Origin of the sequence: Thioalkalivibrio sp. ALE30, assembly GCF_000377465.1 — a bacterium.
In the GTDB taxonomy this organism is placed as follows: Bacteria; Pseudomonadota; Gammaproteobacteria; order Ectothiorhodospirales; family Ectothiorhodospiraceae; genus Thioalkalivibrio.
Map to the genome: position 1 here is coordinate 1 of NZ_KB898169.1, position 56,262 is coordinate 56,262.

Below are 56,262 nucleotides of genomic sequence, written 5' to 3' on the forward strand. Positions count from 1 at the left end.
TCGCGCCGAGCGGAGAGGGTTTTCGCGGGATCAGAGGCGCTGGATGTCTGAGCGGAGCCGAAGGCGCAGCGAGTTCAGCGCCGCCCGCGAAAAGCCTCGGAGCGAGGGAAACCCCGGCCCGCGAAGCGGGCCGGGGTCGCGGCAGTCGGGCGTGTTTCTTGGTGACTTCTTTGCACGAGCAAAGAAGTCACTCGGGGCGCGCTGGCGAGTCAGCGCACGGCAGTACGTGGACCGAAGGCACGTAAACACCAGAGGACGAACCAGGCCTAGCCAAAAATCGGCAGGTTGCGGACCGAAGGCACCCTAAACACCGGAGGACGAACCAGGACCAGCCACCACGAGGCAGGCGGCCGACCGAATCCTCCGAAAACGCCGGATGATGATTATGGGGTAGAGGGTGGCGGGCCATCCCCGGGCCGGGCATGGCCGGGAAAAGGGGAGGGCGGCGGGGCGCCGCCGATGGCGCTAGCGCGACGAGCCCAGGGTTTGTTCGATGCGGTCGGCGAGGGCGACCAGCCGCGCCGAACTGCCGGCGGAGTCGCCACCGGCCTTCTGCTGCTGCTGGCATTCCAGCAGCTCGTGCGCCAGATTCAGCGCCACCATCACCGCGATCCGCTCGGCGCCGACCACGCGCCCGCCATCACGCAGTTCCCGCATGCGCTCGTCAATCAGCGACGCGGAGGCAAACAGATCGGCGCGCTCGTCCGGCGGGCAGGCGATCTGGTACTCCTTGCCCATGATGGAGACGCGGACGGGTTCGGACTGGCTCATTCGCTGTGCTCCATCGAGCGCAGGCGCGCGATCATGTTCTCGACCCGGTGGCGCGCCTGCTCGTTGCGCTCCTTGAAGGCCGCGCGCTCGCCCTTGAGCTGGCGGACCTGCTCCTGCAGCAGGTGGTTTTCCTCGCGCAGGGCCGCGTGCTCCTCCAGCAGGCGCGTGATTGCGGTCTCCAGGCGTTCGGTCGGGTCGATCGCGGAATCGTCGTTCGGCTGCATGGCCTCGGTCCCGGTTGGCAGGCGGCCTTCGCCGCAGGGCATGTGATCCATGGAGTCTAGGAGGGCTTCGCGCGAAGCGTCAACTTGGGCCATCTTCTTGCTGGAACACCTTCACTTTTTGCGGGTCGCATACTTGCCGATCCGAGGTTTGTTGCGGCCTGGTGCCCGCGCTGGCCACAATACGGCGAATCCCGTTCCCAGAAAGTGTTGCTGCCCATGACCCAGCCCCCCGAACCCGGCCCCGAAGCCACCGTGATCGAGGGCACGGCCCATAACGGAAAGCCGTGCCGGATCGTCGACAACACGGGGACCGTGCCGCACGCGGAGCTGGAACAGCTGTTGAACGCCTTGATCGAAGAGAAAAGGTTCGGTCTCAATATGCTGTCCTCCACCGGTTCCAGCGCGATCAAGCTGGGCGAGCCGCAGTTCACCCACCTGCAGGTGGGTGACGATCTCTACCGCTTCCTGCTGTTCCCCTACGAAGCGCGGCTGGAGAGCTTCTGATGGTCGGCGACCCAGGCACCGGCAACGCGAAGGCGCAGGACGGACTGGAGCGCGATCCCGTCGCCCTGCGCGAACAGCTGGAGCACGGACTGCGCAGCATGGGTTTCGCGCAGACCCCGGCCTCCGCCCACGGGCTGTTCACCGGCTGCCTGGTGGCGGACCCGGGCGCCGACGTCGACGCCCTGGTGCGCAGCCTGGGCGAGGCCCTGCCGCTGACCGAGGGCGCGGGGGACCGTTTCGGGAAGACCGTGGAGGCGATCCGGCGTGCGCTGCTGGCCCAGCTGTATGACGTGGAGCTGGGCTTCGGCCCGCTGCTGCCGGAGGACGAAGCCATCGAGGCGCAGGCGCAGGCCCTGTCGGAATGGGTGGACGGCTTCATCGCCGGGCTGGGGCAGACGCCGCGCCTGGGCAAACTCAAGCCGTCGGCCGAAGCCAGCGAGATCCTGCGCGACTTCGCCGAGATCGCGCGTATCGAGCTGGAGCCGGACGACGACGAGGAAAACGCCGCCGCCTTCGAGGAACTCAATGAATATGTGCGCGTGGGCGTTTTGCTGATCGCCGACGAGCTGGCCCCGGACGACCCGAAACGGATCCCGATGCAATGACCTCGACGCGACGCAGCCCCCGGCCGGGCCGGATGCCGGAGATCCCCCAGGGCGAGTTCGCCCGGCGCCGCCAGCGTCTGATGCGGGCGCTCGGACCCGAGGCGATCATCGTCGTTCCTGCCGCCCACGAGCGCACCCGCAACCGGGATGTCGAGTATCCCTTCCGTCAGGACAGCGACTTCCTCTACCTGACCGGCTTCCCGGAGCCGGATGCGGTGGCGGTGCTGGTGCCGGGGCGGCCGGCCGGCGAGTACATCCTGTTCTGCCGCGACCGCGACCCGACCCAGGAGACCTGGCAGGGCCGCCGCGCCGGGCCGGACGGTGCGATGGAGACCCATGGGGCCGAGTGCGCCTTTCCGATCGAGGACATCGACGAGATCCTGCCGGGGCTGATGGAGAACCGCGCCGTGCTGGCCGCCCCGTTCGGGCGCGACGAGCCGCTGGATCAGCGCCTGTTCGGTTGGGTTAACCGGGTGCGGGCCAAGGCCCGCAACGGCGTGCGCGCACCGCACGAGTTCGTCGCGGTGGAGCACCACCTGCACGAGCAGCGGCTGTTCAAGAAGGCCCCCGAACTCAAGTTAATGCGCCACGCGGCCGCCATCTCGTCTCAAGCGCATGTGCGTGCCATGCAGGCCTGCCGGCCGGGGCTTACCGAGTTCGCGGTGGAGGCCGAGCTGCTGCACGAGTTCCACCGCTACGGAACCGAGACCGCGTATCCCTCCATCGTCGGTGGCGGCGAGAACGGCTGTATCCTGCACTACATCGAGAACCGCGCGGAGCTGAACGCCGGTGACCTCCTGCTGATCGACGCCGGCTGCGAGGTGCAGGGCTATGCGTCCGACATCACCCGCACCTTTCCGGTCTCCGGTCGCTTCGACGAACGCCAGCGCGAGGTCTACGAGTGCGTGCTGGCCGCCCAGCTCGCCGCGATCGAACAGGTGCGCCCGGGCAACGACTGGGACACCCCGCACGCCACCGCCGTGCGCGAACTGACCCGCGGGCTCAAGGAACTGGGGGTACTCAAGGGTCGCCTGGACAAGCTGATCCGCGACCAGGCCTACCGCCCGTTCTACATGCACCGCACCGGCCACTGGCTGGGGCTGGACGTGCACGACGTCGGCGACTACCGCGTGGGCGACGCCTGGCGCCAGCTCGAACCCGGCATGGTGATGACCGTGGAGCCCGGGCTTTATTTCGGGCCCTATAGCGACGCGCCGAAGGAACTGCGCGGCATCGGCGTGCGCATCGAGGACGACGTCGCCGTCACCCGCGACGGCTGCGAGGTCCTCACTGCCGACTGCCCCAAGACCGCCGCCGACATCGAGGCCTGCATGGCCGGCGACCTCCCGGGCTGGGACTGACCATGCCCGCCCATCGTCTCTTCCGTTTCAGTGAACGGCCGGGAGTCCGGGCCGGTGCGATTCGCCTGCAAGCAGGCTCCTACAGGAAGCAGCATGCACGATCCTCCGTGGGAGCCTGCTTGCAGGCGAATGGGGCGTCGGACCCACCCTTGCGGGGTGCGTCTTGACAACAAACACCTGCGACATCGCCATCGTCGGCGGCGGGCCGGTCGGCGGCCTCGCCGCCTGCACCCTGGCGCGCGCGGGCTATGCGGTCACGCTGTTCGAGCGCGGGGTGCCACCCGCGCCGGATGCACACGCCAACGACACCCGTGGCTATGCCCTGGCGGCCGGCTCCGTACAGTTCCTCGACGATCTCGGGTACTGGGCGCCACTGGCGCAGCGGGCCACCGCGATCCGCTCCATCGTCGTCAGCCGTCGCGGCGGGCTGGGGCGGGTGCATCTGAATGCCGCCGACCATGGCCGCCAGGCCCTCGGGCAGGTGGTGCCGGCCGTCGCGCTGGAGCCGATGCTGGACGCGGCCTACCGCGACGCCGGTGTGGATGTGCGCTACCAGTCCACGCTGGCGGGCGTGGGGGACGTGACGGATGGGCGCCGCGTGCTGCGCATCGAGGGCGCTGAAGGCGAGGACACCTGGGCCGCCCGCCTGATCCTGGCCACCGACGGCATGCAGTCCCCCACGCGCAAGGCCCTGGGTCTGCCGGTGAACCGCCTGCGTTACGCGGCGGATGCCCTGGTCTTTGACGTGCAGCCGGCGCGGCCGCACAACGGCCAGGCCTTCGAGCGCTTTACCGACGAGGGGCCGCTGGCCTTGCTGCCGCAGGCGGACGGGCGCATGAACGCCGTCTGGGTGGCCCCGCCGGAGGCCTGCGAGCGCCGCCTGGAACTGGACGAGGCCGAGCGCCTGCGCGAGCTGCAGGCCCGTTTCGGCTGGACGCTGGGCCGCCTGCGCCCGGCCGGCCGCGTGGTGCGTTTTCCGCTGGAGCGGGTGCATGCCCCCGAGCCGGTCGCGGAGCGCGCGCTGTTGCTGGGTAATGCCGCGCACGCAGTGCACCCGGTGGCGGGGCAGGGGCTGAACCTGTCCCTGCGCGATGTCGCGACCCTGCTGGGCGCACTGCGCGACGGCCGTGAGCCGGATGGCACCCCGCGTTTCGTGGCCGACCCCGGCGCGGCGGCCACGCTCGAGGCCTATGCGCGGGCCCGCCGTCGCGATGTGACCGGGGTGGTCGCCACGACCGATTTCCTGGCCCGCGGCATGCTGCACGCGGCTGGCCTGCGCGGACATGCGCTGGGCGGCGGCATGATGGCCGTCGACCGCCTGCGCCCCGCGCGGGACCGCCTCGCCCGCGCGGCCATGGGCCTCGGCCCATTGCCGCGCCACACGGCTCGCCATTTGGCCCGGCCTGATACGGAGGGCGCGGCATGAGCGCACGCCCCACAGGCGAGGTGCTGGACCTGCTCGTGGTCGGTGCCGGTGCCGTCGGCGGCGCCATCGCGCTGGGCGCGGCGCGCCAGGGCCTGCGCGTGGGGCTGCTGGAGCGCAACGCCGCGCCCACCTTTACTGACGCCACGCCCGTCACGCGGGTGGCCACGCTGAACATCGCCTCGATGGACTTCCTCGCCATGCTGGGCGTGCAGGACGCGCTGGAGGCGCGCCGTGCCCACGCCTTCTCCGGCATGAGCGTATGGGACGCGCACGGGCCGGGGCATATCCGCTTCGATGCCGACGAGCTGGGCGTGCCGGCGCTGGGCTGGACCGTCGAGCACGCGGCACTGGAGGCCGTGCTGTGGGCCGAGCTTGAGGCCGCCGGTGTCGACCTGTGGCCGGAGACCGAATGGAAGAGCGTGGATGCGCGCCCGGATCGGGTCGACCTCTACGGACCGAAGCACGCGCGGCTCGCCTCCGCCCGTTTGGTGGTCGCGGCCGACGGTGCGCAGTCCCCACTACGCCACCGCATGGGCATCCCGGTGCGCGAGCAGGACTATCACGCCCGCGGCGTCGTCGCGACGGTGACCACCGAGCGTCCGCACGAGGACACTGCCTGGCAGCGCTTCGTCGACGACCAGATCATCGCGTTCCTGCCGTTGGCGGACGGGCGCAGTTCTATCGTTTGGTCCCAGCCCGAGCACCAGGCGGACGCAACGCTGGCGCTGGACGACGCCGGTTTCTGCCAGGCGTTGGAGGAGGCGATCGACCACCGCCTGGGCGCGATCACCGCCACCTCCCGGCGCGCCAGCTTCCCGCTGGTGGCACGCCATGCCCGTGACTACCACGCCGGCCGCGTGGCGCTGGCGGGGGATGCCGCCCACACCATCCACCCGCTGGCCGGGCAGGGCCTGAACCTTGGCCTGGCCGATGCCCGGGCCCTGATCGAACGCCTGCATGGCCCCGCCCGCCGCGACCCCGGCGCCGAGACTGTCCTGCGCGCCTACACCCGCTACCGCCGCGCCGAGAACGCCTTCATGCAGCGCGCCATGGACGGCTTCCGCCTGATCTTCGGCACCCACGCCGCCGGCCTCCCCGAACTACGCGGCCTCGGCATCCGCCTGGTCGACCAGGCGACCCCGCTAAAACGCCGCCTCGCCCTGCGCGCCTTCGGCCTCGACTAGCCCCAAACGCGCGGCTACCCAACCGCCGAATCTTCTCCGTCCGCCTTCGCCCCGTAGGAGCCGCCTCGGCGGCGAAGCTCCTGCCAAAGGTCGGCACGGGCAGGAGCTTCGCCTGCAAGCAGGCTCCCACGGGTGCCGTTGGCTGAAGCGGCGTAGGAGCGGGCTTGCCCGCGAAGCCCCCGCCAAAGCCGGGACTCTTCATCGGCGCTATCAGCCTCTTAAACCGCGCGCCGCCACGCGTTCTCGTGCGTGCTATATTGATATCAACCAGTCCACCCACCGGTCCATTAGGGTGCAGCCATGTCTCATCACGAAATCATCGGGGCTCACGATGCCAAGACACACCTTTCCGGTTTCCTCCGAAAGGTGCAGGCCGGCGGGCGTTTTACCATCACGCAGCGGGGCCGTCCTGTGGCTGCGCTTGTGCCACTGGAGGAGGACGATGCGCCCAGGCGTGTGCAGGCCGCGCGGAACCTCCGGCAGCTGATGGCCGAGGCTCCAGCGCGCGGGGCAGTGGATATCAAGGCCCTGGTCGAGTCGGGGCGTGACTGATGGATCTCGTGTTCGACAATTCCATCGTGATGCGCTGGTTGCTGTCCGATGGTAGTCCCGCCGACCAGGAAGTCGCGGTTACGGTCCTGCGTTCCATCGAGTCGGGCGATATCCGTCTGATCGCGCCATCCGTCTGGCCGTTGGAGGTCGCCAACGTAGTCGCCCGTGCGGAAAGCCAGGGCCTGGTGACCGAGGCTGAAACCACGCGTTTCCTCGCGCTCCTGCAGGATCTCATGGTGGCCGTTGACCCCGGCGGCATCGATCCGGTCTTCGGCCTGACGCTTCAACTGGCCAGGCGTTATGGCCTTTCCGCGTACGATGCCTCCTATCTCGCACTCGCACTTCAGTACGGCGCAACCCTTGCCACACTGGACCAGGCCCTTATCACCGCGGCTCGCCGAGCCGGGGTCGCTGTGTTCGCGAGCAGCACCTGACGGTCCAGGCCATTCCGCGCCAGGTTTCGATCCGATCGCCGCAGCCAGCGCCGCAAACCTCAACCGACCCCGGCAACATGGACCGACCCGATCCGCCTCCCCGTCGTCGTCATCCCGGCCGCAGCGCAGCGAAGAACCGGGATCTCCAGCGTCGGAGCGACACCCCGCATTCGCGCTACCACAAATGCTCGAGATCCCGGATAACCGCGATGCGGTTTCCGGTATGACCGAACGAGAGGGATTCCCCTTGAACCTCCGGCCTGCGCCCGGCCAACTGCAACCCTGTGGGAGCGGGCTTGCCCGCGAAGCCCCCGCCAAAGCCTGAAAGCCCTCGAGTCGTCACGACCCACGCTCGTACTGCCGCACCCGCTGTCTGCTTTCCGCAACACTCCTGGCGCGACCCTCTCCAAATCTTTTCTTGTTGCAAAAACCCAACGCATCCGGCCCGACGATCCCGCCCCTTCAGATCCGAGAAATGCTCCAGCGCCCGCAAACCCGGACAAAATAAGCAAAACCTGATCCATTTCTCGCTGTATCCCGCCCGCAGACAATAAGCAGAACCTCATTAACCCAAGATTTCAGCACCTTGCAATCCAATTCGCGCACCCTCGAAGCCTCTGCACGCAAGTCCTTGATCTACCGAAAAGCGCTCCCCGTCACGGATACCCCCGCACTGTGGCAATTTTTTCCCGCCGAGGGGTTGAAACGAGACACCGTGGTGTATATAAAACACCTGTCATTCGCGGCATCGACCGTGGATGCAGGCGTAGAAACGAACACATACCTCTCCTGGGAGATACGCAACATGAAAAAACAGATTCTCGCAGTCGCCGTTGCCGGCGCCTTCGCAGTCCCGGCCTTCGCCGCCGCCGACTCCAACGTCACTCTGTTCGGCCAGCTGCAGACGCAGATCGTCCATCACAGCGCCTCGGGCGATGGCGGCACCTTTGACAGCGGCTTCCGTCAGCACGACGCTGGTGGTTTGGGTTCGCCGCGTGACAACGGCGGTCCGAATCGCATTGGTGTGATGGTTAACCACGATATCGGTAACGGCCTGACCGCTCTGGCCAAATTCGAGACCGACTTCCAGACGGGTGCAAGCACCAACCCCAGCGATGAAGCTGGCTTCAATGGTGGGCAGCGCGACATCTACGTGGGTCTGGACGGAAACTTCGGTCGCGTGATCGCCGGTCGCATGTCCTCTTCCTACAGCACCGCCGGCAAGGACCCGCTGAACGCGACCTTCATGCAGGGCCGTGCCAACGGCGCCCGCCTGGGTGGCGACGGCGGCTTCGGCAACGGTTCCTACGTGGACCGTGGTGTTCGCTACAGCAACAGCTTCGGTATGGTCAGCCTCGACGTGGGGATGTTTATCGATAATGGCGACGACAGCGACACGGCCTTCTCCGGTCGTCTGAATTTTGATCTTGGCGACGTAGACCTCTACGTGGCGCACGCCGATGCCGGCGATTACGAGGGCCGTGACTCTCGTTCGCGCAATACCAAGGTCGGCGCTGATTGGTCCACCGGTCCCTTCCGCCTCGTTGGTGAGGTCGAAGATATCTCCCGGGATAGCGTTGGTGGTCTGAGTACCGACGTCAACACGTATTTCCTGTCGGGCACCTACACGATGGGCCGCAATGACTTTGTTCTGAACCTGGGGCACGCTCGTCGCGATAATGACGGCAACATCGACTACGCCGCGATCGCTGTGAAGCACAACTTCAGCAACCGCGTGATGGCGTTTGCTGGCGTAGGTTATGCCAGCGAGGACGACGGGGCCATCGGTCCGGATACCGGCGACCTGTCCTTCACCGGTGTCGGTGGCGGCATGCGGGTGTCCTTCTAAGGGCAGCCACTGCTTCCAAGCGGTATAACAACAAGTTCGTAGCTTGTTTTGCGGGGCCCCCCAGGGGCCCCGTTTTTTGTGCGTATGTTTCGGCCCCGTTCGGGGCCTTTTTTGTGTTTGAGGCTGGTGGGTTCGCCACCCGGGCGCTAGCTGGCATGTGCCGATCGCAACCATGGGGTCAAACCTTGCCTTTTGCCCCTCGTTCAGGGAACCCACGGGGTCAAACCTTGCCTTTTGCCCCTCGGGGTTCTCGTTCGCCCGGTTGGAATTTCGGGGCAGGCGGTAGGCCGGCAGGAATCAGGTTGTTGGTACGGTCTGATTTAGGTTGTACTAGCGATTGTCAGGGACAAGCTGGAGAGAGCAGGGATGGCTCGATCGGTGCGATTGGAGTATCCGTGGGCGTTGTATCACGTGACGGCGCGCGGCAATCGGCGGGACTGGATCTATCTGGATGACGTTGACCATCGGCGCTTCGAAGAAACGCTGGCGCAGGCGGTCGAGCGCTTCAACTGGGTGGTCTTTGCGTACTGCCTGATGGGCAACCACTATCACCTTCTGGTAGAGACGCCGGATGCGAACCTGGGCCGGGGGATGCAGTGGCTGAATGGCGTTTACACGCAGCGGTTCAACCGCCGTCACCGGCGTGTGGGTCATGTGCTTCAAGGCCGGTACAAGGCGATCCTGGTCGAGCGCGAGTCGTATCTTCTGGAATTGGCGCGCTACATCGTCCTCAATCCGGTGCGTGCGCATCTGATCGACGATCCTGTGGACTGGGAGTGGAGCAGCTACCGGCCCACCGCGGGCCTTTCGGACGCCGTCTCGTGGCTATCGACGGATCGCGTGCTGGACGAATTCGGCCCGGCCGCCTCCCGACAGCAGGCCTATCGGCGGTTTGTCCATGAGGGAATCGGACGCACCTCCCCTTGGAATAATCTGCACGCGCAGCTATTTCTTGGCCCCGAGGCCTTTGTCGAGGCGCGGCTGGCAGGTCAGTCCGGCAGGCTGGACTTGGACCCGGAATACCCCAAGGCCCAGCAGCGGCCTGTGCCGCCGAAGCTCGAATTCCTGGAGGCAAGCTTCCCGAGGAATGAAGCCATTCGGCGAGCGTATGCGTCCGGTGGCTACACGCTGAAAGCTATCGGTGACCATTTCGGTCTGCATTTTTCGCGAGTGAGTCGAATCGTGTCCGCGGGGGCAAAAGGCAAGGTTTGACCCCGTCGGTTCCCCGAGTGAGTCGAATCCTGTCCGCGGGGGCAAAAGGCAAGGTTTGACCCCGTCGGTTCCAGGTTTGACCCCGTCGGTTCCCCGCTAGGCGGGATCGGGGCAGAGTTCGAGGATCTGGTTGAGGACCGCGCAGGCTTCCCGGTAGGTCCCCTGTGGCACTTGTCCGGCTGGATGGGGTGTCGCGTTGCGTTGGCGCCAGTCGAAGGACTTTACCTGGTGGCAGAGGATGTAGCTGGTTCTTGCATCCGGCGTCGTGCCCGCCACCACGGCGAAGGGGTTGGTCGCATTGTAATCGGCAGTGGTCATGGGGAGCCCCAGAACCAGCGAGGTTCGGGCGTTGAATTGGGTCGGCGACAGGACGAGGAAGGAGTGAATATCTCGCATTTCCCGCCCGGCCTGAGAGTTGCAGTCTATCCAGATGACGTCACGGCGCCGGGGTACCCAGTCCTTGGGTACTGCACGCTTTACCATCGTTCATTTCCAATCACGTCCGTGCACATGGCCTCGCCGCCATGCTTGTCCGGGTCGAATCCTTTCAGGCGTTCCTCCAGGCTCATGGATGGAGTGGTTTCCGGACGGATTACGATCTGGTTGCCTTCGACGGAGACGATCACAGATTGGTCCGCCTCCAGTTGCGCTGCGCGCGCGATGGCCGCAGGAAGCCGGACGCCCAGATTGTTGCCCCAGCGCTTGATGTTCAGTCGTGTCTCGGCCATTGCTCCACCCGCAAGATGTATAGACATTGTTTAAACGACTGTATCACCACGGTGTGGGGGCGTGCCAGAGGGGTATGTTCGGGCGGGCGGGGGACATCCCGGATAACCGCGTTGCGGTTTCCGGGACGCTGATCGGGTGTGTCGGCGTGCCATCTGGCGGGTTTGGTCGAAGGGGTGACTCCCGCCGTTGTGGGTGCGTTTCGCGGGGTCAACGCACCCTACGGGCAGTTCTATTCCGTAGGATGCCGATGAGCGAAGCGAATCGCATCATGGGAGCGGGCTAGCGGGCGGGATCGACGCGAATTTCGAGGGTGAGGGTGTCGCGGTCGCGGGTGGTGCGGCGGGAGGCGAGGCCGCGTTCCGTGACGTCGGTTTCGGTGTGGACGCCGCCGAGGGTGTGCCAGGTGCCCGGCTCCAGCGTGAGTTGCGTGTCGATGGCGTCGCGGTCGACGGCGCCGCGCGGGAGGGGACGTTCGTGGAGGTGGGAGAGGGCGACGCGGATGCGGCCGTCGGGCTGGACTTGGGGGCGGACGCGGAAGCCACGGGCGGTGTCCTGCAGCAGGGGTTCGATGCCGACGCCGGCGCGGCCGTGGAGGATGCGGAAGCCGGCGGCGCGGGTCTCGCCGACCAGGATGATGGCCTCGGTGCCTTCCCGCAGGCGCAGGTGCTGGGTCTGGTCGTCGCGGCGGGTGGTGCGCAGCCGCTGGGTGGAGATGCGGCCCTCGGTGCCCTCCGGGCCGCTCTCGAACTCGAGGCCGGTGCCGCGTTCGGCGCGCGGGGCGTCGCGGTGGCGGCGCACGGAGAGGACGAGGTCCTGGGCCGGCGTGTCGAGTTCGGTGACGACTTCGCGGATCTGTTGCAGGGTGCGGGCGTCGGCGCGTACCAGCAGTCGGAAGCCGTCGCCGCGCAGGGTGGCGGTGTCGCCGAACAGGGCCTGCAGTTCGGGCAGAAGGTTGTTCGCCGGTCGGTGTTGCAGCGGCAGCACTGCAACCTCCGCGTGGGTGTCGCGTGCACCGGCGAGGCCGGGGAGCAGGGTGCCAGCCGCCAGCGCGAGGGCGGCTCGCAGGAGGTGACGCCGCTCGGTCATGCCGGGCGGTTCAGACGAGGAGGCGGCGGAGTTCGACGGCTTCATCGCTCAGGCTCCAGTTGGCCTCGAAGTCCTGTACGGCGCGCTGGGTTCCGGGGCGGTCGTCGACATCCCCGCGCAGGATGCGCCGCCCGCCGGCCTGGGTGAGCTGCATCCAGCCGCTGTGGTCGGCGATCGCGGTGACGGTCAGCGGGCTTTCCTCGGCGGCCTCCAGGCGGCGCACCGATACGGCGCTGGGCAGGCGCTTGATGCTTTCCACCAGGCTCGGAAGCTGTTCCTTGAGCGCCAGGTCGTCGTCCACCAGCAGGCGGATGTCGGTATGCCGGTGGCGGCGTGCGATCCCGGCCAGTTCCGCGCCCAGGTCGGGCCCGGCGATCTCGGCCAGCAGGGCGACGCGGGCATGCAGCCAGAGGCGTCGGCGCGTGGCGGTCAGGAGTTCGGCCAGCAGGGCCTCGGCGTCGATCAGGGTCGGGTCGCGTTCGGGGGCGGTCATCGGTGTCTCGCTCGGGTTGCGGATCCTTCCCTCAGCATAGGGGAGTGGGGGTGGGTTCGCATCATTGCGCGGGGTCGTGTTCCCCCCGGGGGGTTAGGGGAGCGTTTCGGGCGCGATTCAGAGACATGAGTACGGTGGAAGAGGCGGATAGGCAAGATCTGTGAGATCCGTGCATATCCCCTGTGGGAGCCGGCTTGCCGGCGAAGCCCCTGCCCGCGTCCGACTTTGGCAGGGGCTTCGCCGGCAAGCCGGCTCCTACGGGGTGGTCGCCAGCGGAGTTACAGTGACTGGGCCGCGTGGGTGTGGGTGGCATGGGAATAGGGCGCCGCCGGGCGCGGGATCGGGGTGTGGATGCGGTGGAGCATGCGGCGGTGGGGGATGCCGGCGTCCTCGAAGGTGTCGCTGATGACGAAGAAGTCGTGGCGGGCGTAGAAGCCGATGCGGCTGTTCTGGGCGTTCAGCCAGACCTCGCGCCAGCCGTGGCGGGCGGCGGCCTGGATGGCGCAGTCCAGCAGGCGCGAGCCGATGCCGTGCCCGCGCCAGGATTCGCGCACGGCCATGCGGCCGATCTGGCCGGAGGGCAGCAGGCGCAGGGTGCCGACCGGTTCGTTGTTCGCCCCGATGGCCAGCCAGTGCAGGGCAGCGGGGTCCAGGCCATCGAATTCCAGGGCCTCGGGTACGCCCTGTTCCTCGACGAAGACCTCGCGGCGGATCAGGGACAGTGCGTCGGCGTCGGCAGGCCAGGTGGCCTCCCGCAAGGTGATGCGATGTTGCATGGGTATCCTCCTCCGGCATGCCGTAAAGGAGAGCCGCGCCCGCGTGTGCGAGCGGTCCAATTGCGTGGCTGGCTCCCCGGCCGTCCTGACCCTGGCCCCGGACGGAAGAGTCTAGTTCAGGTTGCGGGAATCTTCCTGTGAAGGGTTTCCCGGAATGGGGACGGTTCGATGTGCGGCGTGGGTGGTGGGAGATTGGGTTACTGCGGATCTTGCGCGGCGACCGGGATTTTATCGTGAGGCACCGCAAGGCGATCGCCACGGCGCTTCGCGCCTCGCGATGACGGGTAGGGCCTGGGCGCGGTGCCAGAGGCCGGGCGATTGCCGCGGCGCACCGCGCCTCGCAATGACTGGTCGTTGCTGTTCGGCGATCAGCGTGCGCCGATCAGGGTGTCGCGGAAGCGGCGGGACAGGGGGTCTACCGGGTGCAGCCAGATGCCGAAATAGGCCTCGGCGAAGTCGCGGCCGAGGACTTCGACCAGCGCGGTACCGTTTTGCAGCAGGCGGGTGCCGTGGCCCGGGCGATACTCCAGGGCGTAGCGGTCGCCGGCCTCCATGTCGCGGTAGGCGGCGTTGAACGTGTCGAGCCGGTCGGCCAGCGCCGCCAGCGTCTCCGCGTCCTGCTGGTCCTCGAGCAGGCGGTTGCCACTGCGGCGGAAGTCGTCGGCGCTGATCGCGCGCAGGTATTCCAGCTCCAGGCGCTTGGGCACGTCGGCGGTCAGGACATCCTCCGGAGCGACTTCTTCGGGTACGTAGAGCGCCCCGACGTAGACGCGGAACACCGTGTAGCGGTATAGCCGGCCCGCACGCAGGGGCACCGTGGTGTTGTCGATGGTGACCGATTCGGCGAAGCGCACGCCGTCGATCTCGGTGGCGGCCGCGGCCGGGGCGGCGAGCGACAGGGTCAGCAACACGGTGGCCAGAAGCGAGGCCACGAAACGGGAGGGTCGGATACGGTGGATCATGGGTGGGTGCCTCCGGGCTGGGCGGGGATGGTGGCTTGTTCGCGCGCGTGGATGCGTTCGCGCAGGGTGTGCTGGGTGTCGGCGTCGATGGGGAAGCGCCAGATCAGGGCCATTGCCGCGAGCTTGAACAGGACCGGCAGGCCGGCGTAGGCCAGGGCCAGGACGAGCAGGGCGGTGGGGCTGTTGTCGCCACCGGCCGAGAACCCGGCTGCGCCCAGTAGCGGGAAGCTGAGGCCGACGGCCAGCGCGAGGGCCAGCTTGGTCGCCATGCCCCACAGGCCGAAGAACAGCCCGGCGCGTTCGCCGCCGCCATCGGCGGTGTCCTGGTCGATCACATCGGCCTGCATCGCGGCCGGAAGGGCGAGGTCGACCCCGAGGCTGAGCCCGGTCAGCACGGTGATGGCGTAGAACGCCAGCACGTCACCGGTGCCGAGGAACGGCACCCAGATGAAGAAGCTGGAAGCCAGCAGCATCGAGAGCGTCCAGACCCGGTGTTTGGGCAGGCGCCGCGCCAGGCGCAGCCACAGCGGCAGGGCGAGGATGCCGGTGGCGAAGTAAACCAGCAGCAGCGGCCCGGCATGGCCCGGCGCCTCCAGCACGTGGGTGATGAACAGCAGGAAGAGCGTGGCGGGGATCGCGTTGGCGGTGCCGTTCAGGATCCACGCCAGGATCAGGCGGCGGAAGGGGCGGTTACCCAGCAGCAGGCCCCAGCCAGCGCGCCACGGCACGGGCGCGAGCCTTCCGGGGCGTTCCGGCACGCGCCACAGCAGGATCAGGAAGGCGAGCGGCATCAGTACCCACAGCAGCACCGCGAGGGATGCGAGCGCTGCCCCGGCATCGTCCTGCAGGCCGAGGACCGCCGGCAGTGCGGCGGCCGTGACCGTACCCAGTACGACGAAGCCCTCGCGCGCGGCGGTGATGCGCGAGCGTTCGTGGTAGTCGCCGGAGAGCTCCGCACCCCAGGCCGCATAGGGCAGGGCGACCAGCGTCCAGCCCAGATAGACCAGGGTGCTGAACAGCAGCAGGTATCCCGCGCCGGCCTCGGCCGGCGGGCGGAACAGGAACGGCGCGGTGAGCAACAGCAGCGGCACGCCGGCCAGCATCACCGCGCGCCGGCGCCAGGCCCCGGGGATGCGATCGGACAGATGGCCGACCAGCGGGTCGGTCACGACATCCAGCAGCCGCGCCAGCAGCAGGAGCAGACCGACCAGGGTGACGCCCAGGCCGGTGTGCTCGGCGTAATGCGCGGGCAGGAAGACGTACAGCGGCAGGCCGAGGACGGCAAGGGGCATGCCCAGACCGCCGTAGGCGAACAGCCGCGGCCAGCGCAGGGTGTTCACTTCATCGAGTCGCGGGGGCGCTGCTGCCCGGCGGGGTGGCATCGACGGGGCTTTGCAGCACGGCCTGCATCAGGTTCACGCGGGCGGTGTCGAAGCCGACCTCGCAGTACGCGAGGTAGTAGCGCCACATGCGCAGGAAGGATTGTGAATAGCCGAGCGCCTCGATCACCGGCTCCGCCTGGCGCACCTCCTGGTGCCAGTGGCGCAGGGTGCGCGCGTAGTCCGCGCCAAAGAAGGCCTGGTCCGTCACGGCGAGTCCGGCCCGTTCGGCCTCTGCGTTGAAGCGCGGGACCGAGGGCAGCATGCCGCCGGGGAAGATGTAGAGCTGGATGAAGTCGGCATTGCGGCGGTAGTACTCGAAGGCGTGCTCGGCAATGGTGATCACCTGCAGCGCCGCGCGGCCGCCGGGGCGCAGGCAGGCGCGCACCTTGTCGAAGTAGGTCGCCCACCACTGCTCGCCCACCGCCTCGAACATCTCGATGGAGACCACGTGGTCGAAGGTCCCGTCGAGGTCGCGGTAGTCCTGCAGGCGCAGTTCCACGCGATCGCTCAGGCCGGCGCGTTCGATCCGCTCGCGGGCGTAGTCGAGCTGCTCCTGCGACAGGGTGACGCCGGTCACGCGATAGCCGCGCCGGGCCGCCATCTCGGCGAAGCCACCCCAGCCGCAGCCGATCTCCAGGATATGCGCGCCCGGTTCGGCGTCCAGTTGATCCAGCAGGCGGGCATACTTCTGCGTCTGGGCCTGCTCCAGGGCCTCGTCGCCGCGGGTGAACAGGGCCGACGAGTAGCTCATCGTGCGGTCCAGCCACAGGTCGTAGAAGTCGTTGCCGAGATCGTAGTGGAAGCGGATGTTGGCGCGGCTGCCGCGCCGGCTGTTGCGGTGCCGCCAGTGACGCAGGCGGTCGAGGCCGCGCTGCCAGGCCGGACGATCCGCCAGGGCCGCGAGGGCCTGTTCGTTGTCGGTGGCGAAGCGCAGCAGGCTTGGCAGGTCCGGGGTGATCCAGTCGCCGCTGATGAAACCCTCGGCAAAGCCGATGTCGCCGTGGCGCAGCAGGCGCAGGATCGCGCGCCACGGTCGTCGGAAGTGCCAGACGGCTTCGGCTCCGGCCTTGCGCCCGCGCAGGGTGATGCGGTCGCCCGACGGGCCGATCAGGGTGATCTGCCCGGTGTCGATGTCCTTCAGTGCGCGCGAGATCAGGCGCAGGGCCCAGTCCGGCCGGGTGGTTTCGTCCTGCGGGGTGTCGAGGTGGTTGAGGGCCATTAGTCGATCTCCTGTGCGGGGGGTGCGGGCCGCGGGTGGTAGCGCCCGCCACGCCACCAGATCTTCAGCGCCTGCCAGTGGATCAGCGGCAGGACCTTGAGGGTCATCCAGGGTTGTTTCAGGAAGGCGCCCAGCAGGCTGCGGTCGCTGAACGGGCGCAGGCGGCCGTGCTGTGTGGCCGTCAGCATCAGGTCCTGATCCTGGTATTCGTTGATCGCGATCCGCAGCGATGCCCCGGCCTGCGCACGCGGCGGTGTCAGGGTGAAGGCGTAGCGCGCGTGCATGTCGATGAAGGGCGATACGTGAAAGGCCTTCTGCTTATCCTGGCGCACGGGGCAGGCCATGGGCGCGCCGTGCTCGTGCAGCAGGTAGTGGTGGTGCTCGCCAAAGGTGTTGCGCACCTCCAGCAGGATTGCGCGCAGTTCGCCGTCGGCGTGCCAGGCGTACCAGATGCTCAGCGGATTGAAGGCATGCCCGAGGACGCGCGGCATGGCCAGCAGATAGATCGGACCGCCGGCCAGGTCGATGCCGTAATCGGCCAGGTGCGCCTCGATCCAGGGCCGCCAGGGGCGGCCGTCGCGCGGCCCGTGGTCGCGGGTGCGCAGGCTGAACAGGTTGAATCCGTCCAGCGAGAACAGGCGGCAGCGCCGGGCGGTTTCGGCCAGGCGGTCGATGTCGAACAGCGCACTGATGACCGGGTAGCGAAAGCGGTACTGCTGCGGGAAGAACCGCTGATGCATCACCGTGCCGTGTACGAGGGCGGCGTCCATTCAGGTGTTCCGCGATTGCGCCGCCGGCGCCCCGAGCCGGGCCGGGCCGCCGCCGTGAACGGTGGCCTCCGGGACATGACCGGGATGGACGGGTGCATCGGGTGCCTGCGCCGGTTGCGACCAGGGCGGTTCGATGCCCATGGCCTGACCGACACGGACGGCCGAGCGCAGGCCGTCTTCGTGGAAGCCGTAGCCCATCCAGGCCCCGGCGAAATACAGGCCGTCCTCGCCCTGGGTCGCCGCCAGGCGCTGGCGGGCCGCCTCCGCCGCTGTATCCATGACCGGGTGTTCCCAGTGCTGCTCGCCGAGGACCAGGCTGGGGTGCGGGTCTCGCCAGGGGTTCAGGCTGATGATGTAGTCCTGACGGCGTTCCAGGCGATGCAGACGGTTCATCCAGTAGGACACCGAGACGCGGTCGCGGGTCTGTGTGGTCCGCCCGGACAGGTAGTTCCAGGAGGACCAGACCCGGCGCGAGCGGGGCATCAGGGCCGGGTCCGTATGCAGGATGGCGTGGTTGGCCTGGAAGCGGCAGGCGGACAGGAGCCGGTCGCGCGCCGGGACCGCGCCGTTCAGGAGCCCGCGCGCGGTGTCGGCGTGGCAGGCGAACACCACTGCGTCGAACCCGGTGCCCTGGGCATCGGTCAGGACGCGCCACTGACCGGACTCCGGCATCACCGCGCGCACAGGCTGGTGGACAACGCAGCCCGGTTCGAGGCGCTGCGCGAGACGCTCTACGTATTCGCGACTGCCGCCGACCACGGTGCGCCACTGCGGGCGGTCGCGCAGATCCAGCAGCCCATGATTGTGGAAGAATTGCAGGAAGCTGGCGGCCGGGAATTCGCGGATCGCCTCCGGCGGGCAGGACCAGATCGCGGCGGCCATCGGCAGCAGGTAGTCCTCGGTGAAGCCGCGCCCCAGACGGTGCCGGTCGAGGAAGGCCCCGAGCGTGCCTTCCGGGCTCTCGTGACGTTCGAACAGGCCCTTGCCCAGGCGGTTGAACCGCAGGATGTCGCCCGCCATGCGCAGGAAGCGCGGGCGCACCAGATTGCGGCGCTGGGCGAACAGGGTGTTCAGGTCGGAGCCGGCATATTCGACCCCGTCGGGCTGGCGCGAGTAGCCGAAGGACATGTCGGTGTCCTGCGTGGCAACGCCCAGGTCCGTGAACAGCCGGGTCAGCAGCGGGTAGTTGCGTTCGTTGTAGACGACGAACCCCGTGTCGATGGGCGTGGGACCCTGCGGGTCGGGCACGTCCACGGTGTGGGCGTGACCACCGAGTTCCGGTTCCGACTCGAACAGTTGCACCTGGTGACGGGTCTGCAGGATCCAGGCAGCGGACAGGCCGGCGATGCCTCCACCGATGACGGCGATGCGCGAGCGTTTCATGGTGGTGGTTCTCCGGGCCTGAAAGGTGATGGACAACTTATACAATAGCTGTACAATCTTTGTAAATGGTGGCCGAGCGAAAGTTCCCGGCTTTCCTGTGCCGGGGGCGCTTCGCGAGGCCCCGCGTACCAACGGAGACATGGACCGTGACGACAGACGAGAAGACGCAGGCAGGTACCCCCGAATGGCCGCAGGAGGTGCGCGAGGCCCTGGCCACGCACGAGATCGTGGGCATTACGTCCGGCCTGTCAGACTTCCGCGATGCCGAGGCGCTGCTGGAAGCGACGGCCCCGGGTCGCTGGCAGCGGCTGGAGTGGGGCATGGGGTCGGCGCACAACCGCGAGCAGTTCCACGCGCTGCAGCAGGCCACCGGCGCGGCCGTACTGCCGCTGTTCGTCGCGCGCGACGGCGTGATCGGCGGACTGCCCGAGTTGCGCGAGTATCTGGGCCAGCGGGCGCTGCAGGCGCGCGGTGACGGGCCGCGCCCGGACGCGCCGGCGCCGGCCCTGCAGGTCCTCGGAGTGGGCGGCCTGCTACCCTTCGCATTCTTCGGGCTGGGCGCGTGGATGGCCCAGCCCGAATGGCAGGCTTTCGCGCTGGAGGCCCTGGCGCTCTATGGTGCGGTGATCCTGTCGTTCCTGGGGGCGATCCACTGGGGGATCTTCCTGGTGGATCGGCAGCACCGGGTGGGCCCGATCGCGGCCCCGGTGTGGGCGGTGGTGCCGTCCATCCTGGCCTGGCTGGCGGTCCTGCAGCCGCTGCCGGAGGCACTGATGACCCTGACGGTGCTGTTTCTCGGGGTGTTGTGGGTGGATCGGCTGAGCCTGTATCGCCGCGCATTGCCACGGGGCTACCTGGGCCTGCGCCTGGTGCTGACCGCCGGTGCGATGCTGGCGCTGGCCTCCGGCTTCGCGGTCACGCTGACGGCCTGAGCCGGGACAGAGGAAAACGCAAGAATGAGCGAACACAAGGACTCGATGATGGATGCAGACGCCCGGACGGCCGACGAGCCGACGGCCACCAATGCCTCGGGCCAGCCGCTGGCGGCCCCGGAACAGCTCGCCGAGCGCTACCGCGACATCCTCGCCGGCCTGGGCGAGAACCCGCAGCGCGAGGGCCTGCTGGATACCCCGATGCGCGCCGCGAAGGCGATGCAGTATCTCACCCGTGGCTATCACCAGGACCTGGACAGTATCGTCAACGGGGCCCTGTTCTCGTCGGACAACGACGAGATGGTGCTGCTGCGCGATATCGAACTGTACTCCCTGTGCGAGCATCACCTGCTGCCGATTATCGGCAAGGTGCATGTGGCCTACCTGCCGAATGGCAAGGTGATCGGTTTGTCCAAGATCGCCCGGATTGTCGACATGTTCGCGGCGCGCCTGCAGATCCAGGAGAGCCTGACGCGCCAGATCGCCGAGGCCCTGATGCAGGTGACGAACGCCAAGGGGGTCGGTGTGGTGGTGGATGCCAAGCACATGTGCATGACCATGCGCGGGGTGGAGAAGCAGCATTCGTCGATGGCGACCTCGGTGATGCTGGGCGCCTTCCGCGAAGACGGCCGGACCCGGCGCGAGTTCCTCAACCTGATCGGTCGCACGGGCAGCTGACCGTTCCCGGGGCTGCCGGGCGGGGTCACCCCACAAAAAAATGGCCCGACGCGAAGGTCGGGCCAAAGATCGTCCGGACACCCGTGTGATGGAGGGTTCTGGTCCGAACGGCGGAAAACCGGCTGCCGTTGCCACGAGCCGATCATTTCCGCAACTTGTATAAGTGGACAGGGACTGTGGAAACAGGTTCCTGACAGTCGCCGAAAGAATGTGTTGGGCATCACATTTTCCTGTCCCCGGGAGTCTCGATGCGCGGTCTGGAACAGATCCCCTGGTTGTACGACGGCCTGATGGCCGGTGCCGAGCTGCTGGGCCTGCGGCGCTGGCGCCGGCGTCTGGTGGCCGGTGCGCACGGCCGGGTACTGGAGATCGGCTGCGGGACCGGGCGCGACCTGCCGCTGTACGCCGATCCGGAACGGGTCATCGGCATCGACCCGGACCTGGCGGCCCTGCGCCGGGCCCGGCGGCGGGCGCCTTCCGTGCCGCTGGTGGTGGCGCGGGCCGAGGCCCTGCCGTTTGCCGACGGCGCCTTCGATACCGTGGTCTCCGGCCTGGTGTTCTGCAGCGTGCAGGATCCGCCACGGGCCCTCGGCGAGGTGCGCCGGGTGCTGGCGGAGGCGGGCGAGCTGCGCATGCTGGAGCATGTACGTCACACGCGGCCGCTGCTGGCCCGCGCCCAGGACCGGGTGCAGCCGGCCTGGACCTGTATCACCGGCGGCTGTCACCCGAACCGCGATACCGAGGCCGCGGTGGAACAGGCCGGCTTTTGCATCGACCCGGAAGACCGTCTGGCGCGGGGCGTGATGCGGCGCTTCGCCGCGCGGGTCTGTCGTGCGCCCGCGGATGCGTCCGGGCGTAACGCCGGGGATGGGGGCTGAAGGGCAAGGGCCTTTGTTCACCACGAAGGGCACGAAGATACGAAGGAAGGGCAAGGGCGTGTAACCACAGAGGTCACGGAGGACACGGAGAAAGTCGATCGTTGCCGGAACGGGCCGGGTGCTGGCCCAGTAAAGAGAAGGCCCCGGGCATAAGTGCGCCGGGGCCTTTCTGGACGGACAGTTGGTAACGTCTCAGGCGGTCGTGTTGATGTTGGTGCCGACGTTGTCCGGCAGACCCTGAGTGGCGGCCTGCATCTCGCCGATGTCGGGCATGGCCTGCAGCATCGACTGAGCCGCCATCTCCTGCGACTCCATCGCCTTCTTCTGCACGGCCACGTCTTTCTGCATGGCCACCTGCTGCTGGCTGTTCTGCGTGGCCATCGCGGCAATCGCGCTTGCGTCCATCTCGTACTCCCGGTTCTGAATGTGCAGGCCCGTTGCACCCGATAGGGGGAACGGGCCTGCCCCCGGTGACGGCTGCATCCCCGCAGACTTGAGCCCCCGAACCGGATTTTTTTCAGAAGGTTCCTGTTCTACGGCACCATCGCCGTGCGTCCGGGCTCCCCGCCCTTCTCCATACCCTGGCTGGTTCGATCCGCCCTGCCCCTTCCTTCGTATCTTCGTGCCCTTCGTGGTGAACAGCGCCCTTGACCTTCAATGGGCGTTTCGCTCGCCTCGTCCGCATCCTGCCTATTTGGGGGCGATCGCGACCCGCGCCTTCGGGGTGCGCCGTGACATGGGTGCCAGGGTCCGGAGATCCCGGCTCTTCGCTTCGCTGCGGCCGGGGTGACGGGGGAGTGTTGCCCCGTGCCCCGCGATCACCCGTCAGCAACGTCGGCTCCAGCGCGTCGCCCTGTAGTCAGTCCTTCTCCGTGTCCTCTGTGCCCTCCGTGGTGCAATCCGCCCTGGCCCTTCTTCGTGCCTTCGTGTGCTTCGTGGTGAATACATTCAGTCGGCGGGGCGTTACTGGCGCTGGGCCTCGAACTCGATGATCAGTTCGACTTCGTCGCCGACGATGTCGCGGGTCAGGCCGTAGGTCATGCCGAAGTCGGAGCGGTTGAAGCTGCCGCGCATCGACGCACCGAGCACGTACGGCCGGCCGAACAGGCCGCCGAGCGGGAACGGGTAGCGCCCGACCTTGTTGATCGTCACGTCGAGGTGGATGGTGCGGGTCTCGCCCAGCAGCTCGAGCCCGCCGCTCAGGCGCCCGGTGTTCTCGCTGGTCGGCTCGTAGCGCGTGGCGGTAAAGCGCATCTCCGGGTATTCCTCGACGTTCAGGAAGTCCTCGTTGCGCAGGTGGTCGTCGCGCTCGGCGTGGTTGGTGAACACGCTGTCGGTCTGGATGACGAAATGGCCGTCGCCCAGCTCGCCCGTGTCGGGGTCGAAGACGAACTCGCCCTCGGCTTCCAGGAACATGCCCAGGACCTTGGCATAGCCGGCATGATCGACCAGGAAGCCGACCGCGAAGTGGTCGGGGTCGATGACCCAGCGGTCGGCATCGGCCAGGGCCTGCGCGGGCAGCGCCAGGGCCGTGGCCAGCAGGCCACCCAGCAGCAGGCGGCGCAGGCGGGCGGGGCGGCGGTTGTTGCGGGCGTCAGTCATGACACACCTCCGGTCGGTGGCGGTACAGCCAGTGGATATCCACGGCAAAGGACAGGCCCAGAGCCAGCAGGCCGGCCAGGGCGATGGTGATGGCGGCGGGTGCGGGCAGGCCGGGGATCAGGACCAGTAGCAGGACCACGGTCTGCAACACGCAGACGGCCTGGCGGCGCCGGCTGGGCGGCAGCGGCGCGGCCAGCCAGGGCAGGGGGCGGGCGGCCAGCACGAAGGCGTAGCGCATCAGGCCGATCAGGATCACCCAGGGCCCCACCGCCGTCATCTGCCAGACGAGGATCGACAGGGCGAGGATCATGGCGGCGTCCAGCTCCATGTCGAAGCGGGCGCCGAACGCGGTGGCGCTGTCCGTGCGGCGCGCGACGGCCCCGTCCACCCCGTCCAGCACCAGTGCCAGGCCCGCGAGGGCGATCACCCACAGCGCCAGCACCGGTTCGTCCGGGGTGGGGGCGGCCAGGACCAGGCCGCCGAGCGGGGCGGTCAGCGCGGCGCGCAGGAGCGTGACCCGGTTGGCCGGGCCAGGGCCGCGCCCGGCAGACGCCACTCCGGCCGCCGGCGTGCGGCTGGCGAGGATGGCACCCAGCACCAGCCAGAGCGTGACGAAACCGGCGACGGTTGGCAGGCCCGCGTGCGCGTGCCAAACCAGCGCACCGGTTACGGCGAGGCCGGCCAGGCCCGCGAGCAGCCAGTCGGTCGCCCAGACCCGCAGGCCGGCCTGCAGGCGCAACGGGGAAGGCTTGGCAGGGGAAGACTCCATGCGGGGATTGTAGCGCTCCGTTGGCGATGGTCCTGGGGGCGCGCGGGTGGCACTCCCTGGTCTTGCGACCATGCGTGGCACCGGGAGTTGCCGCTTGCTGCGCCCTTCGCCCACACTGCGCGGATGATCGCGTGGCAGCGCACCCCGTTTCCGGGACCCTCCCGGTGAGCACGGCCGGCTCCGAACAGGCCTTCTGGGTCACCGGCCCGGGCACGGGCGCGTTGCGTCCGGAGGCACTGGCGGAGCCGGGCCCGGACGCGGTGCGGGTGCGCACGCAGTTCTCGGCGATCAGCCGCGGGACCGAGTCGCTGGTGTTCCACGGTCGGGTGCCGGAGAGCCAGTATCAGGCGATGCGCGCGCCGTTCCAGGCCGGCGAATTCCCGTGGCCTGTGAAGTACGGCTACATCAGCGTCGGCACCGTTGAGGCGGGTGGCGCGGCGCACGGGCTGGACGGGCAGCGAGTGTTCTGCCTGTATCCGCATCAAAGCGCCTACACGGTGCCGGCCGCCGCGGTGGTGCCGATACCGGATGCCGTGCCTTCGGGGCGCGCGGTGCTGGCGGCCAACATGGAGACGGCCATCAACGCGGTCTGGGACTTGCAGCCCGGTCCGGGGGATCGCCTCGCGGTGATCGGCGCCGGCGTGGTGGGCCTGCTGGTGGCCGGGTTGCTGCGGGCGATGCCGGGCGCCGAGGTCACGCTGATCGACCCCAATCCCGCCCGCGAACCCGTGGCGGCGGCGCTGGGATTGTCGCTCTGTACGCCGGAGGCGGCGCGGGGGAACCCGGAGCTGCAGGGGCTGGACGGGGTGGTGCATGCCAGCGGCAACCCGGCCGGGCTGGCGCAGGCCCTGGACCTGGCCGGGGTCGAGGCGCGGGTGGTGGAGATGAGCTGGTACGGCGACCAGCCGGTGCCGGCACCGCTGGGCGAGGCGTTCCATTCGCGGCGGCTTACGCTGCGCAGTTCACAGGTGGGCCGCATCCCGCCGGAGCGCGCGGCGCGCTGGGATTACCGTCGCCGCCTGGCGCTTGCATTGTCCCTGCTGGCCGATCCCGCACTCGACGCGCTGATCACTGGCGAGGATGCCTTCGCCAACCTGCCCGCGGCGATGGCCCGCGTCACGGGGCCCGAGGCCGCCCGCACCCTTTGCCACCGCGTCCGCTACTGATCTTTTATTTCTCAAGACGGGGAACCACCCGATGTACAGCCTGAACGTGCGTGACCACTTCATGATTGCCCACAGCTTCGCCGGCGAGACCTTTGGTCCGGCGCAGAAGCTGCACGGCGCGACCTACGTGGTCGATGTCACCTTCCGCCGCCGGGCGCTGGACGCGGACGGACTGGTGGTCGATATCGGCCGCGCCAGCGAGGTCGTAAAGGCCCTCCTGGCGGATCTCAATTACCAGAACCTGGACGAGCGCGAGGAGTTTCGCGGCCAGAACACGACCACCGAGTTTCTGGCCCACGCGCTGCACCAGCGCGTGGCAAGCGCCATCCATGCCGGCGAGCTGGGCGAGTCCGCGCGCGAGCTGGATGCGGTGTGCGTAACGCTGAACGAGTCGCATATTGCCTGGGCCAGCTACGAGGCCGCGCCCTGAGCGGAATGCGCGAACAAGGGAAACACTGATTAATGTGCACGCTCGCGTTGGTACCCCAGGTTTTCCGAGACAAGGCGCGGTGCGCAGCCGGTAGTGGTTCTACCGGCAAGCGTCGCAACGCAGGATCGGGGAATCTGGGGTACCAACCCCAAGGGGCTCGGCCGCCCGTTGCTATCAAAAACGGGCGCGCGCACAGCGTTGCGGTTCCCTTGTGCAGAATGACTGCACGGCGGTCACCGCGCATTAAACGCACGCAAAAGCGACTCGAGCGCGAGTGGGCACATTGATCAGTGTTTCCCTAGCGTTCGTGGTCCCGGGGGCGCTGAATCAGCGCACAGGGGGCTATCGCTACGACGCGCGCATGGTCGCGGGTCTGCGGGCGCGCGGCTGGCGGGTGGCGGTCCATGAACTGGACGGTTGCTTCCCGGGGCCTGATCCCGAGGCCGCGGCGGCGCTGGATACCGCGCTTGCGGGCATTCCCGATGCCGGGGGTGTGCTGCTGGACGGACTGGCGGCGGGGGCCTTCCCCGAGGTGCTGGCCCGACATGCTGTGCGCTTGCGCCTGATCTACCTGCTGCATCATCCGCTGGGGCTGGAGACCGGCCTGGCGCCGGCGCGGTCGGAGGACCTGCTCGCGCGGGAGCGCGCTGCCCTCGGGCACGTGCGGGGTGTGGTCGCGACCAGTGCCTTTACGGCGGGGCAGGTGGCCGCCTGGGGCATGCCCCCGGAGCGACTGCAGGCGATCCCGCCCGGCGTCGAGGCGCGCCCGCCTGCGACCGGTCCGGCGCCCGGCGCGCCGCGGCTGTTGCTCTGCGTGGGGACGGTGGTCCCGCGCAAGGGGCAGCTGGAACTGGTGCAGGCCCTGGCCCGGCTTGAGGCCGAGAACTGGCGGGCGGTGCTGGTGGGCGCGCGCGATCGGGATGCGGCGTATGCCCGGCGGGTGGAGACGGCGATCGCGGCGGCCGGGCTGGAGGGTCGCATCGAATGGGCCGGCGAGTGCGACGATGCGATGCTGGAGGGCTGGTACGCGCAGGCGTCGGTGTTCGTCCTGCCCAGTGTCTACGAGGGTTTTGGCATGGCCTACACCGAGGCCATGGCCCGAGGGCTTCCGGTGATCGGGACCACTGGTGGTGCGATCCCGGGGACCGTCCCCGAGGCCGCCGGGCGTCTGGTGCCGCCGGGTGATATCGGGGCGCTGGCTGGGGCCATCGAGGGATTGTTGCGCGACCCGCGGGGGCGCGAACGGATGGGCCGGGCGGCCCGCGCGGCCATGACGGAACGACCGGACTGGGACGGTGCGGTGGCCGCGCTGGAGCGAACGCTGGAGGACTGGCTGCGATGACCGAGACCTTCGACGCCGACTGGCTCGCCCTGCGCGAACCCGCGGATCACGCGGCGCGCTCGGACGCGCTGGTTGCGATGCTGGGCGCGGCGCTGGCCGGCCGGGTGACGGGGGATGCCCTGAGGGTCACCGATCTTGGCAGCGGGACCGGCTCCAACCTGCGCTATCTCGCGCCCCGGCTGCCGACCCCGCAACACTGGCGGCTGGTGGATCACGATAAGGGGTTGCTGCAGCGCGCGGCGGCCCCGGGCCCCGGGGTCGCGCTCGAGCGGCGGGTGACCGATCTGGCGGCAGACCCGGCGGCGGCGCTCGCGGGGGACGAGCCGCTGGTGACGGCGGCGGCGTTGCTGGATCTGGTGTCCGAAGCCTGGCTTGCCCGGCTGCTGGAGGGCTGTGCCCGCCAGGGGACGGCGGTCCTGTTCGCGCTGAGCTATGACGGGCGGATCCGCTGGTCGGATCCGCAGCCCCTGGATGCCGAGCTGGAGGATGCGGTGAATCGGCATCAGCGTTCGGACAAGGGCCTGGGGCCGGCGCTGGGCCCGACCGCCGCGTCGGTCTGCGCGGCCCGGCTCGAGGCGCACGGGCATCGCGTGGAAACGCGCGCGAGCGACTGGCGCCTGGATGCCGGGCAGGCGAAGCTGGGGGCGGCCCTGATCGACGGTTGGGTGGATGCGGCCTGCGAGGTCGTGCCAGATCGCGCGGCCGCGTTGCAGGCCTGGGGCGAGTCGCGGGCACGCGCCCTTGCCCGGGGCGAGGTCGAGCTGGTGGTCGGTCACCAGGACGTGCTGGGATTGCCGCCGGCTTGGGCGCGCGGGTGAATCGCGGGGTTCGGCAGGAAATCCCGGTACCCGTTTCGCTGGACGTTGAACCCGTGCAGGATAGAATCGGACGGGGATAACCGGAAAAGGTGAGGCATGGAACAGGCAGATAACAAGCAGAGAAGTTTCCTGAGTCGCTGGTGGATCCTGATCGTGATCGTGCTGTGGCTGATCGCCTGGTCGGCGCGGGACGTGCTGGCGCCCAGCGTGGAGGCGGTGCCGGAGGACGAAGACGTCGAGGCCGTGGCCGTGGCGGAGGATGATCCGGCGGCCGAGTCGCGCACGCCCGCGAGCCCGCCGCGCGAGGGCCGCCTGTCGGAGGGCGATATGGACCCGATGACCGGCGAGGCCTACGAGCGCGACGACGACACCGGCATGCATCGGCCGATTCCGGACCCGCGGGAGCAGCCGCGCACCACGGCCGACGGCGAGCCGGTGAGCGAGGAGCAGGTCGCGCGCCAGGTGCAGGAGGCGCTGGAGAACGGTCGCGCCGCGTACTGGAGTGACGGGCCGGAGGCTGCGGCTGCTGTCCTGCGGACCGCGCTGGCGGACATTCCGGCGACGGCCGCTCAGCGTGCCGACCTCTACGGCGAGCTGGGCAACGCCCTCTATGCTGCGGGGGATGCCCGCGGGGCCATGCGGGCATGGGACAGCGCCCTGGACCTGCTGCCCGCCGGCGAGCGACGCGTGATGGTCGAGCGCCTGGCGCCGGTGTATGACCGTCACCACCGGGACGGGGCGCGTCACCTGCGCCAGTTCCGGTAGTAGCGATCCCGGGCCGCCGTGCCCGGGCGATCAGAAAGGCCCCGGAGATGCACATCTCCGGGGCCTTTTGTCGTGTGGAGGCGCCGCGTCCGGCTAGTGCTCCTCAAACCAACTGGTAGCGGTGCAGCTTGCGCCACAGGGTACTGCGATCCATGCCGAGGGCGCGTGCGGTCTGCGAGCGGTTGCCGGCATGGGCCACCAGCGCCTCGCGCAGGCGCCGCGCCTCGGGATGTTCGCTGGCCTGGGTGCCATTGGCGCCAAGACTATTCGGCTCGGCACTGGCGGTGCGGCCGTGGTCATGCCCGTTGGTACGCGGGGCATGGATCGTGTCGCCCATGTCTGCATCCACCCGGATCGGCTGGGGCAGGGGGAAGTCGTCGACCTGGCCATCCCGGGCGTGCAGGGTCAGGCACTCGAAGACGTTCTCCAGTTCGCGGAAGTTGCCCGGCCAGGGGTGTTCCTGCAGCTTTTCCTTCAGATGGGGCGCGATGCGGATGCCGTGATGCACCTCGTAGGCCTGCAGCGTGGCCGCGAGATCGCGGGGACGATCGCGTAGCGGCGGGATGTCCACTGTTGCGACGGCCAGTCGGTAGAAGAGGTCGGTGCGGAATTCGCCGGCCTCCACCTGGCTGCGCAGATCCTGGTTCGACGCGGCGAGAATGCGCACGTCCACCTGCCGGGTGGTGTTCTCCCCCACGCGTTCGAAGGCGCCGTCCTGCACGGCGCGCAGCAGCTTGGCCTGCAGCCGCTGACTCATCTCCCCGATCTCGTCGAGAAACAGCGTGCCGCCATCGGCGGACTCGAAGCGCCCGATGCGGTCACTGACCGCCCCGGAGAAGGCACCCCGGGTATGACCGAAGAGCTCGGATTCGAGCAGTTCCTCGGGGATCGCCGCGCAGTTGATCTCGACAAACGGCGCCTCGGCGCGGCGGCTGGCCTGGTGGATCGCACGCGCCAGGCGGGTCTTGCCGGTGCCGGATTCGCCCAGCAGCATCACGCGCACATCGCTGGCGGCGACGCGCCGCGCGAACTGGAGGGTGGGGCGGCAATGGGCGTCATGGGAATGGAAGTGGCTGTCATCGAGTCCGTCCCGACCATCCTCGCTAACGGTCTCCACCGAGGTGGTGCGCCGGCGCTGCGGCTGCAGGGTGATCAGGCGCAGCGCGCGGGCGTCGTCGTTCAGGCGCAGGGGCTGGCTGATGACCTCCAGTGGCAGGGTCTCGTCCTCCAGTTCGGCCATCAGCGAGAAGTGCAGGGCGTGCGGGGTGCGGTTGGCGTCGGCGTCGTCGTCGCCGGCGGCGACGGCGGCCTCTTTCAGATGTGCCTCGAGATTCAGCGACCCGAGCTGGTCCAGGGTCAGGGGGGTATCCGGGGGGATTTGCAGGGTCTGGTGAAAGGCCGGGTTGGCGAACAGGACCCGGCCCCGGGTATCGCTGATGAGGTGTGGATCCCGACTGTGTCGGATGCAGATCTCGGCCAGTTCGGTTGTGGTCATCCCGCCTCCTTTTTCTTGTTGGAGGGGCCGGCGGCAGCGGGACGGTGTTGCAACACCCGGGGCCTCCTGCAACACCCGGGAATCCCCCGTTTCGCCAATCCCTGTCTCGGTTATAGCGCGAAACGGGGGTGTTGCAACAGGTGTGCCCTGAATATCAGCAAATCAGAATCAAGTGATTGATTTATAAGAATGTCACAATACTGGCATATACGTTGCTTGTAGTTCGGCATGAGTTCTTCTACATACTGGGATATGGATACCCGCTTCGGTGGTCATCCGGCTGACACCGGTCGCCGGACCAGGCTCGTTGCCGTTTCCCCCGGCAGTCGGTCGGCTGCGGCCCATCGTTTGCCCGGGCCCCGGCGCGTGCAGGCGCGCAGGCCCGGCACCCCCTCTCTCATCGCGGCATTCGGCGCGAGGTAGGACGATCATGATTGCTCGAGTCTCCCGACGCCTTCTGGCCCGGACCCTGCTGGGTGCGGCACTGGCACTGCCTCTGTGGGGCCTGTCGCTGGTGCATGCCTCCGGCCCCGTCCTCACGGTGGAGCCGGATCAGGCGGCCACCCAGACGGTCAGTGGCACGGTGATTCCCTTCCGCGAGGTCACGCTGACGGCGCAGTCCTCGGGGCGCGTGGTCGACGTAGCCGGTGCCGAGGGCGACCGTTTCGAACAGGGGACCGTGCTGGTAGCGATCAGCGATGACCGGCTGCGCGCCCAGCGCCAGGCGGCCGAGGCCGAGATGCGTACCGCCGAGGCTGCGATCCGCGAGGCCCAGATGCAGTACGGCCGCGAGATGATTTCGCCGCAGTCGCGCAACATCGGGCAGATGCCCGGCATGGGCGTGCCATCGATGTTCGACCAGATGTTTACCCAGCCGATGGGCCAGTTCATGGGCATGGGCGACCCCGCGCTGGACCGACGCACCGATCTCTACTCCCGCTACATCGGCGTGGACCAGGCCCAGGCGCGCTGGGAACAGGCCCGGGCCCGCGTGGCCGAGCTGGACGCCGCCATTCGCGACACCCGCTCCGAGGCCCCCTTTGACGGCCTGGTGATGCACAAGCACGTCGAAGAAGGCGACACCGTGCAGCCCGGGCAGCCGCTCGTCAGCTTCGGCCATGTCGAGTTCCTGCGCATCGAGGCCCAGGTGCCGGTGCGGCTGGTAAGCAGCCTGCAGGAAGACGACTACGTGCAGGTGCGGCTGGATACCGGCGACGAGGTGGAGGCCCGGGTCGCCCGGATCTTCCCCCTGGCCGATCCCCAGCGCCATACCGTGACCGTCAAGTTCGATCTGCCCCAGGGCGTGCGCGGCGGGCCGGGCATGCATGCGGCGGTGCATCTGCCGCAGGCCGGTACGCCGGGCAACCGCGTGGTGATCCCGCGTTCCGCCCTGATCCCGGGGGGCGCCTTGCCGCGTGTGGCCGTGCTGGACGGCGAGGGCCATGTGCGGGTGCGCATGGTGCGTCTTGGGGGGTCGCGCGGGGACCAGGTGGTAGTGACCTCCGGGCTGGAGCCGGGCATGCAGATTCTCGCGCGGCCGGATGCCGGCGTGCGCTCCGGCCAGCCGGTCGGTGGACGCTCTCCGGATGCGGGCGCCGGGCGCCGCGGGGGTGACGCCGATCCCTGGAGCCGCATGTAGGGACGCCTCTCCGGCCCAAAACCGGATTCACAGCACCGGCAGGCGCCCCTGGCAGGCGCACCGGTGGCAAGGCGCCGCCCCTGGCGGTGCCCGGGACGCCAGACCGACAACAGGACCGTTCAAGCTCGATGGCCGAAGACGACAGACAATCCGAGACCGGTTTCCGGCAGAAGCACGGCGACCCCGGCATTGCCGGGCGCATGGCGGCGGCGTTTATCCATTCGCCGCTGTCGCCGCTGCTGCTGCTGGCCAGTATCGCGATCGGCATCCTCGGCCTGATGGTGACGCCGCGCCAGGAGGATCCGCAGATCTCCGTGCCGATGGTGGACATCATGGTGTCCTACCCGGGCGTGCCGTCGGAGCAGGTGGCGAGCCTGGCGGCAAGGCCGCTGGAGCGGCTGATGAGCGAGCTCTCCGGTGTCGACAACGTCTACTCCGTATCGCATCGCGGCGAGGCGATGGTGACCGTGCAGTTCGATGTAGGCGAGGACATGGAGTCCTCGATCGTCAAGGTGCACGACAAGCTGTTTGCCAATCGTGACCTGATGCCGCCGGGTGTGAGCGAGCCGATGGTCAAGGCCAAGGGCGCGGATGATGTGCCGGTGGTGAACCTGACTTTCTGGTCGCACGAGGTGGATGATGCCCTGCTGCGCCAAATCGCGCTGGATGCGCAGCAACAGCTGAACGAGGTCCCCGATACCAGTCAGAGCTTCGTGGTCAGCGGGCGCGAGGAGCGCCTGCGCATCGAGGTGCAGCCGGAGCGCCTGGCCGGGTTCGATGTCAGTCTGGACCAGATCGCACAGGCCGTGCAGTCCGCGAACGTCGAGGGCGCCGCCGGACGCATCGAGAGCGATGGCCTGAGCACCGCGGTGTACACCGGGCGGTTCTTTACCGGGGCGGCGGATCTGGAGCAGCTGCTGGTGGCGGTCAGTGACGGTCAGCCGGTGTATCTGCGTGACGTGGCGGAGGTGACCTACGGACCGGGCGAGGTGGACCGCTTCGTGCGGCACTACTCCGGGCCGGCCGCCGTGGATCCGGACGCGGCGCCGGAGGGCGCGGCGGCGGTGACCCTGGCGATCGCCAAGAAGCCCGGCAGCAACGGCGTGACCGTGGCCAACAATGTCCTCGAACGTCTCGAACGCCTGAAGGGCAGTGTGATCCCGGACAACGTCGAGGTCGCGGTCTCGCGCGACTACGGCAAGACCGCCAACGAGAAGGTCAACGAACTGATCTTCAAGCTGTTCATCGCGACCTTCGCGGTGACCATCCTGGTCGGGCTGTTCCTCGGGATCCGCGCCGCGCTGGTGGTGCTGATCGTGATTCCGGTGGTGATCCTGTTCACCGTGTTCAGCGCCTGGGTCCTGGGCTATACCATCGATCGCGTCAGCCTGTTCGCGCTGATCTTCTCCATCGGCATCCTGGTGGACGATGCCATCGTGGTGGTGGAGAACATCTACCGACGCTGGCTGATGAAGCGCGGCATCGATACCGAGACCTCGGTAGATGCGGTGCGCGAGGTCGGCAATCCGACCATCCTGGCCACCTTCACCGTGATCGCGGCGCTGCTGCCGATGGGCTTCGTCTCCGGGATGATGGGCCCGTACATGCAGCCGATCCCGGTGCTGGGTTCCGTGGCCATGCTGTTCTCGCTGGTCGCGGCCTTTGTCTTTACCCCGTGGCTGACCCAGCGCCTGCGCCCCAGCATGGCCTACCTCGAAAAGGCCACCGACAAGGAACACCGCCAGGCCGAGAAGCTGGGTCGGTTCTATCGCACGGCGATCCCGGGACTGGCGGATAACCCCGTGCGCGGCTATGCCTTCCTGATCGGCGTGATCGTGATCTTCTTCCTGATGGTCAGCCTGTTCATGACCACCGATGTGCGCGTGAAGATGCTGCCGCTGGACAACAAGCCCGAGTTCCAGGTGGTGGTGAACTTCCCCGAGGGCACCGCCCTGACCGAGACCGCCACCCTGAGCCACGACATGGCACAGGTGCTGCGCGAGATGGACGAGGTGGTGGGCCTGCAGTCGTATGTTGGCACCGCGTCGCCGTTCAATTTCAACGGCCTGGTGCGCCACTACTACCTGCGCGACGAACCCTGGCAGGGGGATATCCAGGTGCAGCTGGTGGACAAGGGCGACCGCGGCCGCACCTCGCACGAGATCGCCACCGAGGCCCGCGAACGCCTGACCCCGCTGGCTCGCGCCGCCGGTGCGCGTATCCAGGTGGTCGAGATGCCGCCGGGCCCGCCGGTGCTGCAGTCGGTGGTGGCCGAGGTCTACGGCCCCGACGCGGCAACCCGCCGTGCGGTCGCCCGTGATCTGGAAGGCATGTTCGCCAATGCCGAGCACGTAGCGGACGTGGACAGCTTCCTGCAGGCGCCGCACGACGTCTGGCACTTTGATGTGGATCGTGACAAGGCCCTGCGCCGCGGCGTGACCGTCGAGACCATCAACCGCACCCTGGAGACCGCGATCGGCGGACAGATCCTGGGCGACGTGAAGGCGCAGTCGCTGGTTGAGCCGCACCTGATCGAGATGCGCCTGCCGATGGCCACGCGCAACGACATCCGGCAGCTGGAAATGCTGCCCGTGTTTACCCGGCAGGGCGGGTCCATCCCGCTGGCCGAGCTCGGCGAGTTTGTCCAGCGCCCGCAGGACGAGCCGATCTACCACAAGAACCTGCGTCCGGTGGAGTACGTGACCGGCGAGGTGGTCGGCCGCCTGGCCGCGCCGGTGTACGGGATGCTGGAGGTCCAGGAGCAGCTGGAGGACTACCGGCTTCCGGATGGCAGCCAGGTGCAGCCGCACTGGCTGGGACCGCCGCCGAATGACGATTCCACCGCGTTCGAGTGGGCCGGCGAGTGGACGGTGACCTACGAGACCTTCCGCGACATGGGCATCGCCTTCGCGATCGCGCTGATCCTGATCTACATGCTGGTGGTCTGGGAGTTCGGCAACTTCGTGCTGCCGGGCATCATCATGGCCCCGATCCCGCTGACCCTGATCGGGATCATCCCCGGCCACTGGCTGATGAACGCCGAGTTCACCGCGACCTCGATGATCGGCTTCATCGCACTCGCGGGCATCATCGTCCGAAACTCGATACTGCTGGTGGACTTCGGCCGCCAGGCGGTGGACGAGGGCCACGACGTGCGCGACGCGATGATCCTGGCCTGTCAGGCGCGTACCCGCCCGATCATTATCACCGCGCTGGCCCTGCTGGCCGGTTCCAGCGTGATCCTGTTCGATCCGATCTTCCAGGGCATGGCGATCTCGCTGATGTTCGGCACCGTGGTGGCCACCCTGCTGACCCTGCTGGTAATCCCGCTGGGCTGCATCTCCGGGCGCCGCGCCTTCTGCCCGACCAGCCTGGACGAAAACGGCGAGGCGGCTGCGGTGTGCGCGAACGGTAATGGCCACGGCAACGGCCATGGCGGCGGGGCGGCCCCGGCTCCGGGCGCGACCGCCGGCGCCGCGGGCAACGACCTCTTCGGCCCGCGCGAGGGCGGGCCGGTGACCCAGGCGGTGCAGTATGCCGGCCTGTACCTCAAGTGCCTGGCCCTGGCCTTCCTCGAGGGCCTGCGCGATCTCGCGTTCGCCCTGTGGCGCCTGATCCGGTCCTTGCTGGAGCGCCGTCGCGACGGTGGCGGCGGGCCGGGCGGCCCGTCGGGCGGCGGCTCCACCCCGGGCTTCGGTAGCGGTCCGGCGAGTGGCGGGCCGTCGGACACGGGCTCCGGCCCGGCTGCGGGCAAGGCGCAGGACCGCCAATCGGCCGGTCCCGCGGATTCGGAGCCGGTCGCGCAGGCACCCCAACCGGCGGGTCGCCCGGAAGAGCCGGAGCCCGCCGCCGAGCCTTGGGGCACGGCGACCCCGCCGGCGGCCACCGACAACGCGGATGTGAAGGCCGAGGACGCGGCGCCTCCAAAGAAAGCGAAGTCCCGCGCCGGCGGGGCATCCCGCGCGGCGTCGGCGAAGGCGACGTCCGCGTCCGGCGCCACGGAATCGCGGTCTGCGAAGGGCGGCTCCAGCCGCGCGGCCGGCGCGGCCGGGAGCGGTGCCGCGGGTACGAAGACCGCGAAGAAGGCGTCCAGTGGCACGACGAAGACAGAGACAAAGGCCAAGACGCAGTCCCAGGCCAGGACGACTAGCGGCGGCGCGGGTAGCCAGAGCAAAGGGCGTGCGAGCACGTCCGGCCAGGCCGCCAGCGGACCCAAATCAAGTGGTGGCGCGGCGAACAAGCGCACGGCGCCGGCGTCCAACAAGAAGACCGGCGGAACCGCCAAATCCGCCTCGACCAGTAGCAAGACCGGCCGCAAGGAGAGCGGCACCACTCCCAAGGGGGGTGGCAAGTCGGGTACGCCCGGCAAGGGCCGCGCCCGGCGCGGGATTCGACTCAAATGATCACGCAAGCAAGACCTCAAGGAGGTTCCCGATGAAGAAGCGATTCAACACCCGAACGATCGGTACCACGCTGGCCAGCGCCGCTGTGGCATCCGTGCTGGCCCTGGGTGTGGCCCAGGCCGACGAGCAGCAGGGCTACGGCCAGGGTCCGGCGATGGGCCAGCAGGGTCCGGTGCCCGGTCCCTACGGTCACGCCCCCTATGGCCAGGGCATGGGCATGCATCCCGGCGGCGGGATGATGCAGCAACGCGAAGGCTCCGGTGACTTCAGCTTCGGCATGTCCGGGCGAGGCCATGGCCAGGGCTATGGCCGTGGCCATGGCGACGGGTACGGGCAGGGTTATGGTCGTGGCCATCAGGGTTACGGCCCCGGGTATGGCTACGGCCCCGGGTACGGCCAGGGCTACGGTCCCGGCCCGCAGCAGGGCGGCTTCGGCCATCCCGGGATGATGCAGCCGGGCTACGGCATGCAGCAGCGCCCGGGCTACGGCCAGATGCCGGAATTCGATCCGGACAACCTGCCGGAAGACATGCCGGAAGAGATGCGCGAGCGCATCCAGGCGCAGCATGCCGAGCGCCAGGAACGCATGGAAGAGATGCAGGCCATGCGCGAGGCACGCCAGAAGGCGATGGAGGCCGGCCGTGCCGCGTATGAAGAAGAGATGGAGCGCCAGCGCGAGCAACGCATGGAGATGATGCGCGAGCGTCGTGAAGCCATGGAAGAAGGTGGCGGCTACTGATCCGCGGATCAGTCATCGCAGATCGACGGGCACGCAGGCCCGTCGTAGTGGAAGCCAGACGGAGGCGGTTCGCCATGCAGGGCAGGCAGTCCGGTCAATCGAAACGCACGCGAGTCAGCACGATCCCGATGCTCGGGGTCGTGCTGGCTGCGGGGTTCCTGTTGCCGGTCGCCGACCTGGCGGCGAGTGATCGCCACAACCCCTGGGCCTCCGGTTCGCCGGAGGTACAGCGCTCGGCCCCGGAACGCCCGCGCGGGCGCTTCCCGGACCGCGACTACGACCCGTCCCGACGGGCCGAATCGCGGGATGCGCCGGGCCCGCCGCCGCATGCTCCGGGGTACCGGGGCTACGGGCCGCAAGGTCCTTACTGGGCGCCGGGTTCTCCGTCGTTCCACCCCCCTGGCGGGATGCCAGGAGGGTATCCATACGGATATCCGGGTTCGCCCGGGTATCCGGGAATGGGCGGGCCGTTTTCGGCCTTCCCCTGGGGGATGGGCGGTTTTCCGTTCCCCTGACCGGTAAGGCGCGTATTCGGGAAGCCCTCCCCGCGTGCGCGCATTCAAATTGAGGGCATGACTCCTTCAGGAGGTAGCACCATGAACAAGTTCGTCAAGGCAGCAGTTCTCGCCGTTTCCCTGGGTGGCCTGGCCGCCCCGATGATGGCCTCCGCCCAGTGGGGCGGCCCGGGTTACGGGTACGGTCCCGGCCATTACGGCCCCGGCTACGGCTATGGCCCCAGCATGCCCTTCTTCGGTGGCCCGGGCTATGGCCGCGGCCACGGTATGGGCGACATGATGAGCGACATGATGGGCGGGGGTGATTTCGACTTCTCCGCTCGCGGTCGCGGCCATGGCCACGGGTATGGTCACGGTTACGGCGACGGCTACGGCCGCGGTTATGGCCATGGATACGGCCATCCGGGTTACGGCTACGGTCCTGGCTATGGCTATGGTCCGGGCTACGGTCCGCAGGGCTGGGGTCCGCAGGGTCAGATGCCCCAGCAACAGCAGCAGGGTCAGGGCAACTAAGTCCATCCCGCTGTCCGGGCCTGCCCGTTTCGGGCAGGCCCTTTTTCCGGAGTGTTGCGGATTGACGGGCTGCACGCAGCCGTCAATCCGCAATGTTCCAAGGAGACGCCATGCAGACCGTCGTCGCCAATCTCAAGGGCGGTACCGGCAAGAGTACCGTGGCCTTCAATCTGGCCTTGTGGCTGCTGGAAGGACGCCGCCGGCCCCTGACCGTGGACCTGGATCCCCAGCGCACCCTCAGCGACGTGCTGGAGGTGCGGCGGGAGGAGGGCTATGAACCGGCGCTGGACGCGGTGGAGGGCCTCGACGCGGCGCGTGCCCGCGCCGGCGAGTACGACGAGGTGCTGATCGATGTCGGCGCGTCGGACATGGCCTCGCTGATGGCGGCGGTGCAAGGCGCGGACCGCGTGCTGATCCCGGTGCCCCCCAGCCAGGCGGATGTCTGGTCGACGTATCGTTTCGTACAGCGGATTCAGGAGCAGCGTGGATCCGGCGAACGCCCGGAGATCCTGGCATTCATCAACCGCGCGGACACGCACCAGGCCGTGCGCGAGACCGACGAAACCTTCGAGGCGCTGCAGCAGATCGAGGGCGTGCGCCTGCTGAAGCCGCGACTGAAACAGCGCATGGCGTTCCGGCGCTCGTTCAGCGAGGGGCTGTCGGTGCGCGAACTGGAGCCGCGCGGCAAGGCCGCCGCCGAGCTGGATGCCCTGGCGGTGGCGCTGTTCGGGCGGCGGCGCCGCAAAAAACAATAACGATTCGCGCCCGGGGCTGCCGGGCTGCGGACGCGATGGAAGGAGGAGAGCTTCATGCGTTTCATCCGCAATGCACTGGTCGTGATCGGGCTCCTGGCGCTGATCGGCGTGGGGTATGCCATCTTCGCCTTCGAGCCCTACCTGAGCCAGGCGCGGTCCCTGGACGCCCAGGCGCCCAAGGTCTATTCGCAGATGGCCCGGACGGTACTGGAGACGGGCGATGCCGCGGAGGCCATGGTCTACAAGCGCCAGGTGGACGAGGGGCTTGAAGTCGAGGACGTGGAGGATGTGCTGCGCCTGGTGGCCAACGAGCTGAATATTCGGAACGTCGGCGAGTTGCCGATGGGCGAGGAGGTCCGCAGCGTGACCGGCGAGGACTTCCCGTTCCTGAAGATCTACATGTTCTGCGATGTGGCCATCGCCGCGCAGATGGTCCGACACAGCCCGGCGATGGCGGCCTATATGCCCTGCCGGATCGTGCTGCAGGAGGATGCCGAGGGCAATCTGTGGCTGATGACCCTGGACCTGAACCCGATGATCCACGGGGGGCGGCCGTTGCCCGAAGATCTGCACGAGCAGGCGGTGTTTGTGAAGGAATCCCTGGAGGAAATTATCGATCGCGCTGCCGTTGGCGCCTTCTGACGGGGATGGCTCCCGTTTCCATGAAACAGCAAAGGGCGTTCAATGAGTGAAGAAAGTAGCAGCGAGTTTGCAGAGGTCCGTGACGAGGCCGACAAGGCGGATGCCCGTTCCCGGCGTCTGGAACTGATCGTCTACACCGCACTGGTGGCCTTCATCGTGCTGGCCATCTACGGTTTCTGGCTGATCACCAGCCTGACCCGGGATGTGGGCCAGCTTACCCAGGAGATCACCCAGATGACGCAGGTGATGGACCGCGACATGTCCACCATCGCGGGGCATATGGCGTCGATGGACCGGCAGATGACCGACATCAACAACACCATGCGGGTGATGAACGACGAGGTCGCGGTGATCGCCGGCAATACGCAGTCGATGGACGCCAACATCGGCTCGATGACGCGCGATACCCGCGTGATGGCGGGCTCGATCACGGGCATGCAGCAGGATATGTGGAGCCTGAATCGCAATGTGGGCGGCCCCATGGGTATGATGAACATGTTCAACCCATTCACCGATCAGGGCGGTCCGGTCCGGGGTTCCCCAGGGCCGTATTACCCGCGCTGATCGCGCGTTTTGACTGACGGAGTCCGCATGTTCAATCGTCCTGGCCCTCGCGTGCGCAAGCAGCTCAAGCTGCTGAGCGACCGCCTTGCCGAAGAGAATCCGGTCCTGAAAGGCGTGGTCGATCCGTTCCGGGATCTGGACCGGGTCGGCTATGCGGCCGGCCTCCTGGATCCCACGGAGGATTCCTACGCCTTTGGCATCTCCTGGTGGCCGATGATCGCCACGCTGGGCACCTTCTCCGCCGGCAAGTCCACGTTCATCAACGAGTACGTGGGCACGACCGTACAGCGCAGCGGTTCGCAGGCAGTCGACGACAAGTTCACCGTGATCAGCTACGGCGGTAGCGAGCATGTGCAGGAACTCCCGGGGCTGGCTCTGGACGGCGATCCGCGCTTCCCGTTCTATCGGGTGTCTGACGAGATCGAGCGGATTACCGACGGCGGCGGGCGCACGGTAGACCACTTCCTGGCGATGAAGACCGCGCGCTCGGAGCGTCTGCGGGGCCGCATCATCATTGACTCCCCCGGCTTCGATGCCGACGAGCAGCGCGCGACCATCCTGCAGCTGACCGATCACATCATCGATCTGTCCGATCTGGTGCTGGTGTTCTTCGACGCCCGCCACCCGGAACCGGGCGCGATGCGCGACACCCTGGAGCACCTGGTCAACCGCGTCGCCGAGCGCAACGACTTCACCAAGCTGGTGTTCATCCTCAACCAGATCGACACCACCTGGCGCGAGGACAACCTGGAGGAGGTCGTCTCCGCCTGGCAGCGGGCCGTGGTACGCCAGGGCAACGCGACCGGGCGCTTCTACTGCCTGTACAACGAGAGCGCGGCGGTGGAGATCGGCGATCCGCAGGTGCGCGAGCGCTACGAGGAGAAGTCCCGCCGCGATCGCGAGGAGATCCACGCCAAGATCCAGGAGATCAGCTCCTCGCGCTCCTACCGCATCCTGGGCTCGCTGCAGGCCATCGCCGAATCCATCGAGATGGACGCCCTGCCGGCCCTGAAGAAGGCGCTGGAGAAGTGGCGCCGCCGGGTGGTGCAGTTTGATGCCGGGATGTTCGCCGTGGTCGCGGTGCTTTTGGGCCTGATCGGGTACCAGTCGGCAGGGGGCATCGCGCCCTGGACCGACGGGAGCGTCTGGCAGGCCATGGGCGAGCGTCCGCTGATGACGGGCTTCGGGCTCGTCGTGCTGGCGATCGTGCTGGGCGGCATCCACTTCTTCAACCGCCGCTGGCTGGCACGGCGCATCGCGCGGACCCTGCCGACCGAGACCGCCGCCGGGAACTGGCGCGCGGCGTTCGAGAAGAACACGCGCCCCTGGCAGCCGATGATGGGACGGGCGCCACTGGGCCTGGGGCGCCGCATGATCAGCCGCCTGCATCAGCTGCGCGACCGCGCCGAGGCCTATATCCAGCGCCTGAACAATCAGTTCGTGGATGCCAGCCCGGTCTCGCGGCAGGGCGGGCGTGCCTCGGCCACCGATGTTTACCATCCCAGGGAGCCGGAAGCCCCGGCCCCGGAACCGACGCCGGGCACGGATGCGCCCCGCGATTACGCCGAGCCGGAGGTGCCGGAGAAGCGCCAGGGGTAGGAGGTCGAGTGCCTCCTCCTCGCGTGATGGCTCGCAACCACAAGCAAGGCGACCAACCGATGCGGCTTCTGGCCGCAAACGTTGTGCAGGAGGAGAACGATGACCATACTGGCGTGGCTCATGTTTGCGCTGGCCATGATTCTGGTGCCCATCTCGGTATGGGCCAGCATGGCGGCGCTGGGGGTTTGTGCCGGATGTGCACTGATTCGCGACTGGCGCAGGGGGCGTCAGGCGTCGGGGCAGTGAGCCGGATAGACCAAGGGCTTTAACCAACTGGGGACGGATCGCGCAGGGGGCTGTGGCGGGTCCGGTTCCTGTTACCAATGGAGGAGAGAGTAAAGATGAGTGATCAGAAGAAAATGGCCATTATTGCCACCAAGGGCAGCCTGGACTGGGGCTATCCCCCGTTCATCCTGGCCTCCACCGCGGCTGCACTGGGCTATGACTGCGAGGTGTTTTTCACCTTCTATGGTCTGCAACTGCTGCGCAAGAAGCTGGATCTGCAGGTGACTTCGCTGGGCAACCCGGGCATGCCCATGCCGATGCCCATGCCGGTGATGCTGCAGGCCCTGCCGGGCATGCAGAAGATGATGACCGTGATGATGAAGAAGAAGATGGCGGCCAAGGGCGTCTCCGATCTGGGCGACCTGCGCGAGCTGTGCCTGGAGGCCGAGGTGCGCATGATTGCCTGCCAGATGACGGTGGACCTGTTCGATATGGACACCAGCGAATTCATCGACGGCGTGGAATACGCCGGGGCCGCGGCGTTCTTCGAGTTCGCCGGCGAGTCCGACATCTGCCTGTTCATCTGAACCGGCGGCGCGCCTGGCGCGCCCTCAAGGCCCCGCGGCCCCGGCTGCGGGGCCTTTTTCGTTTTCGGGCTTCATGCCGCAGTTAAAAGGACATTTTCACCACGAAGCGCACGAAGGCACGAAGAAGGGCCAGGGCGATTGAACCACGGAGAGCACTGAGAACACTGCAGTTGTTCGGGTGCTCAGGGTGCGTTGATCACAGCGAACCGCATCGCGGCCGGTTCGCCCTATAGGATGGACGTGCTTGGCTGCGATCATCGGCGTCCTGCCCACCCAGGAAGGGATTTCTCCGTGCCCTCTGTGTCCTCCGTGGTAGAAACGCTTTCGACCTTGACCGTGACCTTCTTCGTGCCTTCGTGCGCTTCGTGGTGAATATATAAAGGGATCCTAGTCGTGGCCGGCGTACATGGCCTCGATGGCGTCGGCGTAGTGCTGGGAGATGACCGGGCGCTTGAGCTTCATGGTCGGGGTCAGCATGCCGTTGTCCACCGACCAGGGTTCATGCACTACGTGCACGTGGCGGATCTTGGCGTAGCCGGGAAAGTCGCGCAGCTGGTATTGAATCCGCTGCAGCAGGGCGCGTTCGGCGGAGCGCGGCAGCCGCCCGGAGGCGCCGGGGTCAAGGCCCTGGTCCTCGGCGAAGGTGGTCCAGGCCTCGGGCTCGGGGACAACCAGGGCGGTCAGGAAGGCGTGGCTGTCCCCCACGACCATGACCTGGTCGAACAGGGCGTCCAGGGCGATGGCCATTTCCATGTCCGCCGGCGGGACCTTCTCGCCGTTGGTGAGCACGAGGATGTCCTTCAGTCGTCCCGTTATAAAAATGTGCCCATCGTCGTCGATCCGGGCTTGGTCCCCGCTGTGCAGCCAGCGATCCTCGTCGATCGTGCTGGCAGTAGCCTCCTCGTTCTTCCAGTAGCCGAGCATCACGCAGCTGGAACGGGTGAGCAGCTCGTCCATCTCGCCGATCTTGACCTCGATGCCGGGCAGCGGCTTGCCGATGGAGGCGGGCAGGTTGTCGTCCGGGGTATTCACGCTGACCACCGGGCTGGATTCGGTCATGCCATAGCCGTGCAGCACCGGCAGGCCGAGACCGATGAAGAACCGGGCGATCGGCGGCGGCAGGGGCGCGCCGCCGCAGACCGCGAAGCGCAGTTTGCCGCCCAGGCGGTCCAGGACCTTGTGCGCGACGAGGCGCTCCAGCAGCGGCCACATCAGGAAGCCGGGTGACCAGGACGCGCGCCCTTGCTGATATTCGAAGCGGCGCCAGCCGATGGCCACGGTGGCCTTGAACAGCCCGCGACCCAGCGCGGATTTCTGTTTCAGGCCGGCCTGGATGCGGCCATGTACGCGTTCGTAGATGCGCGGAACCGAGATCAGCACGGTCGGCTGGACCGACATCAGGTCTTCGCCCAGCCCCTGGATGGAGCGGGCGAACGCGACCTCGGCACCGATCAGCATCGGCATGTAGTAGCCGCCGGTGCGCTCCAGCATGTGCGACAGCGGCAGGAAGGACAGGAAGCGGTCGGCATCCGACAGCGGGCCGGCAGTGGCGGAGGCGCAGGCGTTGTCGAGGATGTTGCGGTGCGACAGCATCACGCCCTTGGGCCGGCCGGTGGTGCCGGAGGTGAACACAATGGTGGCCAGGGCCAGCGGGTCGAGGTCCGGGCGGTGTACACGCTCGGGGTCGCCGCGCTCCAGCCAGTTCTCGAGGTCCATCACCCGCTCGTCTTCGGGTTGGCCGTCGGTGTGGCCCAGGCAGACGATGCGCTTGAGCGAGGGCATGTTCGCGAAGTGTTCGGACAGGCGGCGACTGTGCGCGCTCTCGCCCAGCAGGAGCAGGCGCGCCTGGGTCTGGCCGATGATGTAGGCGACGTTGTCCGGGCGGTCATCGGTGTACAGCGGGACGGTGATCAGCCCCAGTTCGGTGGCAGCCTGGTCGAAGGCGACCCACTCGCGCGAGTTGCCGAGCATCAGCGCGACCCGTTCGCCGGGCTTGAAGCCCTCGCGCGCCAGCGCCCCCTGCCAGCGATCGACCATCGCGGCCATTTCACTCCAGGTCGTCTGCTTCCAGGTCTCGTCGGCGGCGCTGAAGTGACGATAGGCCGGCGCATCCGGGCTCATGGACACTCGGGTGCGGAACAGCGCGGGCAGGGTCGGGGCCTGTTCCGGGGTGATGGTGGTCGACGGCATGGCGTCCTCGCAAGCGGGGTTCGGTTGTCCCGGACGTTAGAGGACGCACGCGGGCGGGGCAAGCCCGGTGACTTCAGCGAATCCCTAAGGGATGGGCCACGGGCTGGTAGGCGATTGCGCCCAGTACCAGGCTGAGACCGATCAGGGCGATCACGCCGCCACCGGCCAGGCCCAGGGCCGGGCCGATGTAGGTCAGCCGGCCCATGCGGGTCGGGCCCAGCCAGCGCCGGGTCCAGTCGCGTGCCGAAACGGCGAGGGTCGCCAGCACGGAGACGGTGGCGGCGGTCCCCAGGGACATCGCGAGCACGGCCGCCACGCCGGCCCAGGCCAGTCCCAGCGCGGCGGAGACCGCCATGATCAGCACGGCGCCGGAACAGGGGCGGATGCCGACGGCCAGCACGGTACCCCACCAGGTGCCGCGGTGGTTGGGGTCTACGTGGTGCGGGGTCCCGCAGCCACAGTGGGCGTCATGTTCATGTCCATGTCCATGGGTATGGACATGCTCGTGGTCGTGTCCATGGACGGGCGCGGCCCGATGCGCGCGATGCAGCCGCCACGCGTGACGCAGGGCGCGCGCCATCAGCCACAGCCCGAGCAGCGCGACCAGGGCGAAGCTGGCGATCTCCAGAGTGCGCACCTGGCCCAGGGTGTCCCGCGCCAGCCAGCCGAACAGGCCGATCAGCACACCGACCAGGACGATGGCGGTGACGCCCTGTGCCATCGCCGAGACGGTGGACAGCAGGATGCCGCGGCGGAGATTCTGGGGCTGAGTCAGCAGGTAGGCGCTGATGACGGCCTTGCCGTGGCCGGGGCCGGCGGCATGGAAGATCCCGTACAGCAGGCTGACCAGGATCAGCGCCCCGGCGGTGTGCGCGGTGGGGCCGTCGCGCAGGGCGTGCAGGCCTTCGGTCAGGCTGCGGTGCAGCTGGCGCTGGGTCTGCAGCATCCAGCCGGTCAGGCGTTCCAGGGGACCGGGCGGTTCGGCCAGCGGGGCTGGGGTATCGAGGCGGTCCGGGGCAGCGGGGCTCCCGCGCTCGGCGGGCGTCTCGGTGGGGGCGCCCAGCGGATGACCGGTCTCGGCCTGTGCGAGGCCCGGACCGCTGAACAGCAGGCACAACGCGAGCAGCATCAGCAGGCTCGGGAAGGCGGACTCCAGCAGATGCCGGATTCGATGCGTTACCTGGTCCATAACGTTACTGTATAACACACGAGCGGTCGGGTGGTGTGTGCGCCGTCCGGTTGTGAAGCGGCATCCCCCTCAGTCGCATTCCAGCGTGGCGGTCTCCGCGAAGTGGCGTCCGAGGTTGTCGACCGGGCTGCGATCCTGGCGTTCCAGGGTCGCGGCGTAGCGGATCAGCTGCGGGTCGGGCCGCGGTTCGTCGATCGTCACCGCGCAGCCGGGCCGGTTCTCTACGAAGACGATGTCCTCCGGGTCGTGAAGGATCTCGATCCAGTACTCGGGATCGAACACGCGGTAGCTGAAGCGGTCCCCGGCCGTGATGTCGAGGTCCTCCAGCGGCAGCTCGAAGCGCAGGTGCAGGCGGCGGTCCTCCAGGGTCAGACGGGCGTTGCGCGCCGGCGGGACGTCCAGGTCGCGCTCGCCGGTGCTCAGTTCGGTGAAGTAGTCATGCCCGGCCAGGTTCTCGCGCATCCGTTCGGCGGCGTGCTCCAGGGCCGTGTCAATGTCGGTGTCCCCGTCGAGCTGGCCGGTCAGGTCCTCCAGCAGCATGTGGCTGTAGGTGGGGTCGATGCGCCAGGACTGCTCCATGCGTAGCAGCTCGCCGGCCTCGTTGAAGACCAGTCCCACGCGCAGGTCGATCCAGGCATGCGGGTGGGCGAGCACCCCGGTGGGCAGCAGCAGGCCCAGGATCAGCACGAACCAGGGGCGGATACGCATCGGCTTCAGGTGGCGCGCTGCCAGCGCGTGCCGTCGGGGGTGTCCTCGAGCTCGATGCCGCGGGCCGTCAGCTCGTCGCGGATGGTATCGGCGGTCGCGAAGTCCCGGTTCTTGCGGGCCGCCTGGCGCGCGGCGATGCGTTCCTCCACCCAGGCGGCGAGCTCGTCGTCGCCGGAATCGCCCTGAAACCAGACGCCCGGGTCCTGCTGCAGCAGGCCCAGCAGGCCGGCCCCGGCCAGCAGTTCGCCCTTGCGCCGGGCGCGTTCGGCGTCGTCGCCGGCCGCGGCCAGGGCATCGCTCATGCGGTGCAGCGCGGTGATCGCGGCGGGGGTGTTCAGGTCGTCCAGCAGCGCCGCGAACACCGGGGTGTCGGCGGCGGCCACCGGTGCGGGCTCGATACCGGCGGCGTCGCGCAGCACGCGGTACAGGCCGTTCAGGCTGTTGCGCGACTGGGTCAGGGTCTCTTCCGAGAAGTTCAGCGGGGCGCGGTAGTGGCGCGACAGCAGGGCCAGGCGCAGGACCTCGCCGGGGTAGTGCTGCAGCAGGTCGTGCAGCAGCTGGAAGTTGCCCAGCGACTTGGACATCTTCTCGCCGTCGATGGTCAGGTGGCCGTTGTGCACCCAGTAGCGGGCATAGTGCGTGCCGTGCTCGTGGCAGCTTTCGGCCGCGCAGCCCTGGGCGATCTCGTTTTCGTGGTGCGGGAACACCAGGTCGTGGCCGCCGCCGTGGATGTCGATCATCGGCCCCAGGTGGGCGCGGATCATCGCCGTGCACTCCAGGTGCCAGCCGGGGCGGCCGGTGCCCCAGGGGCTTTCCCAGCCGGGCTCGCCCGCGGCAGCCGGCTTCCACAGCACGAAGTCGCCGGGGTGGCGCTTGTAGTCGGCGACCTCGACCCGGGCCCCGGCCTGCATGTCGTCCAGCGAGCGGCCGGACAGGGCGCCGTACTCGGGGTAGGAGGTCACGTCGAACAGCACGTGATCCTCGGCGACGTAGGCGTGGCCGCGGTCGATCAGGCGCTGGATCAGCTCGATCATCGGCTGGATGTGTTCGGTTGCGCGCGGCTCCAGGGTGGGCTCCAGCGTGCCCAGCTCGGCGATGTCCTCGTGGAAGGCGCGGGTGAAGCGTTCGGTCAGGGCGGCAATCGGCTCGCCGTTGTCGGCGGCGGCCTTGTTGATCTTGTCGTCGACGTCGGTGATGTTGCGCGCGTAGACCACGTGGTCCGGACCGTAGAGTTCGCGCAGCAAGCGGAACAGCACGTCGAACACCACCACCGGGCGCCCGTTGCCGATGTGCACCCGGTTGTACACGGTGGGGCCGCAGACGTAGAGGGTCACCCGCTCCGGGTCCTGCGGCACGAAGGCTTCGTCGTGCCCGCCCAGGGTGTTGTGCAGGGTGAGGGTCCGGGGCTCGCTCATTATTCGGTGTTTCCCTTGCCGTACAGCGTCTCCGGCGCGATCTCGGGGTCGCTGGTGACCACGACACTGTCGTTCTCGACCTGCAGGTAGAAGCAGCTGCGACGTCCGGTGTGGCAGGCCGGCCCGGTCTGGTCGACCTTCAGCAGCAGGGTGTCGCCGTCGCAGTCCAGGTGCAGGGAGTGCAGTTGCTGGACCTGGCCCGACTGCTCGCCCTTGCGCCACAGCGCCTGGCGCGAGCGCGAGTAGTAGCACACGCGCCCCGTGGCCAGGGTCTCGTTCAGGGCCTCGCGGTTCATCCACGCCAGCATCAGGACCTCGCCGGTGTCGTGCTGCTGGGCGATCGCGGGGATCAGGCCATCGGCATTGAGCTTCAGGCGGTCCAGGACGTCGGAGATCGGGTGGCGTTCGCCACGGGGTTCGCCTTCGAGTTGCTTGAACATCGCTGCGTCCGCTTGCGGGAGCGGCGAAGAATAGCATTTTCCCCGGGGCTCCCGAAGCCCGGGCAGGGGCGCGGTGGGTACGGGCCTTGCGCGGCGGCCCCGGGTGGTCGATGCTCGAGGCAGGCAGGTAAGCCAGGCGGATCTCCACGGCAGCCGGGAGGCTAGATGGAGCAAGACAGGCAGAGGGCACGCAGGCCCAGCGCGGGGCGGACCGCGGCCATCATTGCCGTGGTGTATCTGGTCTTCGGGCTGGCATGGATCGGACTGTCCGACCGCGCCCTGCTGCTGATGGTCGACGATGTGGCCTTGCTGGCGCAGTTACAGACCCTGAAGGGATGGGGCTACGTGACGGTCACCGCCGCGGGCCTGTTCCTGCTGGTGTATTACCCGCTGCGGGCGCGCGACCGCGCCTCGCGCGAGGCGCGGCGGCTGACCGCGATTGTCGAGCGCTCGCCGGTGGTCGCGATTGAATGGGCGACCACGCCCGGTTGGCCGGTCACCTTCGTGTCGCCGAACATCGCGCGCTGGGGGATCGATCGCCATGCCCTGTTGCAGGGCGACGTGAATTACGCCGAGCTGATTCATCCCGAAGACATCGACCGGATCGTGGCGGATGTGGCCGCGCACATTGAGCACGGCCCGGATCGCTATACCCAGCTCTACCGCCTGCGCAGCGGCGAGGGTAACTGGCTTTGGGTGGAAGACCGGACCTGGCTGACCCGCGACGAGGTCGGGCGGGTGACGCGCATCCACGGCCTGCTGCTGGATGTGACCGAGCGCCTGCGCGCCGAGCGGGACCTGCGTGACTCGGAGACCCGCTTCCGCGCGATCTTCGACAACGTGCAGGAGGCGATCCTGCTGCAGGATCTGGATACCGAGGGCCTGATCGGGGTGAATGCCGCCGCCGAGCGGATGTACGGGTACAGCCGGGCCGAACTGCTCGCCTGCAGTGTGGATGACCTGAGCGCGGACGAAGGCGGCTACGACGTACAGCGGCAGAAGGCGCTGATGGAACGGGCCCGGCGCGGGGAACAACTGGTCTTCGAGTGGCGGGCGCGCCACCGCGACGGCCACGGCTTCTGGGTGGAGGCCAACCTGCAGGCCACCGAAATCGCCGGCGAGCGGCTGCTGCTGGTGACTCTGCGCAACATCGAGGCGCGCAAGCAGGCCGAGGCGGCGCTGGCGCGCCAGGTGGACCGATTGAGCCAGGCGGAACGCCATGCGGGGCTGGGCAGTTGGGAGTTCATGCTGGAGACCCGCGAGCTGTGGTGGTCGGATCGGCTGTATGCCCTGCTCGGGTGCGATGCCCGCTATGGCACCCCGACGCTGGAGGCCTTCGCCCGGGATTTCTTCGATCTCGACTCCGCGGACGGGAAGAGCTTTTCCGATGCCATGGAAACGCTGATCGCCGGCGGACATCCCGGGCCGCGGCGGCTGTTGCTGAAGGCGCGCCCGGAGGTTCGCGCGGAGGCGTGGTTCAGCATCACCATGGAGGCCCCGCTCGAGCGGGCCGACGGCATGCACTACGTGCAGGGCACGGTGCTGGAGGTCACCGAACTCAAGCGCAGCGAACTGGAACTGCGCGACCTGAATGCCACGCTGGAACAGCGGGTGACGGAGCGCACGGCGGCTCTGCAGGCCCTGAACCAGGAACTGGAATCGTTCTCCTACGCGGTCTCGCACGACCTGAAGGCCCCGTTGCGCGGAATCGAGGGCTACAGCCAGCTACTGGAGGCGGACTACGGCGAGCAGCTGGAGGGCGAGGGGCGTACGTTCGTGCGCAACATCCGCCAGGGCGTGGCGCAGATGAACGAGTTGATCTCCGATCTGCTGGCCTATTCACGTATGGAGCGCCGGCCGCTGGAGGAACGGGAGGTCCATGTGCGCGCGCTGGTGGAGGAGGTGCTCGAGTCGGTGGACCCGAAGCTGCGCAGCCGCGCCGAGGTGACCCTGGAGATCGATCCCGATCTGGTGTTCCAGAGCGACCCCGATGGCGTTGCGCTGATCCTGCGCAATCTGCTGGAAAATGCCTTCAAGTTCAGTGCCGAGCGCGAGACACCGCAGGTGACGGTGCAGGCCGAATCCCGCAGCGCTACACTCGGGATCTCGGTACAGGATAACGGGATCGGCTTCGACATGGCGTTTCAGGATCGCATCTTCGATATCTTCCAGCGCCTGAACCGCGCCGAGGCCTACCCGGGAACCGGTGTCGGCCTTGCGCTCGTGCGGCGAGCGGTCAACCGCCTGGGCGGGGAGATCCGCGCCGAGGGTACGCCGGGCGTGGGCGCCCGCTTCCACGTGGAGTTCCCGCGATGAGCACGGCCGCGCGTCAGCCGTCCATCCTGGTGGTCGAGGACAACCCGGTGGATATCGACCTGATGCGGCGCGCCTTCGAGCGGCGCAACCTCACCAACCCCCTGGAGATCGCGCGCGATGGAGTGGAGGCCCTGGCGTTCCTCGAGTGCTGGGAGCGGGGCGAACTGGCGCTGCCGGCGGTGATCCTGCTGGATATCAAGCTGCCCAAGGTGGACGGGCTGGAGGTGCTGCGCCGGATCCGCGAACACGAGCGTTTCCGCCGCATTCCGGTGGTCATGCTGACCTCCTCCAGCGAGGATCGCGACATCGCGACCGCCTACGACTGCGGGGCCAATTCCTACATCGTCAAGCCGGTGGACTTCGCCAAGTTTGTCGATGTCGCCGAGCAGGTGGAGCTGTACTGGTGCCTGCTCAATCACCCGCCGAGTTGAACATGCGGCTGCCCCCGAAAGAGACCTGATGCGAATCCTGCTCGTGGAAGACAACCCGGCGGATGCCGATCTGCAGCGCCGGGTGCTGGAGCGCGAGGTGCCGGGTGCCGAGGTGCACCTGGCGGCGTCGCTGGCCGAGGCCCGGGGCGCGCTGGCCGGCGCTGCGGGATTCGACTGTGTGGTGGAGGACTTGCGCCTGCCGGACGGGAGCGGCCTCGAACTGATCGGCGAGCTGCAGGCCGCCGGGCGCGACGAGGCGGTGCTGGTGCTGACGGGCCACGGCGAACAGGAGACCGTGGTCGCGGCCTTCCGGGCCGGTGCCGACGACTACCTGACCAAGTCCGATGACTACCTGGAGCGTCTGCCGGCGCGCGTGGTCGATGCCCGTGCTCGCCGGGAACTGAGCGTGGCCAACGGGCACGAGCCGCTGCGGGTGCTGTATGCCGAGCATAATGCCTTCGATGTGGGGCTGACGCGCCGCGAGCTCGCGCATACCGCCCCCCACATCCAGCTGGAGACGGTGCACACCGCGGAGGAGGCCCTGGCGGCGCTGACGCCGGATGCAACCGGCGCTGTCGGCTTCGACCTGCTGCTGGTGGACTACCGCCTGCCGGGGTTCGACGGCCTGGAGCTGGCGCGGCTGGTGCGCGAGGAACGCGGGCTGGATCTCCCCACCGTTCTGGTGACCGGGCAGGGCACCGAGGACCTGGCGGCCCGCGCCCTGCGCATGGGCGTGGACGACTACGCGGTCAAGCGCGAGGGGTATCTGAAGATGCTCCCGGTGCTGCTGGACCAGGTCCATACGCGCGCCCGCCTGCGCCGGGAACAGGCCGCCCTGGCGGCCTCCGAGCGCCGGTACCGCGAGGTGATCGAGCGCGCCGGCGACATCGTCTTCGAGACCGATGCCGCCGGTTGCTGGCGCTTCCTGAATCCCGCCTGGACGGCGATCACCGGTCATGCGGTGGAGTCCGCGCTCGGCGAAGAGATGCTGGCCTTCATGCCACTGGAGGATCGCGCGATGGCGGCGCGGCTGCTGGCCCGTGCCGCGGAGTCCGACGACGGACGGCTGGAGACCGAGATCCGCCTGCGCACGGCGGATGGGTCCCTTTGCTGGCTGGAGCTGCGTGGCCAGGCCAATCTGGATGCCGAGGGGCGGCCGATCGGGTTGTCCGGCAGCCTGGTGGACGTGACCCGGCGGGTCCTGGACCAGCGGATCCAGGAGGTCCGCGCGAACGTGCTCGGGCGCCTGGCCACCGGCGAGCGTGACCCGCGCCTGCTGGAGGACGTGGTCAAGGGGCTGGAGGCCCTGGCCCCGGAGCTGCACGGGTGCATCATGCTGCTGGACGGCGACACCCGGGAGCTGCACGGTGTGGCCGCCCCGCGGGTGCCGGATCCGTTGCGCAGCGCCACCCGCCGCATCCGCGCCGAGCAGGGTCTGGGTTCCTGCGGCGAGGCCGCCTGGAGCGGCGAGCCGGTGATCATCGAGGATTGCAGTGCCCACCCCAACTGGGTCGGGTTCTGCGATCTCGCGCATGGCGCGGGGTTCCGGGCCTGCTGGTCGTTCCCCTTCCGCGATGCCGATGGCAGCGTGCTGGGCACGCTGGGGATCTATGTAGCGGGGGCCCGCGGTCCGCATGCCGGCGAGCGCGTGCTGATCGACGAGTTCACCCAGATCGCCGGCCTGGCGGCACAGAAGCTGCGCGTGTCGCAGGCGCTGGGCGAGCGCGAGCGGGCGCTGCGCACCGCGGCCGAGCTAACCGTGGAGTTGCTGCGCGAGGACAACCCCGCGAGCGTAATCCACCGGCTGCTGGCCGAACTGGGGCAGGAGGCGCATGCCGATCGGGCCTACGTGCTGGTGGCCGAGCTGGACCATGGGGTGCGCGAGGCCCTGGATGTCCATCGCTACTACTGGGTGCGCACGGACACCGATCAGGTAGTGCGTCCGCCGCCGCTGCGCAACCTGAGTCTGGAATCGGTCCTGCCGCGCTGGCACGAGATCCTGCAGGGCGGTGGTGCGGTCGAGGTGCTGACCCGGGAGCTGCCGGAGGCCGAACGCGAGATCCTGGAGGCCGCGCAAAGCCAGGCGGCTTTGCTGGTCCCGCTGTACGTGGAGGGCGAATACCGTGGCTTCCTGGCCCTCGATCGGGTGCGGCGCGCGCAACGCTGGACCGCGGCGGACCAGAGCCTGGCGCGCATCGTCGCGTCCAGCCTGGGGGCCGCGCTGGAGCGGCGTCAGGCCTTGCTGGGGCTGCGGCGCATGGCGGCGGTCTTGGAGAGCACCCGGGACGGGATCATCATCACCGACCTGACCCCGCGGATCATTGCGGTGAACCCGGCCTTCGTCGATATCACAGGCTTCTCCGAGATGGAGGCGCTGGGGCGCAACCCGAGTTTCCTGCAGTCCGGGCGTCACGATGCGGCGTTCTTCCAGCGCATGTGGGACGCTCTCCATCATGAGGGGCACTGGCAGGGCGAGATCTGGAACCGCCGGCGCAACAGCGAGGTGGCCCCGCAATGGCTGAGCCTCAACACGGTCTACGACGAGCAGGGTCAGGCCCTGCACTACGCCGGGGTGCTGACGGATATGTCGGAGCTGCGCCGCTCGGAGGAAGAGCTCCAGTACCTGGCCCGGCATGATGCGCTGACCGATCTGCCCAACCGCACGCAGCTGCAGGTGATACTGGGCCAGGCGCTGGAACGCGCCCGGGCCCACGGCTATCGCGTCGCGGTGCTGAATCTGGATCTCGACCGCTTCAAGAACGTGAACGACTCCATGGGCCACCCGGTCGGCGACCGGGTGCTGGTGGAGGTTGCGCGGCGGCTGCGCGAGGCGGTCGGGCCCTCCCACGCACTGGGCCGTCTGGGGGGCGACGAGTTCCTGATCGTGGCGGAGAATCCGGCCAGTGATGAGACCGTGGCCCGTTGTGCCCGCGACCTGCTGGCCAGCCTGGAGCGCCCGCTGGTCCTGGACGACGGCCGCTCGGTGTACCTGAACGCTAGCATTGGTATCAGTCTCTACCCCGAGCATGGCGCCTCGGTGACGGAACTGATCCAGCATGCCGATGCGGCCATGTACCAGGCCAAGGCCTCCGGGCGCCAGACCTGGAGCGTCTACACCCAGGCCCTGACCCGCGCGGCGGACGAACGCCTGGAACTCGAGAACCGCCTGCGACAGGCCCTGGAGACCGAGAACGGAGAGCTGCGCCTGCACTTCCAGCCGCAGGTCCGCCTGGAGGATGGACAGCCCTTCGGCATGGAGGCGCTGCTGCGTTGGCAGCCGGAGGACGGGCCGATGATCCCGCCGGATCGGTTCATCCCGATCGCCGAGGACACCGGCCTGATCGTCGCGCTGGGCGAATGGGTGTTGCGCGAGGCCTGCGACGCCGCCAAGCGTCTGCTGGATCTGGGGGCCGCGGATTTCAGTCTCGCGGTCAATCTGTCGCCGGTGCAGCTGCAGCGTGGCGATTTCGTGAACCGGGTGGCGGAGATCCTGGCGCTGACCGGCTTCCCCGCCGTGCAGCTGGAACTGGAGATCACCGAGACCGCGATCATGCAGCAGGGCGAGCAGGCCATCGCGCGGCTCGCGGCACTGAAGGAGCTGGGCGTGCGCCTGGCCATCGACGACTTCGGCACCGGTTATTCCTCGCTGGCCGCGCTGCGGACGTATCCGCTGGACGTGCTGAAGATCGACCGCAGCTTTGTCGACGGGGTGGCCAGCGAGAGCGCCGATCGCGAGATTGCCGCCACCATCATCGCCATGGGGCGCAACCTGAACATGCAGGTCATCGCCGAGGGCGTGGAGACCGCCGAGCAGGCCGCCTTCCTGCACGAACGCGGTTGCGCCCTGGGGCAGGGATACCTCTACAGCCGGCCGCTGGAACTCGACGTGCTGCAGGGCTGGATGACCGAGCATGGCGCGCTACCGGTGGACTGACGGCCTTCCCGTGGCGCCGGACGGATGGCTCCGGTAGCCTTTGCGCCGCAGGATATCCGTTACCCCTTGCCCGGAGTTTCCCCGATGGCCGATCCCTCCCGTCCCACTGCGCTGCGTTCGATCACCTTTCACGGGCTGGAGCCGGGGCCGCGCCTGATCGTACTGGGCGCGGTGCATGGCAACGAGACTTGCGGGACCCAGGCCGCCGAGCGGGTCCATGCCGAGCTGGAGGCGCGCGAACGGGATCTGCTGCGTGGCAGCCTGACGCTGGTGCCGCGCACCAATCCGCTGGCCTATGACCTCGGACAGCGCATGGGCGAACGCAACCTGAACCGCAACCTCCGGGTGACCGAGGATCCGCAGGATTTCGAGGACCGCATCGCCAACGTGCTGTGCCCGCTGCTGGCGGCGCACGACGTGCTGCTGGACCTGCACTCGTTTCACACCGGCGGGCAGCCGTTCATCATGCTCGGCCCGCGCAATAACGAAGGCTCGCTGGAGGGCTTCGCGCAGGCGCGCGAGGAGGAGGCGCTGGCGGCCTGCCTGGGGCCGCGGCGCATGGTCGAGGGCTGGCTGGATACCTATGCCCGGGGCGTGGCGGCGCGGATGAAGAACCCGAACGCCAGCCACCGGGCGCAGATCCTGAGCACCGATCCCAGTTACGGGATCGGAACCACCGAGTACATGCGCAGCCAGGGCGGCTACGGCGTGACCCTGGAGTGCGGGCAGCACGATGACCCGCAGGCCCCGGTGGTGGCCTACAACGCGATCATCAACACCCTGGCGCATCTGGGCATGCTGCCGGCGCCGGCCACGCCGGGGCAGGCTGACCCGGAGGTCCTGCGTCTGGTCGAGGTGATCGACCGGGATCACCCCGAGGATCGGTTTGCGCGCGAGTGGAAGAGCTTCGACCCGCTGGAAGCGGGTGACCTGATCGGCGTGCGCGCCGACGGGACCGAGGTGCGGGCACCGGAACCCGGGTTCATCGTGTTCCCCAACCCCAATTCGCTGCCGGGCAACGAGTGGTTCTATCGCGCCGAGTTCAGCGACCGCCGGGTGATCTGAGCCGCGCCTCCGCCCGCCCGGCATGGATCTCGCGCCCTCCGGTGTTGCGCTGCTGCTCCTGGCCGCCGGCTTTTTCGCCGGGTTGCTGAATGCCGTGGCCGGCGGTGGCAGCTTCCTGACCCTCCCGGCGCTGATGAGTGTGGGCGTCCCGCCGGTGGCCGCCAATGCCACCGGGACGGCGGCCCTGTTGCCCGGCTATCTGGCCAGCGTGCTGGCGGATCGGCACGGGCTGCGCGGGGCCTGGCGCGACCTCGGCCCGGGGCTGGCCCGGGCGCTGCTGCTCGCGGGGGTGCTGGGTGGCGCCCTCGGGGCCGTCGCCCTGCTGCTGACCGGCGACGCGGGCTTTCGTGTCCTGATCCCCTGGCTGCTGCTGGTCGCGACCTTGCTGTTTGCGCTGGGACCCTGGCTGCAGCGCCTGGCCGCGCGGCCGCATCCGGGGCCGTTGCGTGCTCTGGGCGCGGGGCTGGGCTGCGCCTATGGGGGCTACTTCAACGGTGGCGTCGGCATCCTGCTGCTGGCGATCCTGCGGGGCCAGGGCATTCCGGATCTGGCGCGGGCCAATGCCCTGAAGAATCTTCTGTCCTCGGTACTGACGC

The 56,262-nt window shown here is 68.5% G+C and carries 53 protein-coding genes (1 of these 53 only partly in view); 32 read left to right on the forward strand and 21 right to left on the reverse strand.

The annotated features are described in order from the left end of the window. Positions 1-465 precede the first annotated feature (465 nt). Together D107_RS0103060 and zapB are read right to left on the reverse strand one after the other, a co-directional pair. Positions 466-771: a cell division protein ZapA gene (locus tag D107_RS0103060; protein WP_018876127.1), complete on the reverse strand. Its 306-nt coding sequence runs from the start codon at positions 769-771 to the stop codon at positions 466-468. Next, on the reverse strand, positions 768-995 hold the full coding sequence (gene zapB / locus D107_RS0103065) for a cell division protein ZapB (RefSeq protein ID WP_026280280.1): 228 nt from the start codon (positions 993-995) through the stop codon (positions 768-770). The genes D107_RS0103060 and zapB overlap by 4 nt, the downstream gene beginning before the upstream one ends. 216 nt (positions 996-1,211) lie before the next feature. Between zapB and D107_RS0103070 the strand changes: the two genes are divergently transcribed. The 9 genes from D107_RS0103070 to D107_RS0103110 all read left to right on the forward strand — a co-directional run bounded on the left by D107_RS0103070 (position 1,212) and on the right by D107_RS0103110 (position 10,122). Further along, positions 1,212-1,499 (forward strand): hypothetical protein, encoded by a 288-nt coding sequence (locus D107_RS0103070; RefSeq protein WP_017941481.1) that lies wholly within the window; start codon positions 1,212-1,214, stop codon positions 1,497-1,499. Further along, the gene (locus tag D107_RS0103075; protein WP_018880412.1) at positions 1,499-2,104 is read left to right on the forward strand and encodes a UPF0149 family protein; all 606 of its coding nucleotides are present in this window, start codon (positions 1,499-1,501) and stop codon (positions 2,102-2,104) included. Before D107_RS0103070 ends, D107_RS0103075 begins: the two co-directional genes overlap by 1 nt. Before the next feature lie 32 nt (positions 2,105-2,136). Further along, positions 2,137-3,465 (forward strand): Xaa-Pro aminopeptidase, encoded by a 1,329-nt coding sequence (gene pepP / locus D107_RS0103080; RefSeq protein WP_018876131.1) that lies wholly within the window; start codon positions 2,137-2,139, stop codon positions 3,463-3,465. Between the two features lie 163 nt (positions 3,466-3,628). Then, positions 3,629-4,891 carry an FAD-dependent monooxygenase gene (locus D107_RS0103085; protein WP_018880743.1) on the forward strand — a complete coding sequence of 421 codons (1,263 nt, stop codon included), beginning with the start codon at positions 3,629-3,631 and terminating at the stop codon, positions 4,889-4,891. Continuing rightward, positions 4,888-6,075 carry an FAD-dependent monooxygenase gene (locus D107_RS0103090; protein ID WP_018880744.1) on the forward strand — a complete coding sequence of 396 codons (1,188 nt, stop codon included), beginning with the start codon at positions 4,888-4,890 and terminating at the stop codon, positions 6,073-6,075. The genes D107_RS0103085 and D107_RS0103090 overlap by 4 nt, the downstream gene beginning before the upstream one ends. Before the next feature lie 300 nt (positions 6,076-6,375). Further along, positions 6,376-6,627 (forward strand): type II toxin-antitoxin system Phd/YefM family antitoxin, encoded by a 252-nt coding sequence (locus D107_RS0103095; protein ID WP_018866432.1) that lies wholly within the window; start codon positions 6,376-6,378, stop codon positions 6,625-6,627. After that, positions 6,627-7,061 carry a type II toxin-antitoxin system VapC family toxin gene (locus D107_RS0103100; protein ID WP_018880745.1) on the forward strand — a complete coding sequence of 145 codons (435 nt, stop codon included), beginning with the start codon at positions 6,627-6,629 and terminating at the stop codon, positions 7,059-7,061. The genes D107_RS0103095 and D107_RS0103100 overlap by 1 nt, the downstream gene beginning before the upstream one ends. Positions 7,062-7,866: 805 nt before the next feature. Continuing rightward, a complete protein-coding gene (locus D107_RS0103105; protein ID WP_018880746.1) occupies positions 7,867-8,910 on the forward strand; it encodes a porin in 1,044 nt (347 codons plus the stop codon). Between the two features lie 366 nt (positions 8,911-9,276). Next, the gene (locus tag D107_RS0103110) at positions 9,277-10,122 is read left to right on the forward strand and encodes a transposase (RefSeq protein ID WP_018880747.1); all 846 of its coding nucleotides are present in this window, start codon (positions 9,277-9,279) and stop codon (positions 10,120-10,122) included. Between the two features lie 96 nt (positions 10,123-10,218). On the opposite strand, the gene D107_RS0103115 is transcribed toward D107_RS0103110, so the two are convergent. The 10 genes from D107_RS0103115 to D107_RS0103160 all read right to left on the reverse strand — a co-directional run bounded on the left by D107_RS0103115 (position 10,219) and on the right by D107_RS0103160 (position 18,922). Further along, positions 10,219-10,605 (reverse strand): type II toxin-antitoxin system PemK/MazF family toxin, encoded by a 387-nt coding sequence (locus D107_RS0103115; RefSeq protein WP_255349385.1) that lies wholly within the window; start codon positions 10,603-10,605, stop codon positions 10,219-10,221. Continuing rightward, a complete protein-coding gene (locus D107_RS0103120; RefSeq protein WP_018877875.1) occupies positions 10,599-10,850 on the reverse strand; it encodes an AbrB/MazE/SpoVT family DNA-binding domain-containing protein in 252 nt (83 codons plus the stop codon). The genes D107_RS0103115 and D107_RS0103120 overlap by 7 nt, the downstream gene beginning before the upstream one ends. A gap of 280 nt (positions 10,851-11,130) precedes the next feature. Beyond that, entirely contained in the window at positions 11,131-11,982 is an 852-nt protein-coding gene (locus D107_RS0103125; RefSeq protein ID WP_018880749.1) for a secretin N-terminal domain-containing protein, read from the reverse strand. After that, on the reverse strand, positions 11,948-12,430 hold the full coding sequence (locus D107_RS0103130; RefSeq protein ID WP_018880750.1) for a hypothetical protein: 483 nt from the start codon (positions 12,428-12,430) through the stop codon (positions 11,948-11,950). The genes D107_RS0103125 and D107_RS0103130 overlap by 35 nt, the downstream gene beginning before the upstream one ends. Positions 12,431-12,708: 278 nt before the next feature. Further along, positions 12,709-13,206 (reverse strand): GNAT family N-acetyltransferase, encoded by a 498-nt coding sequence (locus D107_RS0103135; protein WP_018880751.1) that lies wholly within the window; start codon positions 13,204-13,206, stop codon positions 12,709-12,711. Between the two features lie 368 nt (positions 13,207-13,574). Continuing rightward, positions 13,575-14,168: a chalcone isomerase family protein gene (locus tag D107_RS0103140; RefSeq protein WP_018880752.1), complete on the reverse strand. Its 594-nt coding sequence runs from the start codon at positions 14,166-14,168 to the stop codon at positions 13,575-13,577. Next, a complete protein-coding gene (locus tag D107_RS0103145; RefSeq protein ID WP_196799909.1) occupies positions 14,165-15,550 on the reverse strand; it encodes an MFS transporter in 1,386 nt (461 codons plus the stop codon). Before D107_RS0103145 ends, D107_RS0103140 begins: the two co-directional genes overlap by 4 nt. Next, entirely contained in the window at positions 15,510-16,769 is a 1,260-nt protein-coding gene (locus D107_RS0103150) for a cyclopropane-fatty-acyl-phospholipid synthase family protein (protein ID WP_018880754.1), read from the reverse strand. Before D107_RS0103150 ends, D107_RS0103145 begins: the two co-directional genes overlap by 41 nt. After that, positions 16,769-17,539: a DUF1365 domain-containing protein gene (locus tag D107_RS0103155; protein ID WP_018879598.1), complete on the reverse strand. Its 771-nt coding sequence runs from the start codon at positions 17,537-17,539 to the stop codon at positions 16,769-16,771. Before D107_RS0103155 ends, D107_RS0103150 begins: the two co-directional genes overlap by 1 nt. After that, positions 17,540-18,922 (reverse strand): NAD(P)/FAD-dependent oxidoreductase, encoded by a 1,383-nt coding sequence (locus D107_RS0103160; protein ID WP_018880755.1) that lies wholly within the window; start codon positions 18,920-18,922, stop codon positions 17,540-17,542. A 146-nt stretch (positions 18,923-19,068) separates the two neighbouring features. Between D107_RS0103160 and D107_RS0103165 the strand changes: the two genes are divergently transcribed. The 3 genes from D107_RS0103165 (at position 19,069) to D107_RS0103175 (ending at position 21,410) form a co-directional block, all read left to right on the forward strand. Beyond that, positions 19,069-19,854, forward strand: coding sequence for a DUF3429 domain-containing protein (locus tag D107_RS0103165; protein WP_018880756.1), 786 nt, complete (start codon positions 19,069-19,071; stop codon positions 19,852-19,854). Between the two features lie 24 nt (positions 19,855-19,878). Beyond that, positions 19,879-20,532, forward strand: coding sequence for a GTP cyclohydrolase I FolE (gene folE, locus D107_RS0103170; protein ID WP_018866448.1), 654 nt, complete (start codon positions 19,879-19,881; stop codon positions 20,530-20,532). A gap of 248 nt (positions 20,533-20,780) precedes the next feature. Beyond that, entirely contained in the window at positions 20,781-21,410 is a 630-nt protein-coding gene (locus tag D107_RS0103175) for a class I SAM-dependent methyltransferase (protein ID WP_018866449.1), read from the forward strand. Positions 21,411-21,602: 192 nt separating this feature from the next. Here D107_RS0103175 and D107_RS0103180 read toward each other — a convergent pair whose 3' ends face one another. The 3 genes from D107_RS0103180 to D107_RS0103190 all read right to left on the reverse strand — a co-directional run bounded on the left by D107_RS0103180 (position 21,603) and on the right by D107_RS0103190 (position 23,781). Beyond that, a complete protein-coding gene (locus tag D107_RS0103180; RefSeq protein ID WP_018866450.1) occupies positions 21,603-21,815 on the reverse strand; it encodes a YjfB family protein in 213 nt (70 codons plus the stop codon). 558 nt (positions 21,816-22,373) lie between these two features. Then, positions 22,374-23,012, reverse strand: coding sequence for a YceI family protein (locus D107_RS0103185; RefSeq protein ID WP_018866451.1), 639 nt, complete (start codon positions 23,010-23,012; stop codon positions 22,374-22,376). After that, positions 23,005-23,781, reverse strand: coding sequence for a CDP-alcohol phosphatidyltransferase family protein (locus tag D107_RS0103190; RefSeq protein ID WP_026280281.1), 777 nt, complete (start codon positions 23,779-23,781; stop codon positions 23,005-23,007). The genes D107_RS0103185 and D107_RS0103190 overlap by 8 nt, the downstream gene beginning before the upstream one ends. A gap of 164 nt (positions 23,782-23,945) precedes the next feature. On the opposite strand from D107_RS0103190, the gene D107_RS0103195 reads away from it, so the two are divergent. The 5 genes from D107_RS0103195 to D107_RS0103215 all read left to right on the forward strand — a co-directional run bounded on the left by D107_RS0103195 (position 23,946) and on the right by D107_RS0103215 (position 28,302). Further along, positions 23,946-24,947 carry a zinc-binding alcohol dehydrogenase gene (locus D107_RS0103195; protein ID WP_018866453.1) on the forward strand — a complete coding sequence of 334 codons (1,002 nt, stop codon included), beginning with the start codon at positions 23,946-23,948 and terminating at the stop codon, positions 24,945-24,947. 31 nt (positions 24,948-24,978) lie between these two features. Next, positions 24,979-25,377, forward strand: coding sequence for a 6-carboxytetrahydropterin synthase (locus tag D107_RS0103200; protein ID WP_018876148.1), 399 nt, complete (start codon positions 24,979-24,981; stop codon positions 25,375-25,377). A 307-nt stretch (positions 25,378-25,684) separates the two neighbouring features. Then, positions 25,685-26,719, forward strand: coding sequence for a glycosyltransferase (locus D107_RS0103205; RefSeq protein WP_018876149.1), 1,035 nt, complete (start codon positions 25,685-25,687; stop codon positions 26,717-26,719). After that, complete coding sequence (locus tag D107_RS0103210) at positions 26,716-27,537, forward strand: hypothetical protein (RefSeq protein ID WP_018876150.1); 822 nt, start codon at positions 26,716-26,718, stop codon at positions 27,535-27,537. The genes D107_RS0103205 and D107_RS0103210 overlap by 4 nt, the downstream gene beginning before the upstream one ends. Before the next feature lie 96 nt (positions 27,538-27,633). Continuing rightward, positions 27,634-28,302, forward strand: a complete 669-nt coding sequence (locus tag D107_RS0103215) for a hypothetical protein (protein ID WP_018866457.1) — start codon at positions 27,634-27,636, stop codon at positions 28,300-28,302. 103 nt (positions 28,303-28,405) lie between these two features. Here the strand turns inward: D107_RS0103215 and D107_RS0103220 are convergent, their stop codons facing one another. Next, positions 28,406-29,797 carry a sigma-54-dependent Fis family transcriptional regulator gene (locus tag D107_RS0103220; protein WP_018876151.1) on the reverse strand — a complete coding sequence of 464 codons (1,392 nt, stop codon included), beginning with the start codon at positions 29,795-29,797 and terminating at the stop codon, positions 28,406-28,408. A 430-nt stretch (positions 29,798-30,227) separates the two neighbouring features. Between D107_RS0103220 and D107_RS0103225 the strand changes: the two genes are divergently transcribed. From D107_RS0103225 to D107_RS0103270, 10 genes are all read left to right on the forward strand, one after another. Then, positions 30,228-31,436: an efflux RND transporter periplasmic adaptor subunit gene (locus D107_RS0103225; protein WP_018876152.1), complete on the forward strand. Its 1,209-nt coding sequence runs from the start codon at positions 30,228-30,230 to the stop codon at positions 31,434-31,436. Between the two features lie 128 nt (positions 31,437-31,564). Further along, positions 31,565-35,839 (forward strand): efflux RND transporter permease subunit, encoded by a 4,275-nt coding sequence (locus D107_RS0103230; protein WP_018880757.1) that lies wholly within the window; start codon positions 31,565-31,567, stop codon positions 35,837-35,839. A gap of 31 nt (positions 35,840-35,870) precedes the next feature. Then, the gene (locus D107_RS0103235) at positions 35,871-36,578 is read left to right on the forward strand and encodes a sulfur globule family protein (protein WP_018866461.1); all 708 of its coding nucleotides are present in this window, start codon (positions 35,871-35,873) and stop codon (positions 36,576-36,578) included. Positions 36,579-37,174: 596 nt separating this feature from the next. Continuing rightward, on the forward strand, positions 37,175-37,606 hold the full coding sequence (locus tag D107_RS0103240; protein ID WP_018866462.1) for a sulfur globule family protein: 432 nt from the start codon (positions 37,175-37,177) through the stop codon (positions 37,604-37,606). 110 nt (positions 37,607-37,716) lie between these two features. Continuing rightward, complete coding sequence (locus D107_RS0103245; RefSeq protein ID WP_018877915.1) at positions 37,717-38,361, forward strand: AAA family ATPase; 645 nt, start codon at positions 37,717-37,719, stop codon at positions 38,359-38,361. 54 nt (positions 38,362-38,415) lie between these two features. Continuing rightward, positions 38,416-39,003 carry a DUF302 domain-containing protein gene (locus tag D107_RS0103250; protein WP_018866464.1) on the forward strand — a complete coding sequence of 196 codons (588 nt, stop codon included), beginning with the start codon at positions 38,416-38,418 and terminating at the stop codon, positions 39,001-39,003. Between the two features lie 42 nt (positions 39,004-39,045). Further along, entirely contained in the window at positions 39,046-39,567 is a 522-nt protein-coding gene (locus tag D107_RS0103255) for a hypothetical protein (protein ID WP_018866465.1), read from the forward strand. Positions 39,568-39,594: 27 nt separating this feature from the next. Beyond that, complete coding sequence (locus tag D107_RS0103260; protein ID WP_018880758.1) at positions 39,595-41,166, forward strand: dynamin family protein; 1,572 nt, start codon at positions 39,595-39,597, stop codon at positions 41,164-41,166. Between the two features lie 99 nt (positions 41,167-41,265). Further along, on the forward strand, positions 41,266-41,412 hold the full coding sequence (locus D107_RS14085; protein WP_018866467.1) for a hypothetical protein: 147 nt from the start codon (positions 41,266-41,268) through the stop codon (positions 41,410-41,412). A gap of 95 nt (positions 41,413-41,507) precedes the next feature. Then, positions 41,508-41,978 carry a DsrE/DsrF/DrsH-like family protein gene (locus tag D107_RS0103270; protein WP_017941517.1) on the forward strand — a complete coding sequence of 157 codons (471 nt, stop codon included), beginning with the start codon at positions 41,508-41,510 and terminating at the stop codon, positions 41,976-41,978. 387 nt (positions 41,979-42,365) lie between these two features. Here D107_RS0103270 and D107_RS0103275 read toward each other — a convergent pair whose 3' ends face one another. The 5 genes from D107_RS0103275 to hisI all read right to left on the reverse strand — a co-directional run bounded on the left by D107_RS0103275 (position 42,366) and on the right by hisI (position 47,920). Then, positions 42,366-44,168, reverse strand: a complete 1,803-nt coding sequence (locus D107_RS0103275) for a long-chain fatty acid--CoA ligase (protein ID WP_018880759.1) — start codon at positions 44,166-44,168, stop codon at positions 42,366-42,368. Between the two features lie 73 nt (positions 44,169-44,241). Further along, positions 44,242-45,297: a nickel/cobalt transporter gene (locus tag D107_RS0103280; protein WP_196799916.1), complete on the reverse strand. Its 1,056-nt coding sequence runs from the start codon at positions 45,295-45,297 to the stop codon at positions 44,242-44,244. 129 nt (positions 45,298-45,426) lie between these two features. Beyond that, entirely contained in the window at positions 45,427-46,065 is a 639-nt protein-coding gene (locus D107_RS0103285) for a DUF1007 family protein (RefSeq protein WP_018866471.1), read from the reverse strand. 5 nt (positions 46,066-46,070) lie between these two features. After that, positions 46,071-47,480 carry a cysteine--tRNA ligase gene (gene cysS / locus D107_RS0103290; protein ID WP_018866472.1) on the reverse strand — a complete coding sequence of 470 codons (1,410 nt, stop codon included), beginning with the start codon at positions 47,478-47,480 and terminating at the stop codon, positions 46,071-46,073. Next, complete coding sequence (gene hisI / locus D107_RS0103295) at positions 47,480-47,920, reverse strand: phosphoribosyl-AMP cyclohydrolase (RefSeq protein WP_018866473.1); 441 nt, start codon at positions 47,918-47,920, stop codon at positions 47,480-47,482. The genes cysS and hisI overlap by 1 nt, the downstream gene beginning before the upstream one ends. A gap of 228 nt (positions 47,921-48,148) precedes the next feature. Between hisI and D107_RS0103300 the strand changes: the two genes are divergently transcribed. From D107_RS0103300 to D107_RS0103320, 5 genes are all read left to right on the forward strand, one after another. Beyond that, positions 48,149-50,236, forward strand: a complete 2,088-nt coding sequence (locus D107_RS0103300; RefSeq protein WP_018880761.1) for a PAS domain S-box protein — start codon at positions 48,149-48,151, stop codon at positions 50,234-50,236. After that, a complete protein-coding gene (locus D107_RS0103305) occupies positions 50,233-50,667 on the forward strand; it encodes a response regulator (protein WP_018866475.1) in 435 nt (144 codons plus the stop codon). Before D107_RS0103300 ends, D107_RS0103305 begins: the two co-directional genes overlap by 4 nt. Positions 50,668-50,695: 28 nt before the next feature. Then, positions 50,696-54,601: an EAL domain-containing protein gene (locus D107_RS0103310; protein ID WP_018880762.1), complete on the forward strand. Its 3,906-nt coding sequence runs from the start codon at positions 50,696-50,698 to the stop codon at positions 54,599-54,601. An 84-nt stretch (positions 54,602-54,685) separates the two neighbouring features. After that, positions 54,686-55,666 (forward strand): M14 family metallopeptidase, encoded by a 981-nt coding sequence (locus tag D107_RS0103315; protein ID WP_018880763.1) that lies wholly within the window; start codon positions 54,686-54,688, stop codon positions 55,664-55,666. A gap of 22 nt (positions 55,667-55,688) precedes the next feature. Next, positions 55,689-56,262 carry the 5' portion of a sulfite exporter TauE/SafE family protein gene (locus tag D107_RS0103320; protein ID WP_018866478.1) on the forward strand. 212 nt of this gene lie beyond the right edge of the window, so the window shows 574 of its 786 coding nt (coding positions 1-574); the start codon lies at positions 55,689-55,691; its stop codon lies beyond the right edge, outside the window.

Bases quoted from the DNA above. Each gene is read 5' to 3' on its own strand.
- D107_RS0103060 (WP_018876127.1), bottom strand. From the start codon at position 771: ATGAGCCAGTCCGAACCCGTCCGCGTCTCCATCATGGGCAAGGAGTAC.
- zapB (WP_026280280.1), bottom strand. From the start codon at position 995: ATGCAGCCGAACGACGATTCCGCGATCGACCCGACCGAACGCCTGGAG.
- D107_RS0103070 (WP_017941481.1), top strand. From the start codon at position 1,212: ATGACCCAGCCCCCCGAACCCGGCCCCGAAGCCACCGTGATCGAGGGC.
- D107_RS0103075 (WP_018880412.1), top strand. From the start codon at position 1,499: ATGGTCGGCGACCCAGGCACCGGCAACGCGAAGGCGCAGGACGGACTG.
- pepP (WP_018876131.1), top strand. From the start codon at position 2,137: ATGCCGGAGATCCCCCAGGGCGAGTTCGCCCGGCGCCGCCAGCGTCTG.
- D107_RS0103090 (WP_018880744.1), top strand. From the start codon at position 4,888: ATGAGCGCACGCCCCACAGGCGAGGTGCTGGACCTGCTCGTGGTCGGT.
- D107_RS0103095 (WP_018866432.1), top strand. From the start codon at position 6,376: ATGTCTCATCACGAAATCATCGGGGCTCACGATGCCAAGACACACCTT.
- D107_RS0103100 (WP_018880745.1), top strand. From the start codon at position 6,627: ATGGATCTCGTGTTCGACAATTCCATCGTGATGCGCTGGTTGCTGTCC.
- D107_RS0103105 (WP_018880746.1), top strand. From the start codon at position 7,867: ATGAAAAAACAGATTCTCGCAGTCGCCGTTGCCGGCGCCTTCGCAGTC.
- D107_RS0103110 (WP_018880747.1), top strand. From the start codon at position 9,277: ATGGCTCGATCGGTGCGATTGGAGTATCCGTGGGCGTTGTATCACGTG.
- D107_RS0103115 (WP_255349385.1), bottom strand. From the start codon at position 10,605: ATGGTAAAGCGTGCAGTACCCAAGGACTGGGTACCCCGGCGCCGTGAC.
- D107_RS0103120 (WP_018877875.1), bottom strand. From the start codon at position 10,850: ATGGCCGAGACACGACTGAACATCAAGCGCTGGGGCAACAATCTGGGC.
- D107_RS0103125 (WP_018880749.1), bottom strand. From the start codon at position 11,982: ATGAAGCCGTCGAACTCCGCCGCCTCCTCGTCTGAACCGCCCGGCATG.
- D107_RS0103130 (WP_018880750.1), bottom strand. From the start codon at position 12,430: ATGACCGCCCCCGAACGCGACCCGACCCTGATCGACGCCGAGGCCCTG.
- D107_RS0103135 (WP_018880751.1), bottom strand. From the start codon at position 13,206: ATGCAACATCGCATCACCTTGCGGGAGGCCACCTGGCCTGCCGACGCC.
- D107_RS0103140 (WP_018880752.1), bottom strand. From the start codon at position 14,168: ATGATCCACCGTATCCGACCCTCCCGTTTCGTGGCCTCGCTTCTGGCC.
- D107_RS0103145 (WP_196799909.1), bottom strand. From the start codon at position 15,550: ATGCCACCCCGCCGGGCAGCAGCGCCCCCGCGACTCGATGAAGTGAAC.
- D107_RS0103150 (WP_018880754.1), bottom strand. From the start codon at position 16,769: ATGGCCCTCAACCACCTCGACACCCCGCAGGACGAAACCACCCGGCCG.
- D107_RS0103155 (WP_018879598.1), bottom strand. From the start codon at position 17,539: ATGGACGCCGCCCTCGTACACGGCACGGTGATGCATCAGCGGTTCTTC.
- D107_RS0103160 (WP_018880755.1), bottom strand. From the start codon at position 18,922: ATGAAACGCTCGCGCATCGCCGTCATCGGTGGAGGCATCGCCGGCCTG.
- folE (WP_018866448.1), top strand. From the start codon at position 19,879: ATGAGCGAACACAAGGACTCGATGATGGATGCAGACGCCCGGACGGCC.
- D107_RS0103175 (WP_018866449.1), top strand. From the start codon at position 20,781: ATGCGCGGTCTGGAACAGATCCCCTGGTTGTACGACGGCCTGATGGCC.
- D107_RS0103180 (WP_018866450.1), bottom strand. From the start codon at position 21,815: ATGGACGCAAGCGCGATTGCCGCGATGGCCACGCAGAACAGCCAGCAG.
- D107_RS0103185 (WP_018866451.1), bottom strand. From the start codon at position 23,012: ATGACTGACGCCCGCAACAACCGCCGCCCCGCCCGCCTGCGCCGCCTG.
- D107_RS0103190 (WP_026280281.1), bottom strand. From the start codon at position 23,781: ATGGAGTCTTCCCCTGCCAAGCCTTCCCCGTTGCGCCTGCAGGCCGGC.
- D107_RS0103200 (WP_018876148.1), top strand. From the start codon at position 24,979: ATGTACAGCCTGAACGTGCGTGACCACTTCATGATTGCCCACAGCTTC.
- D107_RS0103210 (WP_018876150.1), top strand. From the start codon at position 26,716: ATGACCGAGACCTTCGACGCCGACTGGCTCGCCCTGCGCGAACCCGCG.
- D107_RS0103215 (WP_018866457.1), top strand. From the start codon at position 27,634: ATGGAACAGGCAGATAACAAGCAGAGAAGTTTCCTGAGTCGCTGGTGG.
- D107_RS0103220 (WP_018876151.1), bottom strand. From the start codon at position 29,797: ATGACCACAACCGAACTGGCCGAGATCTGCATCCGACACAGTCGGGAT.
- D107_RS0103225 (WP_018876152.1), top strand. From the start codon at position 30,228: ATGATTGCTCGAGTCTCCCGACGCCTTCTGGCCCGGACCCTGCTGGGT.
- D107_RS0103230 (WP_018880757.1), top strand. From the start codon at position 31,565: ATGGCCGAAGACGACAGACAATCCGAGACCGGTTTCCGGCAGAAGCAC.
- D107_RS0103235 (WP_018866461.1), top strand. From the start codon at position 35,871: ATGAAGAAGCGATTCAACACCCGAACGATCGGTACCACGCTGGCCAGC.
- D107_RS0103240 (WP_018866462.1), top strand. From the start codon at position 37,175: ATGAACAAGTTCGTCAAGGCAGCAGTTCTCGCCGTTTCCCTGGGTGGC.
- D107_RS0103245 (WP_018877915.1), top strand. From the start codon at position 37,717: ATGCAGACCGTCGTCGCCAATCTCAAGGGCGGTACCGGCAAGAGTACC.
- D107_RS0103250 (WP_018866464.1), top strand. From the start codon at position 38,416: ATGCGTTTCATCCGCAATGCACTGGTCGTGATCGGGCTCCTGGCGCTG.
- D107_RS0103255 (WP_018866465.1), top strand. From the start codon at position 39,046: ATGAGTGAAGAAAGTAGCAGCGAGTTTGCAGAGGTCCGTGACGAGGCC.
- D107_RS0103260 (WP_018880758.1), top strand. From the start codon at position 39,595: ATGTTCAATCGTCCTGGCCCTCGCGTGCGCAAGCAGCTCAAGCTGCTG.
- D107_RS14085 (WP_018866467.1), top strand. From the start codon at position 41,266: ATGACCATACTGGCGTGGCTCATGTTTGCGCTGGCCATGATTCTGGTG.
- D107_RS0103270 (WP_017941517.1), top strand. From the start codon at position 41,508: ATGAGTGATCAGAAGAAAATGGCCATTATTGCCACCAAGGGCAGCCTG.
- D107_RS0103275 (WP_018880759.1), bottom strand. From the start codon at position 44,168: ATGCCGTCGACCACCATCACCCCGGAACAGGCCCCGACCCTGCCCGCG.
- D107_RS0103280 (WP_196799916.1), bottom strand. From the start codon at position 45,297: ATGCTGCTCGCGTTGTGCCTGCTGTTCAGCGGTCCGGGCCTCGCACAG.
- D107_RS0103285 (WP_018866471.1), bottom strand. From the start codon at position 46,065: ATGCGTATCCGCCCCTGGTTCGTGCTGATCCTGGGCCTGCTGCTGCCC.
- cysS (WP_018866472.1), bottom strand. From the start codon at position 47,480: ATGAGCGAGCCCCGGACCCTCACCCTGCACAACACCCTGGGCGGGCAC.
- hisI (WP_018866473.1), bottom strand. From the start codon at position 47,920: ATGTTCAAGCAACTCGAAGGCGAACCCCGTGGCGAACGCCACCCGATC.
- D107_RS0103305 (WP_018866475.1), top strand. From the start codon at position 50,233: ATGAGCACGGCCGCGCGTCAGCCGTCCATCCTGGTGGTCGAGGACAAC.
- D107_RS0103310 (WP_018880762.1), top strand. From the start codon at position 50,696: ATGCGAATCCTGCTCGTGGAAGACAACCCGGCGGATGCCGATCTGCAG.
- D107_RS0103315 (WP_018880763.1), top strand. From the start codon at position 54,686: ATGGCCGATCCCTCCCGTCCCACTGCGCTGCGTTCGATCACCTTTCAC.